The 55,836-nt window shown below is 66.6% G+C and carries 55 protein-coding genes, 1 tRNA gene and 3 pseudogenes (1 of these 59 cut by a window edge); 36 read left to right on the top strand and 23 right to left on the bottom strand.

What is annotated here, in order from left to right; genetic code table 11:
* The 12 genes and pseudogenes from rluB to ABKF58_RS09290 form a co-directional block, all read right to left on the bottom strand.
* Nucleotides 1-101, bottom strand: the start of a protein-coding gene (gene rluB / locus ABKF58_RS09345) for a 23S rRNA pseudouridine(2605) synthase RluB (protein ID WP_294865529.1). Its footprint begins 847 nt before the window's first position; 101 of the gene's 948 nt are visible here — the first part of the coding sequence; the start codon lies at nt 99-101; its stop codon lies beyond the left edge, outside the window.
* A gap of 545 nt (nt 102-646) precedes the next feature.
* Complete coding sequence (gene scpB / locus ABKF58_RS09340; RefSeq protein ID WP_008954940.1) at nt 647-1,270, bottom strand: SMC-Scp complex subunit ScpB; 624 nt, start codon at nt 1,268-1,270, stop codon at nt 647-649.
* Nucleotides 1,271-1,362: 92 nt separating this feature from the next.
* Nucleotides 1,363-2,218, bottom strand: a pseudogene (locus ABKF58_RS09335) (segregation and condensation protein A).
* Between the two features lie 254 nt (nt 2,219-2,472).
* Entirely contained in the window at nt 2,473-3,669 is a 1,197-nt protein-coding gene (locus tag ABKF58_RS09330) for a tryptophan--tRNA ligase (RefSeq protein WP_482584218.1), read from the bottom strand.
* Between the two features lie 120 nt (nt 3,670-3,789).
* Nucleotides 3,790-4,428 (bottom strand): site-2 protease family protein, encoded by a 639-nt coding sequence (locus ABKF58_RS09325; RefSeq protein WP_008954937.1) that lies wholly within the window; start codon nt 4,426-4,428, stop codon nt 3,790-3,792.
* 120 nt (nt 4,429-4,548) lie between these two features.
* The gene (locus ABKF58_RS09320) at nt 4,549-5,169 is read right to left on the bottom strand and encodes an L-threonylcarbamoyladenylate synthase (protein WP_482584217.1); all 621 of its coding nucleotides are present in this window, start codon (nt 5,167-5,169) and stop codon (nt 4,549-4,551) included.
* A 22-nt stretch (nt 5,170-5,191) separates the two neighbouring features.
* Entirely contained in the window at nt 5,192-6,046 is an 855-nt protein-coding gene (locus ABKF58_RS09315) for a 3',5'-nucleoside bisphosphate phosphatase (RefSeq protein WP_482584216.1), read from the bottom strand.
* Between the two features lies 1 nt (nt 6,047).
* Complete coding sequence (locus ABKF58_RS09310) at nt 6,048-6,239, bottom strand: oxidoreductase-like domain-containing protein (RefSeq protein ID WP_014088205.1); 192 nt, start codon at nt 6,237-6,239, stop codon at nt 6,048-6,050.
* Nucleotides 6,232-6,453: an RNA-binding S4 domain-containing protein gene (locus ABKF58_RS09305; RefSeq protein WP_008954933.1), complete on the bottom strand. Its 222-nt coding sequence runs from the start codon at nt 6,451-6,453 to the stop codon at nt 6,232-6,234. Before ABKF58_RS09305 ends, ABKF58_RS09310 begins: the two co-directional genes overlap by 8 nt.
* A 200-nt stretch (nt 6,454-6,653) precedes the next feature.
* Nucleotides 6,654-7,208 (bottom strand): AAA family ATPase, encoded by a 555-nt coding sequence (locus tag ABKF58_RS09300; RefSeq protein WP_482584215.1) that lies wholly within the window; start codon nt 7,206-7,208, stop codon nt 6,654-6,656.
* Between the two features lie 443 nt (nt 7,209-7,651).
* Nucleotides 7,652-8,659 (bottom strand): asparaginase, encoded by a 1,008-nt coding sequence (locus ABKF58_RS09295; protein ID WP_482584214.1) that lies wholly within the window; start codon nt 8,657-8,659, stop codon nt 7,652-7,654.
* 213 nt (nt 8,660-8,872) lie between these two features.
* Nucleotides 8,873-9,286 carry a hypothetical protein gene (locus tag ABKF58_RS09290; RefSeq protein ID WP_008954930.1) on the bottom strand — a complete coding sequence of 138 codons (414 nt, stop codon included), beginning with the start codon at nt 9,284-9,286 and terminating at the stop codon, nt 8,873-8,875.
* Nucleotides 9,287-9,510: 224 nt separating this feature from the next.
* Here ABKF58_RS09290 and fusA point away from each other — a divergent pair.
* Nucleotides 9,511-11,633, top strand: a pseudogene (gene fusA / locus ABKF58_RS09285) (elongation factor G).
* A gap of 21 nt (nt 11,634-11,654) precedes the next feature.
* Here fusA and ABKF58_RS09280 read toward each other — a convergent pair.
* Entirely contained in the window at nt 11,655-11,972 is a 318-nt protein-coding gene (locus ABKF58_RS09280; RefSeq protein ID WP_008954927.1) for a DUF190 domain-containing protein, read from the bottom strand.
* 296 nt (nt 11,973-12,268) lie between these two features.
* Between ABKF58_RS09280 and osmF the strand changes: the two genes are divergently transcribed.
* The 4 genes from osmF (at nt 12,269) to ABKF58_RS09260 (ending at nt 16,196) form a co-directional block, all read left to right on the top strand.
* Nucleotides 12,269-13,195, top strand: a complete 927-nt coding sequence (gene osmF / locus ABKF58_RS09275; protein WP_014088211.1) for a glycine betaine ABC transporter substrate-binding protein OsmF — start codon at nt 12,269-12,271, stop codon at nt 13,193-13,195.
* Between the two features lie 114 nt (nt 13,196-13,309).
* A complete protein-coding gene (locus ABKF58_RS09270; RefSeq protein ID WP_482584213.1) occupies nt 13,310-14,455 on the top strand; it encodes an ABC transporter permease in 1,146 nt (381 codons plus the stop codon).
* Complete coding sequence (locus tag ABKF58_RS09265; RefSeq protein ID WP_482584212.1) at nt 14,452-15,384, top strand: ABC transporter ATP-binding protein; 933 nt, start codon at nt 14,452-14,454, stop codon at nt 15,382-15,384. The genes ABKF58_RS09270 and ABKF58_RS09265 overlap by 4 nt, the downstream gene beginning before the upstream one ends.
* Complete coding sequence (locus tag ABKF58_RS09260; RefSeq protein WP_482584211.1) at nt 15,381-16,196, top strand: ABC transporter permease; 816 nt, start codon at nt 15,381-15,383, stop codon at nt 16,194-16,196. The genes ABKF58_RS09265 and ABKF58_RS09260 overlap by 4 nt, the downstream gene beginning before the upstream one ends.
* A gap of 53 nt (nt 16,197-16,249) precedes the next feature.
* On the opposite strand, the gene ABKF58_RS09255 is transcribed toward ABKF58_RS09260, so the two are convergent.
* A complete protein-coding gene (locus ABKF58_RS09255) occupies nt 16,250-17,698 on the bottom strand; it encodes an acetyl-CoA hydrolase/transferase family protein (RefSeq protein ID WP_482584210.1) in 1,449 nt (482 codons plus the stop codon).
* Between the two features lie 370 nt (nt 17,699-18,068).
* On the opposite strand from ABKF58_RS09255, the gene ABKF58_RS09250 reads away from it, so the two are divergent.
* From ABKF58_RS09250 to ABKF58_RS09235, 4 genes are all read left to right on the top strand, one after another.
* Complete coding sequence (locus ABKF58_RS09250; protein WP_482584209.1) at nt 18,069-18,977, top strand: LysR family transcriptional regulator; 909 nt, start codon at nt 18,069-18,071, stop codon at nt 18,975-18,977.
* A 161-nt stretch (nt 18,978-19,138) separates the two neighbouring features.
* On the top strand, nt 19,139-19,849 hold the full coding sequence (locus ABKF58_RS09245) for a Crp/Fnr family transcriptional regulator (RefSeq protein ID WP_482584208.1): 711 nt from the start codon (nt 19,139-19,141) through the stop codon (nt 19,847-19,849).
* Between the two features lie 84 nt (nt 19,850-19,933).
* Nucleotides 19,934-20,007, top strand: a tRNA-Gly gene (locus tag ABKF58_RS09240).
* A gap of 60 nt (nt 20,008-20,067) precedes the next feature.
* Nucleotides 20,068-22,221, top strand: a complete 2,154-nt coding sequence (locus ABKF58_RS09235) for an AsmA family protein (RefSeq protein WP_482584207.1) — start codon at nt 20,068-20,070, stop codon at nt 22,219-22,221.
* Nucleotides 22,222-22,471: 250 nt separating this feature from the next.
* On the opposite strand, the gene ABKF58_RS09230 is transcribed toward ABKF58_RS09235, so the two are convergent.
* On the bottom strand, nt 22,472-24,439 hold the full coding sequence (locus ABKF58_RS09230) for a monovalent cation:proton antiporter family protein (protein ID WP_482584206.1): 1,968 nt from the start codon (nt 24,437-24,439) through the stop codon (nt 22,472-22,474).
* Nucleotides 24,440-24,546: 107 nt separating this feature from the next.
* On the opposite strand from ABKF58_RS09230, the gene ABKF58_RS09225 reads away from it, so the two are divergent.
* From ABKF58_RS09225 to ABKF58_RS09150, 16 genes and pseudogenes are all read left to right on the top strand, one after another.
* Complete coding sequence (locus ABKF58_RS09225; RefSeq protein WP_008954917.1) at nt 24,547-25,527, top strand: KpsF/GutQ family sugar-phosphate isomerase; 981 nt, start codon at nt 24,547-24,549, stop codon at nt 25,525-25,527.
* Between the two features lie 8 nt (nt 25,528-25,535).
* Nucleotides 25,536-26,060 carry a 3-deoxy-manno-octulosonate-8-phosphatase KdsC gene (kdsC, locus tag ABKF58_RS09220; protein WP_008954916.1) on the top strand — a complete coding sequence of 175 codons (525 nt, stop codon included), beginning with the start codon at nt 25,536-25,538 and terminating at the stop codon, nt 26,058-26,060.
* Nucleotides 26,057-26,620 carry an LPS export ABC transporter periplasmic protein LptC gene (lptC, locus tag ABKF58_RS09215; RefSeq protein ID WP_008954915.1) on the top strand — a complete coding sequence of 188 codons (564 nt, stop codon included), beginning with the start codon at nt 26,057-26,059 and terminating at the stop codon, nt 26,618-26,620. Before kdsC ends, lptC begins: the two co-directional genes overlap by 4 nt.
* Nucleotides 26,595-26,864 (top strand): annotated as a pseudogene (locus tag ABKF58_RS09210) (LptA/OstA family protein); the annotation flags it as partial. The gene lptC and the pseudogene ABKF58_RS09210, both read left to right, overlap by 26 nt.
* A gap of 264 nt (nt 26,865-27,128) precedes the next feature.
* Nucleotides 27,129-27,857: an LPS export ABC transporter ATP-binding protein gene (gene lptB, locus ABKF58_RS09205; protein WP_482584351.1), complete on the top strand. Its 729-nt coding sequence runs from the start codon at nt 27,129-27,131 to the stop codon at nt 27,855-27,857.
* Nucleotides 27,858-27,862: 5 nt separating this feature from the next.
* Entirely contained in the window at nt 27,863-29,263 is a 1,401-nt protein-coding gene (locus ABKF58_RS09200) for an RNA polymerase factor sigma-54 (RefSeq protein ID WP_482584205.1), read from the top strand.
* 67 nt (nt 29,264-29,330) lie between these two features.
* Nucleotides 29,331-29,660 carry a ribosome hibernation-promoting factor, HPF/YfiA family gene (gene hpf / locus ABKF58_RS09195; protein WP_008954911.1) on the top strand — a complete coding sequence of 110 codons (330 nt, stop codon included), beginning with the start codon at nt 29,331-29,333 and terminating at the stop codon, nt 29,658-29,660.
* A 117-nt stretch (nt 29,661-29,777) separates the two neighbouring features.
* Nucleotides 29,778-30,239, top strand: coding sequence for a PTS IIA-like nitrogen regulatory protein PtsN (gene ptsN, locus ABKF58_RS09190; RefSeq protein WP_008954910.1), 462 nt, complete (start codon nt 29,778-29,780; stop codon nt 30,237-30,239).
* Nucleotides 30,232-31,188, top strand: coding sequence for an HPr(Ser) kinase/phosphatase (gene hprK, locus ABKF58_RS09185; protein WP_482584204.1), 957 nt, complete (start codon nt 30,232-30,234; stop codon nt 31,186-31,188). The genes ptsN and hprK overlap by 8 nt, the downstream gene beginning before the upstream one ends.
* Nucleotides 31,169-32,011, top strand: coding sequence for an RNase adapter RapZ (gene rapZ, locus ABKF58_RS09180; RefSeq protein WP_008954908.1), 843 nt, complete (start codon nt 31,169-31,171; stop codon nt 32,009-32,011). The genes hprK and rapZ overlap by 20 nt, the downstream gene beginning before the upstream one ends.
* Nucleotides 32,008-32,376 carry a NusG domain II-containing protein gene (locus ABKF58_RS09175; RefSeq protein WP_482584203.1) on the top strand — a complete coding sequence of 123 codons (369 nt, stop codon included), beginning with the start codon at nt 32,008-32,010 and terminating at the stop codon, nt 32,374-32,376. The genes rapZ and ABKF58_RS09175 overlap by 4 nt, the downstream gene beginning before the upstream one ends.
* Nucleotides 32,357-32,911 (top strand): Gx transporter family protein, encoded by a 555-nt coding sequence (locus ABKF58_RS09170; protein ID WP_482584202.1) that lies wholly within the window; start codon nt 32,357-32,359, stop codon nt 32,909-32,911. The genes ABKF58_RS09175 and ABKF58_RS09170 overlap by 20 nt, the downstream gene beginning before the upstream one ends.
* A complete protein-coding gene (locus ABKF58_RS09165) occupies nt 32,878-33,513 on the top strand; it encodes a flavin prenyltransferase UbiX (RefSeq protein ID WP_482584201.1) in 636 nt (211 codons plus the stop codon). The genes ABKF58_RS09170 and ABKF58_RS09165 overlap by 34 nt, the downstream gene beginning before the upstream one ends.
* Nucleotides 33,503-34,975: an NAD(P)H-hydrate dehydratase gene (locus ABKF58_RS09160; protein WP_482584200.1), complete on the top strand. Its 1,473-nt coding sequence runs from the start codon at nt 33,503-33,505 to the stop codon at nt 34,973-34,975. The genes ABKF58_RS09165 and ABKF58_RS09160 overlap by 11 nt, the downstream gene beginning before the upstream one ends.
* Before the next feature lie 92 nt (nt 34,976-35,067).
* Nucleotides 35,068-35,970 (top strand): DMT family transporter, encoded by a 903-nt coding sequence (locus tag ABKF58_RS09155; RefSeq protein WP_008954903.1) that lies wholly within the window; start codon nt 35,068-35,070, stop codon nt 35,968-35,970.
* Nucleotides 35,971-36,523: 553 nt separating this feature from the next.
* Nucleotides 36,524-37,378: a hypothetical protein gene (locus tag ABKF58_RS09150; protein WP_482584199.1), complete on the top strand. Its 855-nt coding sequence runs from the start codon at nt 36,524-36,526 to the stop codon at nt 37,376-37,378.
* Nucleotides 37,379-37,494: 116 nt separating this feature from the next.
* Here the strand turns inward: ABKF58_RS09150 and ABKF58_RS09145 are convergent, their stop codons facing one another.
* Nucleotides 37,495-37,668: a hypothetical protein gene (locus ABKF58_RS09145; RefSeq protein ID WP_482584198.1), complete on the bottom strand. Its 174-nt coding sequence runs from the start codon at nt 37,666-37,668 to the stop codon at nt 37,495-37,497.
* A gap of 18 nt (nt 37,669-37,686) precedes the next feature.
* On the opposite strand from ABKF58_RS09145, the gene ABKF58_RS09140 reads away from it, so the two are divergent.
* Nucleotides 37,687-38,043: a sensor histidine kinase gene (locus tag ABKF58_RS09140; protein ID WP_482584350.1), complete on the top strand. Its 357-nt coding sequence runs from the start codon at nt 37,687-37,689 to the stop codon at nt 38,041-38,043.
* An 88-nt stretch (nt 38,044-38,131) separates the two neighbouring features.
* Here the strand turns inward: ABKF58_RS09140 and adk are convergent, their stop codons facing one another.
* Genes adk through ABKF58_RS09110 form a run of 6 tightly spaced genes read right to left on the bottom strand, consistent with a single transcriptional unit; the run spans nt 38,132 to nt 41,844 of the window.
* Nucleotides 38,132-38,785 (bottom strand): adenylate kinase, encoded by a 654-nt coding sequence (gene adk, locus ABKF58_RS09135; RefSeq protein WP_008954901.1) that lies wholly within the window; start codon nt 38,783-38,785, stop codon nt 38,132-38,134.
* A 40-nt stretch (nt 38,786-38,825) separates the two neighbouring features.
* Entirely contained in the window at nt 38,826-39,602 is a 777-nt protein-coding gene (kdsB, locus tag ABKF58_RS09130; protein WP_482584197.1) for a 3-deoxy-manno-octulosonate cytidylyltransferase, read from the bottom strand.
* On the bottom strand, nt 39,599-39,781 hold the full coding sequence (locus ABKF58_RS09125; protein WP_008954899.1) for a Trm112 family protein: 183 nt from the start codon (nt 39,779-39,781) through the stop codon (nt 39,599-39,601). The genes kdsB and ABKF58_RS09125 overlap by 4 nt, the downstream gene beginning before the upstream one ends.
* Complete coding sequence (gene lpxK, locus ABKF58_RS09120) at nt 39,771-40,781, bottom strand: tetraacyldisaccharide 4'-kinase (protein ID WP_482584196.1); 1,011 nt, start codon at nt 40,779-40,781, stop codon at nt 39,771-39,773. The genes ABKF58_RS09125 and lpxK overlap by 11 nt, the downstream gene beginning before the upstream one ends.
* Entirely contained in the window at nt 40,778-41,206 is a 429-nt protein-coding gene (locus ABKF58_RS09115; protein WP_008954897.1) for an ExbD/TolR family protein, read from the bottom strand. The genes lpxK and ABKF58_RS09115 overlap by 4 nt, the downstream gene beginning before the upstream one ends.
* 8 nt (nt 41,207-41,214) lie before the next feature.
* Complete coding sequence (locus ABKF58_RS09110) at nt 41,215-41,844, bottom strand: MotA/TolQ/ExbB proton channel family protein (protein WP_482584195.1); 630 nt, start codon at nt 41,842-41,844, stop codon at nt 41,215-41,217.
* A gap of 353 nt (nt 41,845-42,197) precedes the next feature.
* On the opposite strand from ABKF58_RS09110, the gene xseA reads away from it, so the two are divergent.
* Both xseA and ABKF58_RS09100 read left to right on the top strand, forming a co-directional pair.
* A complete protein-coding gene (gene xseA, locus ABKF58_RS09105; protein WP_482584194.1) occupies nt 42,198-43,553 on the top strand; it encodes an exodeoxyribonuclease VII large subunit in 1,356 nt (451 codons plus the stop codon).
* 188 nt (nt 43,554-43,741) lie between these two features.
* A complete protein-coding gene (locus ABKF58_RS09100; protein ID WP_482584349.1) occupies nt 43,742-44,182 on the top strand; it encodes a DUF4442 domain-containing protein in 441 nt (146 codons plus the stop codon).
* A gap of 260 nt (nt 44,183-44,442) precedes the next feature.
* Here ABKF58_RS09100 and ABKF58_RS09095 read toward each other — a convergent pair whose 3' ends face one another.
* Nucleotides 44,443-44,739, bottom strand: a complete 297-nt coding sequence (locus tag ABKF58_RS09095; RefSeq protein ID WP_008954893.1) for an ArsR/SmtB family transcription factor — start codon at nt 44,737-44,739, stop codon at nt 44,443-44,445.
* Between the two features lie 102 nt (nt 44,740-44,841).
* Between ABKF58_RS09095 and gpmI the strand changes: the two genes are divergently transcribed.
* From gpmI to ettA, 8 genes are all read left to right on the top strand, one after another.
* Complete coding sequence (gene gpmI, locus ABKF58_RS09090) at nt 44,842-46,362, top strand: 2,3-bisphosphoglycerate-independent phosphoglycerate mutase (protein WP_482584193.1); 1,521 nt, start codon at nt 44,842-44,844, stop codon at nt 46,360-46,362.
* On the top strand, nt 46,359-47,672 hold the full coding sequence (locus ABKF58_RS09085) for a murein hydrolase activator EnvC family protein (RefSeq protein ID WP_482584192.1): 1,314 nt from the start codon (nt 46,359-46,361) through the stop codon (nt 47,670-47,672). The genes gpmI and ABKF58_RS09085 overlap by 4 nt, the downstream gene beginning before the upstream one ends.
* Nucleotides 47,673-47,705: 33 nt before the next feature.
* Nucleotides 47,706-49,124 carry a S41 family peptidase gene (locus ABKF58_RS09080; protein ID WP_482584191.1) on the top strand — a complete coding sequence of 473 codons (1,419 nt, stop codon included), beginning with the start codon at nt 47,706-47,708 and terminating at the stop codon, nt 49,122-49,124.
* A gap of 336 nt (nt 49,125-49,460) precedes the next feature.
* Nucleotides 49,461-50,840 (top strand): amino-acid N-acetyltransferase, encoded by a 1,380-nt coding sequence (gene argA, locus ABKF58_RS09075; RefSeq protein ID WP_482584190.1) that lies wholly within the window; start codon nt 49,461-49,463, stop codon nt 50,838-50,840.
* 15 nt (nt 50,841-50,855) lie between these two features.
* Nucleotides 50,856-51,131: an oxidative damage protection protein gene (locus tag ABKF58_RS09070; RefSeq protein WP_008954888.1), complete on the top strand. Its 276-nt coding sequence runs from the start codon at nt 50,856-50,858 to the stop codon at nt 51,129-51,131.
* Between the two features lie 67 nt (nt 51,132-51,198).
* The gene (gene ppk1, locus ABKF58_RS09065; RefSeq protein ID WP_482584189.1) at nt 51,199-53,253 is read left to right on the top strand and encodes a polyphosphate kinase 1; all 2,055 of its coding nucleotides are present in this window, start codon (nt 51,199-51,201) and stop codon (nt 53,251-53,253) included.
* A 95-nt stretch (nt 53,254-53,348) separates the two neighbouring features.
* Nucleotides 53,349-53,828 (top strand): DUF456 domain-containing protein, encoded by a 480-nt coding sequence (locus tag ABKF58_RS09060; protein WP_294867205.1) that lies wholly within the window; start codon nt 53,349-53,351, stop codon nt 53,826-53,828.
* A 133-nt stretch (nt 53,829-53,961) separates the two neighbouring features.
* Nucleotides 53,962-55,629 carry an energy-dependent translational throttle protein EttA gene (ettA, locus tag ABKF58_RS09055; RefSeq protein ID WP_008954885.1) on the top strand — a complete coding sequence of 556 codons (1,668 nt, stop codon included), beginning with the start codon at nt 53,962-53,964 and terminating at the stop codon, nt 55,627-55,629.
* Nucleotides 55,630-55,836: the final 207 nt, after the last annotated feature.

The raw sequence follows: 55,836 nt of genomic DNA, 5'->3' as shown, positions 1-55,836 counted from the left end.
GCGCGCTCGACCTTGGGTGCGCGCTTGTCCTGCTGGCGAGACGCCGGCTGACGCTCTTCGTTCCAGTCGCGGCGCGGCTCGCCCTGGCCGGCCTGCCCCATGGCCGGCTGACGCTCGTCGCGGCCAGCGTTGCGGTCGCGCTGGCCGAAGCCCTGCTTGCCCTGCTGACCCTGACCGTCACGGCCGAAGGACGGCTGACGCTCGTCGCGGCCGGCGTTGCGGTCGCGCTGGCCGAAGCCCTGCTTGCCCTGTTGGCCCTGACCGTCGCGGCCGAAGGACGGCCGACGCTCGTCGCGGCCGGCGTTGCGGTCGCGCTGGCCGAAGCCCTGCTTGCCTTCCTGCCGCTCGTCGCGGCCGAAGCCCTGCTGACCGCGCTCGTCGCGACGGCCGAACGGCGCCTGCCCCGGCGGCGTGCGATCACGTTGGCCGAAGCCGGGTTTGCTGCGTCCCTGACCCTCCCGGGCTTGGGGCGCCTTGCCGGATGCCGGAGCACCGACGGCTTTGATCAGCGAAGAGCCTCCCGGCTTGCCGCTTCTCGATTGACCGAAACCGCCACGATCCGGCGCCGGCTGGCGCGGTTGCGAGGTTTCACGGCCTTTGACACGCGCCACCGGCTGGCGGGCGTGATTACGCTGTCCTTTAGACATCATCGTTCCTGTTCAATTACGTTGTCCGCCTCGTCGTCGAGGGGCACCGCGTCGGCTTCGCCGACGCTATCAGGCTGGACTTCCGGCAACACCAGCGTGCCAAGATCGGCCAGCGGCGGCAGATCGCGCAACGACACCAGTCCCAGATCATCGAGGAACTTGTGCGTCGTGGCGTACAGCCCCGGCCGGCCGGGCACGTCCTTGTGCCCGATCACCTCCACCCAGCCGCGCTCCAGCAGCGTCTGCATCACGCTGGTGGACACCGAGACGCCGCGGATGGCTTCGATGTCGCCACGCGTCACCGGCTGGCGGTAGGCGACGATGGCCAGCGTCTCCATCACCGCGCGCGAGTAGCGCGGCGGCTTTTCCGGGGTGAGCCGCGCCAGGTACGGCGTGAACTCGGCCCGGGCGCGGAAGCGCCAGCCGGAAGCGAGCTTGACCAGCTCGATCCCGCGTCCCCGCCAGTCCTGCTGGATCTCCGCCAGGAGATCGTTGATCAGTGCCGCCTTGACGTCTTCGGTGAACAGCTTTTTCAGGGCTGATACCGAGAGCGCTTCGGCCGACGTCAACAACGCCGTCTCGAGCACGATCTTCAGGTACTTCAGGTCGGTAATGGTGGACATGAATCAGTGTAGTCCAGAGGGTAAAACGCGGGAAGGTGCGGATTTTACACGGTTTTTTGACAAAAAGATAACCGCTATGACAATGTGGGCCGTTAGACAAGCGCCAGCCGCACGTAGATGGGCTGGTAGGCGGTATCCTGGCTGACCTTGACCAGCCCTTCCTTGACCAGCTCCAGCACCGCGATGAAGTTGACCACCAGGTGCGGCACGCCCAGGGCCAGGTCGAACAGCTCCTCGAACGCCACGTACTCGCGCCCTTCCAGGTAGCGCAGGATCCAGGTCATCTGCGCGCGTACCGACAGCTCGTCCTTCTCCACCTTGTGGTGGCGCGTGTTCCGCGCACGCGACAGGATGGCGAGCCAGTGCCTGGCGCAGGTCGACCGCGCACACCTCGGGGAGGCGCTCTTCCGCCACCTGCTCAATCAGCACCGCCAGCCAGGCGAAGTCGCGGTCGGCCTGCGGCATCTTGTCGAGCTCGAGCGCGGCGAGCTTCATCTGCTCGTATTCCAGCAGCCGTCGCACCAGTTCGGCGCGCGGGTCGTCCGGCTCGCCCTCCTCGTCTTTGGGCGGACGCGGCAGCAGCAGGCGCGACTTGATCTCGATCAGCAGCGCCGCCATCAACAGGTACTCGGCCGCCAGCTCGAACTGCTCGCGCCGCATGGCGTCGATATAGGCCATGTACTGCGCGGTGATCGGCGCCATCGGGATGTCGAGCACGTTGAGGTTCTGCTTGCGGATCAGGTAGAGCAGCAGATCGAGCGGACCCTCGAAGCTCTCCAGGATCACCTGCAAGGCATCGGGCGGGATGAACAGGTCCTGCGGCACTTCCAGCACCGGCTGGCCGAAGACGTGAGCGATCGGGATGCCGGACGGCAGGGCCGGCGCGGTCAGCTCGAACGCGGATGCGCCGTCAGCGGCAGGGGTATCGTTCGGCGTGCGGACGTCCATGGTTACCTAGCGGGGACAGATAAAAAGGGCGAGGAACCCCCCGCCCTTGCCTGATTATTTCGGCCAACAGGCTATAGCTTAGAGCCTGTTTCAGTAGGCAAGCGAGCCAAAGCAGGTTGAGCGGCGCCGGAGCACAGGAACCGGAATGGTCACGCAGTACATGAGGATTCCGCATCACTGAGCGCATCGAAGATGCGCACGCAGTCCGCCGACTCTCAAGATGCAAAGGCGTAGCTGCCTAATGAAATGGGCTCTCAGTAGCCCAGCCCCATCGCTTCCCGTACCTCGCGCATGGTGTCCTGGGCGATCTTGCCGGCGCGGGAGCAGCCGTCGGCGACGATGTCCTTCACCAGCTGCGGGTTGTCGAGGTACTGCTGGGCGCGCTCGAACATCGGCTGCTGCTCCTTCAGCACGCCCTCGATCACCGGCTGCTTGCACTCCAGACAGCCGATGCCGGCGCTGGTACAGCCGGCTTGCACCCACTCGCGCGTGGCGCTGTCGGTGTAGACCTGGTGCAGCTGCCACACCGGGCACTTGGCCGGGTCGCCCGCGTCGGTGCGGCGCACGCGCGCCGGGTCGGTCGGCATGGCGCGGATCTTCTTGCTGACCGCGGCCGGCTCTTCGCGCATGGTGATGGTGTTGCCGTAGGACTTGGACATCTTCTGGCCGTCGAGCCCCGGCATCTTGGAGGCTTCGGTCAGCAGCGCTTCCGCTTCCGGCAGGATGATCTTGCCCTTGTTTTCCAGGTAGCCGAGCAGGCGCTCGCCGTCGACCGCGCCGAGGTTCTGGCTGGCGCCGAGCAGCTCGCGCGCCTTCAACAGCGCTTCGCCGTCGCCGTCCTGCAGGTAGCGCACGCGCAGCTGCTCGAACTCCTTGCCGCTCTTGCCCATCTTCTTCACGGCGGCCTTGGCCAGTTCCTCGAAATTCGGCTCGCGGCCGTAGAGGTGGTTGAAGCGGCGCGCCACTTCGCGCGTCAGCTCGATGTGCGGCACCTGGTCTTCGCCCACCGGCACGCGGCCGGCCTTGTAGATCAGGATGTCGGCGGCCTGCAGCAGCGGGTAGCCGAGGAAGCCGTAGGTGGTCAGGTCCTTGTGGCTCAGCTTGTCGATCTGGTCCTTGTAGGTCGGCACGCGCTCGAGCCAGCCCAGCGGGGTGACCATGGACAGCGCCAGGTGCAGTTCGGCGTGCTGCGGCACCTTGGACTGGATGAAGATGGTGGCCTTCTCCGGGTCGACGCCGGCGGCGAGCCAGTCGATCACCATGTCCCAGATGCTCTTCTCGATGATGCCGACTTCGTCGTAATTGGTGGTCAGCGCGTGCCAGTCGGCCACCATGAACAGGCACTCGTGCTCGTTCTGCAGCGAGGTCCAGTTCTTGATCACGCCATGGTAATGGCCGAGGTGCAGCTTGCCGGTGGGGCGCATGCCGGAGAGAACGCGGTCTGCGAACATGGTCGTCATTCCAGATATTTAGGGTTGGGGGCGTGCCGCAGCGCGCCCCGGAAGGAGTCGGTGCCGGCCGTGATCGGCTAATGATCGCGGCCGCTTCGGCGTGATTTTGCCAGCAAAGCCTTACAGAAGCACGCCCAGCAGCGAGTACATCAGGTTGATGAAGGGCCGCAGGATCGGCGACAGCAGACCGGAGAACACCAGCGCTAGCAGGATCCACAGGCCGTAGGGTTCAAGGCGCGCGTACTTCCACGCCATGCCGGGCGGCAGCAGGCTCTCGAAGATGCGCCCGCCGTCGAGCGGCAGGATCGGCAGCAGGTTGAGCACCATCAGCACGATGTTGATCTGGATGCCGACCTGGCTCATCAGCGCCAGGGGCTCGCTGAAATAGCTGTCGACGTTCAGCGCGAGCTTGAACAGCAGCGCCCACATCAGCGCCATGCCCAGATTGGCCAGCGGGCCGGCCGCCGCCACCCAGCGCGTGCCGACGCGGCGGTTCTTCAGCGCGCCGAAGTTGACCGGCACCGGCTTGGCCCAGCCGAACAGCACGCCGCCGATGACCAGCCCCAGCAGCGGCAGCAGCACCGTGCCGACCGGGTCGATGTGCTTCAGGGGATTGAGCGTCATGCGCCCCATCATGTAGGCGGTGTTGTCGCCGAAGCGCCGCGCCATGTAGGCGTGCGCCGCTTCGTGCAGGGTGATGGCCAGCAGCACCGGCAGCGCGTAGATGGCGATTTTCTGGATGAGGTTGTAGGAATCCATGGTGTTAAAAGGAGGTCCTTCTCGCGAAGAGGGATTGATGAGTGAGAGTAGCGGCCCCCCCTTTCGTTCCGGCCGTCAGGTTGGCCGAAGCCTCGGGGGGCGTGAAAAACATCCCCGCGCTCAGAAGCCGAACAGCGCCGGGTCGCCCTTGCCGCGGCGCACCAGCTCGGCGCCCTCGGTGAGGTCGATCACCGTGGTGGGCTCGGTGCCGCACCAGCCGCCGTCGATCACCAGGTCGACCTGACGCTCCATCCGCTCACGGATTTCATAAGGATCGGTGAGCGCCTCGCTGTCGCCCGGCAAGGACAGGGTACAGGACAGGATGGGCTCGCCCAGCTCGGCCAGCAGCGCCAGCGCCACCGGGTGCTCCGGCACCCTGAGACCGATGGTGGCGCGCTTGGGGTGCAGCGTGCGGCGCGGCACTTCCTTGGTGGCCTGCAGGATGAAGGTGTAGCTGCCCGGCGTGGCGGCCTTGAGCTGACGGAACTGGCTGTTGTCGACGCGGGCGTAGTTGGACAGCTCGGAGAGGTCGGCGCACACCAGTGTCAGGTGATGCTTGAGGTCGAGCTGGCGGATGTCGAGGATACGCTCCATCGCCGCCTTGTCGCCCAGCAGGCAGCCGAGCGCGTAACAGGAATCGGTGGGGTAGACGATCACCCCGCCCGCGCGCAGGATCTTCACCGCCTCGCGGGTCAGACGGGCTTGCGGGTTGTCGGGGTGGATCACGAAGAACTGGGCCATGAGGTTTCCGGTTGGGTCGGGTTCAGGCGAGTACGCGGCCGTTTTCCAGCAGGCGTTGCCACACCGGCCGGCAGATCGGCGGCAGATCGTCGGTGCGGCCGACGTCGCGGCCGCCCTCGCCGGGGGCATGGAAATCGCTGCCGGCACTCGCCAGGAGGTCGTAGCGCTGGGCGATCAGGGCGTACTTGTGCAGATCGTCCAGGCTGTGGCTGCCGCTGGCGACCTCGATCGCTTCGCCGCCGGCATCCTTGAAGTCGAAGATCAGCCGCTCGGTCAGGGTGCGCCCCATGTCGTAGCGGCCGGGATGGGCGATCACCGCGATGCCGCCCGCGCTGCAGATCCAGCCCACGGCATCGGCCAGGCTCGCCCATTCGTGCGGCACGTAGCCCGGCTTGCCAGGGGTCAGGTACTTGCGGAACACGCTGCGCACGTCCTTGACGTGGCCGCTGCTGACCAGATAGCGCGCCACGTGGGTGCGGCCGATCATTTCCAGGTTGTCGCACAGCGCCGAGGCGCCCTCGAAGGCGCCCTCGATACCGACCTTGGCCAGCGACTCGGCCATGGCGCGGGCGCGGTTGATGCGCCCGTCGCGGATGCCCTGCAGCCCGGCGGCCAGGGCGTCGTGGTCCGGGTCGATGCCGAGACCGACGATATGCACGGTGTGCTTGCCCCAGCTGACCGAGATTTCCACGCCGTTGAGGAAGGCCACACCGCAGTCGCGCGCGGTGGCGGCGGCTTCGGCCAGCCCGGCGGTGCAGTCGTGGTCGGTCAGCGCCAACAAGGTGGCGCCGCGCTCGGCACCGCGGCGGATCACCTCGGCCGGCGACAGCGCGCCGTCGGAGAACAACGAGTGGAAATGCAGATCGATGTCGGCCATGTCAGGCTCCGTCGCCGCCGGCCTGGCGCGCCGCTTCGCGCACCTGCCATTCGGCCAGTTTGCGGCGGTAGTCGTTCAGCTCGGTGGTGTAGGTGTCCCACACACACGGCTCGCAGCCGCTGCCGCAGCACATGTCGTCGCTCGGTTCGATGGGCGCCTCCGGCATCGGATCGAACACGTCGTCGTCAGGCATCGGCGGCCTCCACGCGCAGCGTGAAGCCGTCGCCGCTGACGACCTGGCCGGGACGGATCTTGCAGGTCTTGCGCAGCTCGATCTGGCCGTCCACCGACACCAGCCCTTCGGCGATCATGTGCTTGGCCGCGCCGCCGCTATGGGCCACGGCACAGGCCTTGAGCAGGTCGCACAGGGCGATGTATTCACCACGCAATGAGAAGGTTTCGTTCATTTTTTCACATTCGATAGGGACAGGGCTGTGAGCCAGCTGTGGATAGGTGACGCAAGCCCTTCATCGGACAGTCCTTTTTTGGACTGCCCATTTTTTAATCAAGTTTCCAACTCTATCCACGACCGTCCGGGACAGCCTTGTGAGCGAACTGTGGATAGCTTCGCTAAGATGCTGGCCGGCAAGGGGATTTTTCGTTCCGCTTAAATTTTAAGCAATCCGACCTGGCGAATCGCCGTCAGCGCCGCCTCAAGCCGGGCCGTCCCCTGCCCGCGAACCGGCCGTGGCTCCACGCCGGCTCGTTCCAGCGCCGCGCGGTACAGGCCCCACAGCCAGTCGCGCTGATCCGGGTGGCTGCGCAGCGGGTCGGGCTGCCACGGCAGGTCGGGACAGGCCAGCAGCGTCAGCGCGTAATCCCGCGGGCGGTTGAGCGCCGCGAGTTCGGGCGCCGCGCGGCCAAATGCCACCTCGGCCCAGATCACGCAGGTCAGCGCCGTGCTGTCGCACACCAGCACCTCGGCGTGGCGTGCCGCTTCGGCCTCGCGCGCCAGCTGGCCGCGCGCGATGGCCAGCACGTCGTGCGGCGTCGGCGCGTAAACACGCTCGGCGTAATAGTCGCGGGCGTATTCGTCCACGCAGCATGCCGCCACACCGGCCCCGTTCAGGCTCGCCGTCAGCGCCTGCGCCAGCGTGCTCTTGCCGCAGGACTCGGGGCCGACGATGGCCAGACGCAAGGGAGGCGGAGGGTATGCCGTCATAATAGAGTGGGCTAAACGGCCATTATACGGCGGCTTGGGGATAATCCGGAAATTCTCACAGACTGCGGGGACAGCGCTGTGGGCGAGCTGTGGACAAGCGGGCTAAGCCCATGACGGGGAACGCTTTTGCATGGGCTGATCATTTTTTAGTCAATCCTGCCGGTGCAGGGGCGGCAGAAGGCCCCCGGCGAGCCCCGCCAGCACAGGGCCCGATCCCCTGTCGCTGGCGTTGCCACGGCGCCCTGGCGGCCGGTCGGTGCCCGTCGCCGTGCCGTCCCCACCGCCGCAAGAGCCGGGCCGGCGCCGAGGGGATCTTCGCACTCCGGGGTGCTCGCACCGTTCCGGCCGGCACCCGCAACGATTCGCCAACGGCCACGATACGGCGCTCTCGCCCAAGAAAAAGGCGCGGACTTGCGCGCCTTTTTTCGCCGGCGGCTTTGGTGTCAGCCCGGCTGCACGCTCATCTCGCCCGCCAGCGCACACTGCATCGCCGCACGCCGTTGTTCCGGCGACAGCGCCTGCGAGCACAATACGGTCAGCTTGGCGACGGCGGCTTCCGGCGTCAGGTCGGCCCCGGCCACGGCACCGGCCCGCGCCAGCGGTTGGCTGGCGGCGTAGGCCCCCACTTCGACCGCGCCGTGCACCACCTGGCTGATGTTGACGACCACCGTCCCTGCCGCCGAGGCCTGGGCCACGCCGGCGAGCAGCGCGGCATCGGTCGGGGCGTTGCCGTTGCCATAGCTCATCAGCACCGCGCCATCGAGCCGGGCTTCGGCCAACGTTTGCCCGATCAGCGCGGTGCCGGCGCCCGGGGTCAGGAACAACGCCGCCACGCGGACGTCTTCGCGCAGCGTGACCGGCGTGAATGCGCCCTGCTGCGCCCGCCAGTGCTGGCGCTGCCAGTCGGCCTTGATGCCGAAGTGCGCCAGCGGCGGCGCGTTGGGCGAATCGAACCCGGCAAAGCTGGCGGCGTCGAGCTTGCGCGCGCGACAGCCCTGCAGCAGCAGGCGGTCGAAGGCGATGGCCACTTCGCACAGGTCGGGTTGGCTGGCGGCTTCCAGCGCGTCGGCCAGGTTGCTCCAGCCGTCCGAACGCGGATGCACCAGCGGCAGTTGCGAGCCGGTCACCACCACCGGCTTGCCCAGGCCTTGCAAGGCGAAGGCCAGCACCGACGCGGTGTAGGCCATGGTGTCGGTGCCGTGGATCACCACGAAGCCATCGTAGGCGTCGTAACGGTCGGCGATATCGCCGATGATGCGGTTCCAGTGCGCCGGCGTGATCGCCGACGAATCGATCAGTTCGGGGTATTCCACCACGTCGAAGGCGAGCTCGGCGCTGTGGAAACGTTCCAGCAGGCGCGGCAGCAGGCCGGGCACCGGCGCCAGGCCGTCCGGGGTGTGGTCCATGCCGATGGTGCCACCGGTATACAGCACGAGCAGGCGTCGAGTCATTGCGCGTCTCCTGAGGCGCGCGCGGCCGCGACGACGGGCCGCGCGGGTCGTGAAAAAGAAGACGGCCATGATATACAGTCGACAATGAAAAGGCACCCCTGGCGCCACGCCGGGGTTCAGGCGAGCCCCGACGGATCCAAGTGGCCGGAAACAGGAAGGAGGCGGTATCCGCTGGAGGACGGCAAGGCCGCCCCCCGCGTCACGCCCGTGGCACTACCAGTAGAACGACAGGCTGGTGGCGCCGCCGCCCAGCCGTACCTTGCGGCTCTGCGCCTGCTCCTGGTAGCGGGCGCTGACCTGATACTGGCCACGGGGCAGCTTGGCGTAGAGCAGCGGCCCGTCCGCGACGGTGTCGAGCACGGTGTCGCCGTGGGCATTCTTGACCACCACCGCGACCGACGACAGGTACTCGCCGCTGCCCTTGGCGGCAAACAGCAGTTGCAGATTGTAGTCGCGGCGCGCCTCGTGCATCGCCGCCAGCTCGTCGTCGCCGATGCCGCCGCTGACGAAGCTCACCTCGCCCTGGGTCTGCACCTTGGGCAGGGCCGTCGTGTCGGCCCAGGCCGGAGCGCTGCCCAGCCAGGCCATCACCACCACCGCCAGTACGCTTTTCTGCCTGTTCGTCATGATTTGTTTCTCCTATGGCAGTTGAACACAAACGGCCCGCCAGCCCCGGACAGGGAAACTACACTCAATACAAGCGCGTCCGGCGGCAAGACCGCGTCGGTCACCACACGCACCTACGAACCGCTTAGTCGCCGGCAGCGGCGTCATGGTTCCCCTGGTGCGCCGTCCGCCCGCGCCACGCGCCCGTCGGGCCCCTATCCGCCAACCCCAGCGAGGAACGCACCATGTCGCGGCAAACGCCCCTCGAACGCTATCGCAACATCGGCATCAGCGCCCACATCGACGCCGGCAAGACCACCACCACCGAGCGCATCCTGTTCTACACCGGGGTCAGCCACAAGATGGGCGAGGTGCATGAAGGCGCGGCGGTGATGGACTGGATGGCGCAGGAGCAGGAGCGCGGCATCACCATCACCTCGGCCGCCACCACCTGCTTCTGGAAGGGCATGGCCGGGCAGTACCCGCAGCACCGCATCAACATCATCGACACCCCGGGCCACGTCGACTTCACCATCGAGGTGGAGCGCTCGCTGCGCGTGCTGGACGGGGCGGTGATGCTGTACGACGCGGTGGGCGGGGTGCAGCCGCAGTCCGAGACGGTGTGGCGCCAGGCCAACAAGTACCACGTGCCGCGCCTGGCCTTCGTCAACAAGATGGACCGCGTCGGTGCCGACTTCTTCCGCGTGCAGCGCCAGATCCGCGAACGCCTGAACGGGCGCGCCGTGCCAATCCAGCTGCCGTTCGGCAGCGAAGACGCCTTCCACGGCGTGATCGACCTGGTGAAGATGCGCCTCATCGTCTGGGACGACGCCAGCCAGGGGGTGAAATTCGACGAGCGCGAGATTCCGCCGGCGCTGCGCGCCGAGGCCGAGAGCTGGCGCGACAAGATGATCGAGGCCGCCGCCGAAGCCAGCGAGGAGCTCACCAACCGCTACCTCGAGCGCGGCACGTTGGCCGAAGACGAGATCCGCCAGGGGCTGCGCCAGCTCACCATCCGCGGCGAGATCGTGCCGCTGCTGTGCGGCTCGGCGTTCAAGAACCGCGGCGTGCAGGCGCTGCTCGACGCCGTGATCGACTACCTGCCCTCCCCCTCGAGATTCCGCCGGTGAGCGGCATCGACGCCCAGGGCCAGGCGGTGACGCGCCACGCCCGCGACGACGAGCCGTTCGCCGCGCTCGCCTTCAAGATCATGACCGACCCCTACGTCGGCCAGCTCACCTTCCTGCGCGTCTATTCCGGCCTGCTGCGCTCCGGCGACAGCGTCTACAACCTGGCGCGCGACAAGAAGGAACGCATCGGCCGGCTGCTGCAGATGCACGCCAACCACCGCGAGGAGGTGAAGGAGGTGATGGCCGGCGACATCGTCGCCGCGGTCGGCCTCAAGGAAGTCACCACCGGCGACACGCTGTCGAGCCCGGACGCCGTCGTCGCGCTGGAGCGCATCGTGTTTCCCGAACCGGTCATCGCCCAGGCGGTGGAGCCCAAGACCAAGGCCGACCAGGAGAAGATGGCGCTGGCACTGCAGCGGCTGGCCCAGGAAGACCCCTCGTTCCACGTCTACAGCGACGAGGAATCGGGCCAGACCATCATCTCCGGCATGGGTGAGCTGCACCTGGAAATCCTGGTCGACCGGCTGCGCCGCGAGTTCGGCGTCAGCGCCAGCGTCGGCCAGCCGCAGGTGGCGTATCGCGAGACCATCGCCCGCCCCAGCCCCGAGGTCGAGGGCAAGTTCATCCGCCAGTCCGGCGGCCACGGCCAGTACGGCCACGTGGTGCTGAAGCTGGAGCCGCGCCCGCGCGGCGCCGGCTTCGAGTTCGTCGACGCCATCAAGGGCGGGGTGATCCCGCGCGAATTCATCCCGGCGGTGCAGAAAGGCATCATCGAGGCGCTGGCCAACGGCGTGCTGGCCGGCTACCCGGTGGTCGACGTCAAGGCGTCGTTGGTGTTCGGCTCCTACCACGACGTCGACTCCAGCGAGAACGCCTTCAAGATCGCCGCCGCCCAGGCCCTGCGCGACGGCCTGCGCCAGGCCGGGCCGGAGCTGCTGGAGCCGGTGATGGCGGTGGACGTGGAAACCCCGGAGGAGAAAATGGGGGACGTCATGGGCGACCTCACCGGCCGGCGCGGCGTGATCCAGGGCATGGACGACCTGCCCGGCGGCAGCGGCAAGAGCATCCGCGCCGAGGTGCCGCTCGCGGAGATGTTCGGCTACTCCACCGCGCTGCGCTCGCTGACCCAGGGCCGCGCCACCTACAGCATGGAGTTCCACCACTACGCCCCGGTGCCGGCAGCGCTGCAGCAGGCGCTGGTGAGCGGCATGGGGCGGACGCTGCCGGGACGCGGCTGAGAGGCCGTCGCCGGCGCGGCCTCACTCCTCGCCGGTCACGCCGAACTCGATCGGGGTCTTGATGTAGAAGATGCGCAGGTTTTCTTCGCGCAGCCGGGCAAAGAAACAGTCGGCCTCTTCCGCCGTCACCGCCATGGTGATCTCCAGCGGCTGGTCGGCCAGTTCGAAGAAACGCGACGAGTGCAGACGCCGGGCGTGGCCGAAGCCCTCCGCTGCGGACAGCAGGGTGGCGCCGCGGATACCGAGGTGACGGGCCTCGTCGAGCAGCCACTGCGCCAGTGCGCGGCGGCCATGCAGACGGTCTTGCACGGTAAAGAATGACAACTGGTAGCCGATCATCACCGTTCCTCCTTTTGCTGTGGCCGATCGGCCAGACAAACGGCAACCCGCCGGCCTTGGCCGGCGGCCCCTACGAGTATAGGCCGCACGTCAAATCCTTACCGGAGGCAATGGCGACGCCCCATCGTCATTGCCCAAGTCATGCGCCTTCCTGGCAATGGCGGATTCCGTTTCTTACTCTTAATAGCATCACCGACGCCATCCCGGTGGGCCCGCTCGCAAAGATGCCGGCAGCCGAACGTGCCCGCCGGGAATGCGCAACACCGAATAACCATCGTCCATCCAAGGGGAACACCATGTCATCTCGCACCACGCTGCGCCGCTGCGCCGCCCTCGCCCTGGCGGGCATGCTCTGGTCGGCGCACAGCCCGGCGGCAGAAGGACTGCGCGTCGGCTCCAAGATCGATACCGAAGGCTCGCTGCTGGGCAACCTCATCCTGCAGACGCTCGAGGCCCACGGCATCAAGACGGTCAACCGCCTGCAACTGGGCAACACCAAGGTGATCCGCGAGGCCATCACCTCGGGCGAGGTGGACATCTACCCCGAGTACACCGGCAACGGCGCCTTCTTCTTCAGCGACGAAAAGAATCCGGTGTGGAAAAACGCCAAGGCCGGCTACGAGCGGGTCAAGGCGCTGGATTTCGAGAAGAACCGCATCGTCTGGCTGACGCCGTCGCCGGCCAACAACACCTGGGCCATCGCCATCCGCAAGGACGTCGCCAGCGCCAACAAGCTCAAGACCCTGGCCGACCTGGGACAATGGATCAGCAAGGGCGGCAACTTCAAGCTCGCGGCCTCGGCCGAATTCATCGAACGGCCCGACGCCCTGCCCGCCTTCGAGCAGGCCTACGGCTTCAAGCTGAAGCAGGACCAGTTGCTGACCCTGGCCGGCGGCGACACCTCGGTCACCATCAAGGCGGCGGCGGAAAAGACCTCGGGGGTGAACGCCGCCATGGCCTACGGCACCGACGGCCCGGTCGCCGCACTCGGCCTGGTGACGCTGGACGACGTGCGCGGGGTGCAGCCGATCTACGCCCCCACCCCGATCATCCGCAGCGAAGCCCTGGGCAAGTACCCCAAGGTGCGCGAGCTGCTCAAGCCGGTGTTCCTGTCGCTCGACGGAGCGACGCTGCAGAAGCTCAACGGCCAGATCGCCATCGAGGGGCAGGATGCGCGCAAGGTGGCCGCCAGCTATCTCAAGAGCAAAGGCTTCGTAAAATAGGCGCTCCTGTCATCCGGTGGCGACGCCTGCAGCACGCGAGCCTGGGCGCCACCCGCGCGGCGTTGACTCGTCCGCCGACCGGGATAATAGGCCCAGGGCAAACCGGGATCCGGCATGGCCGTCCGTAACCCCGTGCCGCTGCTGCTGGTCGGCCTGATGCTGCTCGCGGCCTGGACCCTGCCGCTGCTCAGCCACGCCCCCAACCGGCTGCTCAGCGGCCACGGCATCCTGCTCGCGACGCTGCTCCACGGCCCCCGCCTGCTGCTGTTGCTGCCCGCCTTGCCCCTGCTGGCGGCACCGTGGCTACCGCCCTGGCGCGGCTGTAGCGTGCTGCTGGCTAGCGCCGCCAGCCTGTGGCTCGCCGCCCTCACCGCACTGGCCGGCGCCGAGGCCGCCCGGCTCAGCGGCGGGGCCGACACGCTGGCGCGCACCTCGCTCGGCGGCGGCTACTGGGCCTTGTTCATCCTGGGCGCGCTGCTCGCCAACGACGCCTTGCGCCGCCTCGGCGGCGCCGGCAGCCGCCTGGCGCTGGTACAGCTCGCGTTCTACCTTCCGCTGCTGGCGCTGTTGCTGTCGGGCCGGCTGGAGGCGCTGTCACTGCTCAAGGAATACGCCAATCACCGCGACAGCTTCGACGAAGCGCTGGGGCGCCATCTGCAGCTGGTGGGACTGACGCTGCTGCCGGCCGGGGTGGGCGGTGCGGCGCTGGGGCTGTGGGCATTCCGCCGGCCACGCGCCCGGGGCGTGTTGTTCGCCGCCCTCAACATCGTCCAGACCGTCCCCTCGCTCGCCCTGTTCGGCCTGTTGATCGCACCGCTCGCCGCGCTGGGCCGGCTGCTGCCCGGTTCGGGCCTGGCCGGCATCGGCTTGCCGCCGGCCTTGCTGGCGCTGACCCTGTACGGCTTGCTGCCGATGGCGCGCAGCACGCTGGCGGGGCTGCAGCAGATTCCGGACGGCGTGCTGGAGGCCGCGCGCGGCATGGGACTCAGCGCCGGGCAGCGCTGGCGGCGCGTCGAGCTGCCGCTGGCCCTGCCGGTGCTGATCTCCGGCCTGCGCGTGACCGCGATCCAGGCGGTGGGGCTGGCCCAGCTCGCCGCCCTGATCGGCGCCGGCGGTTTCGGCGCCATCATGTTCCAGGGCCTGTCGGGCAGCGCGCTCGACCTGGTGTTGCTGGGGGTGATCCCGGTGGTGGTGCTGGCGGTCGCCGTGGACGCGTTGTTCAAGCTGCTGCTGTCGCTGCTGGAGGTCGGCCCGCGATGATCGAGTTTGCCCAGGTGAGCAAGTCCTTCGATGGCCAGCGCGCGGTGGACGCGCTGGACCTGGTGATTCCGCAGGGGGAACTCGCCGTGCTGATCGGCACCTCGAGGTCGGGCAAGTCCACCACGCTGAAGATGATCAACCGCCTGGTGGAGTACGACAGCGGCACGCTGCGTTTCGCCGGCGAGGACGTGCGGCGCTTCCGCCCGGAAACCCTACGCCGGCGCATGGGCTACGCCATTCAGTCGATCGGGCTGTTCCCGCACTGGACGGTGGAGCAGAACATCGCCACGGTGCCGCAGCTCTTGAACTGGCCGAAGCCGCGCATCCGCGACCGCGTCACCGAGCTGCTGACGCTGCTGCACCTGGAGCCCGAGCAGTATCGCCGGCGCTTTCCGCACCAGTTGTCGGGCGGCCAGCAGCAGCGCGTCGGCGTGGCGCGGGCGCTCGCCGCCGACCCCGACGTGCTGCTGATGGACGAGCCGTTCGGCGCGCTCGACCCGGTGACGCGTGCCGCGCTGCAGGACGAACTGCGGCGCATCCACGCGCTGTCGGGCAAGACCATCGTGCTGGTGACCCACGACATCGACGAGGCACTCGGCCTGGCGCAACGCATCGTGCTGCTAGAGCGCGGCCGCATCGTGCAGCAGGGCAGCCCGCTGGAACTGCTGACCCGCCCGGCCAGCGACGCGGTGCGCGACTTCATCGGCCGCAGCGACATCGGCATCAAGCTGTTGGCGCTGGAACGCGTGGCGGCACGCGCCCGGCCGGGCGAAGCGGCGGCGGGCGAGCCGATCGCAGCCGGGGCCACGCTGCGCGAGGCGCTGTCAGCCTTCGTCACGCGCGGCGTGGAGCGGCTGCCGGTGATCGACGCGCAGGGGCGCCCGGCGGGCACGCTGCACTTTGCCGACCTGCTGCCGCCGGCGCCATGAGCAGACCGCCCCAAGGTTGGCCGAAGACCCTGCGACGGTGGGCATGCACGCCGCTATCCTGCAGCCTCGCCGCGCTGCTGGCGCTGACCCTGGGCATGCCGGCCTTGCGCCCGCTGTTCGCCGCGCTGTTTCCCGAACTGGACCGCCCCATCTACCAGCAAGACAGTTTTGCCGCGCTGGTGCTGGCCCACGTCTCGCTGGTGGCGGCGTCCAGCGCCGTCGCCATCGTGGCGGGGAGCGTGCTCGGCCTCGCGGTCTGCCGCCCCGCCGGCCGGGCGTTCCGGCCGCTGTTGGAATCGCTGCTGGCGATGAGCCAGTCTTTCCCGCCGGTCGCGGTGCTGGCGGTGGCGGCGCCGCTGATCGGCTTCGGCGAAGCGCCGGCACTGATCGCCCTGGTGCTGTACGGCGTGCTGCCGATCGCCCAGGGCACCCTGGCCGGGCTCGACGCGGTGCCGGCTGCGACGCGCGAAGTGGCGCAGGGGCTGGGGTTCGCCCCCTGGCAGGCGCTGTGGCGGGTGGAGTTGCCGCTGGCCGCCCCGGTGATCCTGGCCGGCGTGCGCACCTCGGTGGTGATCAACATCGGCACCGCCACCATCGCCTCGACGGTGGGCGCCAAGACCCTGGGCTCGCCCATCATCGTCGGCCTGAGCGGCTTCAATACCGCCTACGTGATCCAGGGCGCGGTGCTGGTGGCGCTGCTGGCCATCTGCTGCGACCAGCTGTTCGAGCGCCTGCAACGGCGCCTGAGCGCCTGGCAGCCGACGGCAGGCGCCTCCGCCGAAACCGCCCCGCCACCGATCACAGGACACTGACACGACAGGAAAGCGCCGCGCCCCGCGCGATGGTCAACGTGCTGCTGCCGTCCTCACCGGGGCAGCATCGAACCGCTGTCGCGCAAGCGGATATGCATCTCGTAGGCGCGCTCCAGCGCGTGCGGGGTCTGGCCGCCGTATTTCAGGGCGTCCTGGTAGTAGTCGCGCAGCAGGTCGCGGTAGGCCGGATGCGCGCAGTTCTCCACGATCAGCTTGACCCGTTCACGCGGCGCCAGCGTGCGCAGGTCGGCCAGTCCTTGTTCCGTGACGATCAGGTCGACGTCGTGCTCGTTGTGATCCACGTGCGGCACCATCGGCACGATGCTCGACACCTTGCCGCCCTTAGCCACCGACTTGGTGGCGAAAATCGCCAGGGAGGCGTTGCGCGCGAAATCGCCGGAGCCGCCGATGCCATTCATCATGTGCGTGCCGTAGACGTGGGTGGAGTTGACGTTGCCGTAGATGTCCGCCTCCAGCGCGGTATTGAGCGCGATCAGGCCGAGACGACGGATCACCTCGGGATGGTTGCTCACCTCCTGCGGCCGCAGCACCAGCTTGTCGCGGTAGCGCGCCAGGTTCTGGAACACCTGCTGCTGCATCGGCTGCGACACGGTAATGGACGAGCCGGAGGCAAAATCCATCTTGCCCGCGTCCATCAGTTCGAAGGTGGAATCCTGCAGCACCTCGGAATACATCGTCAGGTGCTCGAACGGCGACTGCAAAAAGCCCTTCAGCACCGCGTTGGCGATGGTGCCGATGCCGGACTGGATCGCCGGCAGGCGCGCCGGCATCCGCCCGCGCTTGACCTCGTGCGTGAAAAACTCGATCAGGTGATTGGCGATGGCCTGGGTTTCCGCGTCGGCCGGCTGCACCGTGGAGGCGCTGTCCGGCGTGTCGGTGATGATGATGGCGGCGATCTTCTCCGGCGGAATCTTGACCGTGGTGCGTCCCACGCGGTCCGAGACGTTGACGATGGGCAGCGGCTCGCGGTGCGGACGATGACCCGGAATCCAGATGTCGTGCATGCCCTCGAATTCGACCGGCTGCGCCAGGTTGATCTCGACGATGACCTTGTCCGCCAGGATCGCGAAGCTCGCGGAGTTGCCGACCGACGAGCTCGGCACGATGCTGCCGTCCTCGCTGATTGCCACCGCCTCGATCACCGCGACGTCGAGCCGGCCGAACTGCCCGGCGCGCAGGAACTCCACGGTCTCGGACAGGTGCTGGTCGACGAACATCACCTCGCCGCGGTTGATGGCCGAGCGCAACGTGGCGTCCACCTGGAACGGCAGCCGCCGCGCCAGCAGACCGGCCTCGGTGAGCGCCTTGTCCGAATCGTGCCCGAGCGAGGCGCCGGTGATCAGGGTGATCTTCATCGGCTGCTCCCGGGCCCGCTTGGCCAGGGCCACCGGCATGTCCTTGGCGTCGCCGGCGCGGGTGAACCCGCTCATGCCCACCACCATGCCATCCTGCACCAGCGTGGCGGCCTCGTCCGCGCTCATGACGCGATCCTTGAGCGCGCGCATACGAATACGGTCTTGATACATTCCTTGCTGTCTCCTCATGGGCTGTGTTGCCGGCGCCCGCCCCACCCCGGGTCGTGGCGCCGATGCGCCGCGCGGCATCGCATGAAGTGTTGTTATGGCGAAGCCCGCGGCCAGACAGTTGGCGCCCACGGCACCGGTCGGGGCGCTTGGCCGCCCCCTTGCCCCACCGGCAGCGCCATGCACCAGGCCGTGTGCGCCAACTGTCTGCGGAGCAGTGTAGCCATCCGGATCGCACACATCCAATATATTGAAATTGCCATTTCCATATTTAAAATATATGGTTAGCGCTGTGACCCGACCCACCCAGCTCAGGACCCCGCCCCTCATGGAACTCCGTCATCTGCGCTATTTCATCGCCATCGCCGAGGAACAGAATTTCACCCGCGCCGCCGAACGTCTTGGCATCCAGCAACCCCCGCTGAGCCAGCAGATCCGCCAGCTCGAACAGGAACTCGGCACGCCCTTGTTCCGGCGTCTCACGCGCAAGGTGGAACTGACCGAAGCCGGGGCGTCGTTCCTGAGCGATGCCCGCGCCATCCTGGAGCAGGTCGAGCGCGCCAAAAACAGCGTCCAGCGCTTCTCGCGGGGAGAAGCCGGCCGCATCCGCATCGGCTTTGCCGGCGCCACCTATTTCCAGCCGGAGGTAACGGCGCTGATCCGCGATTACCGCGCCCGCTACCCCGGGGTGCAGCTGCTGCCGGAGCAAAGCAACACGGCGCTGCTGGTGGAAGGACTGCGCAGCGGCGAGATCGATGTCGCCTTCGTGCGCCCGCCGATCGGCGGCGCGGACGGCCTGAACACCCAGTTGCTGGTGGAAGAAGACATGCTGGTGGCGCTGCCCGCGGCGCACCGCTTGAGTCGGCAGGCAGCGCTGCCGCTGTCCGCGCTGGCGGAGGAAACCTTCATCCTGTTTCCGCGCGCGATCAGCCCGGGGCTCTACGACAACCTGATCTCGGCGTTTCACCAGGCCGGCTTCAGCCCCCGGCTCGGGCAGGAGGCGCCGCAGATTGCCTCGATCGTCCCGATGATCGACGCCGGTTTCGGCATATCGCTCGTGCCCCGTTCCGTAAGCCAGATCCGCACCGAAGGCGTCCGCTACGTGCCGATCACGGCCCCCGTTCCCGCCGCGCCGATCGGCCTTGCCTACCGGCAGGACCAGCACTCGGTGGCCTTGGCGCATTTTGTCGCCCTGGCACGCGAGAAACGGCCGCACGCGCCGGCGCGGCCGGAGTAGCACTTTCCACACAGAAAGACCTTGATCATCCTGTCTGTTGCCAGAAATCCACCCGATTTGATCGTGATCAACAGCCTACCGGCGAGTCGGTGTCAGAGTTGCAAATGGGAAATATTGCATCGGCAAGGGGGGGTGATTGCATGTCATATTCTGAGCACAATTTGAAGGGCATCCTGACCCACGCCTCGCTTTATCAAGCCTTGGATAACGCACAGCTCGAGCGGGTGGCTGCCGCCACAAAATGCATCAGACTCAAGAAAGACACGACGGTCGTTCAGCGCGGAGATGTTTCCCACGGCGTGTACTGGATTGTCTATGGCCAAGTATCCCTGACCTGCCTGTTTCTGAACGGAGGGGAAAAGGTCGTCGCGCTCCTGGATAGCAACAAGTGTTTCGGCATCGGTGAAATGCTGTTGAACAAGCCTTTCCTGACCAACGCGCTGACAACCGATGACGCCATGCTGCTGCTGACCCGGCCGGAACCGATTATGCAAATTGCACAGGAAAATTTTTCCTTTGCGCGCGAGATCATGACCTGCATGGGAAGGCAGTTCTACACCCTGATGGCCGATATCGAGAGTTACAGCCTCTTCTCGGCCAAGCAGAGGATGGTCCAATTTCTGATAAGACAGAGCAGCCGGCAGAATGATGCCGACACCGTGGAACTGCTGACCAACAAGAACTTGATCGCCTCACGGCTCAGCTTGACGCCGGAAACCTTCTCCCGGGTGCTGCGAGAGCTTTCGGATACCGGCGTGATATCGGTATCAGGAAAGCACATACACATACTCGATCGACAACAGATGGAGCTGTTGGCACCGGTACCGGCGCGCAACCTGCCCATGTCAACGCCACGAGTGCTGACCGTTTGAACGGGAATCCGCACTCCCCTGCGTCCTGATTCAGCTTGCCAAGCCCGGCAAAACCGGCTACATTCGCACGCTCAAAGCAAGTGCGCGGGTGTAGCTCAATGGTAGAGCAGAAGCTTCCCAAGCTTACGACGAGGGTTCGATTCCCTTCACCCGCTCCACGACACGTCCTTTGCCGCCCAGTCACTCGATGACGCCCAGGCCCCCACCGAGCAGAACGCATGAAATGGAACTCCGGCCGGCTTTGGCTCCGTATTACCGTCTATAGTCTCCTCGCGCTGCTGACCTTGCTGGTCGTGGTGCAATCGCTGATCCTCTGGAAGTTCGACGAACACGCCGTGCGCGAAACGCTGGGCCGCGTGCTGCAGGAACAACACCGCAACGTCACCGTCCGCGGCGCGATCAAGCCGCACGTGCTGCCCTTCCCCGGCCTCGACATCGACCGCATCGACATCAGCCAACCCGGCAACGCCACCCCCGCCATCACCGTCGACCATCTGGAAGCGCGCCTGGCCCGGCTGCCGCTGTTGTTTGGCGAACTCGAGGTAAGCAAGCTGCGCGTCGACGGCCTCAAGGTGCAGGTGGTGCGCCACCCCGACAGCAGCCTGTCCATCGCCGACCTGTTCCAGCGCCGCGATACCGGCCGCTTCCGCGTCAAGCTCGACACGCTGCGCCTGCGCGAGAGCGAACTCGATTATCTCGACGAATCGACCCAGCACCACCAGACCCTGAACACGCTCAGCCTGGATGCCGACGGCCTGCGCGGCGACGCCCACCTCAGCGTCGGCGCCCTGCTCAGCGGCGGCAGGCGTCCGCTGCGGCTGGCGCTGGAGACGCCGCTGACGATCCAGGACGACCAGGTCACGCTGAGCCAGCTGCAGGCGGTGGTGATGTCCGAAGTGGAAGGGCTGGGCGAAAGCAAGCTCAACGCCAACGGCCTGCTGCGCCTCAACTTCGCCGCCCTGCAGGCCACCGGCGAACAGCTGGCGCTGACCCTGAGCAGCGACAACCCCAAGAGCGGCTTCACCCTGCGCGTGCCGGCGTTCAGCGCCAGCTTCAAGGAAATCACCACGCCGCTGGCCACCCTCGACGGCCAGCTGACCTACGGCCAGACCCACTACGAAGCCGTGGCCCGCTTCGACAACGTCAAGCTCGACGAGGCCGGTCTCAACGCCGACCACATGGCGGGCGACTTCAGCTGGAGCGTCGGCCGCCAGCGCATCAACCTCAAGCTGAACGCCCCGTTCACCCTGCTGGGCATGAACCAGATCCGCATGCAGCCCTTGTCGCTGATGGCACAGGTGGTCACCCCGCTGCTGCCGCGCGGCCAGCTGGTCGCCAAGATGGACGGCGCGCTCGACGGCACCCTCGACGACGACCAGCTCAATCTGCGCGTGGCCGGCACGCTGGACGGCTCGGACATGGCGATCACGGTGAGCCAGTACGGCTTCCTCAAGCCGCGCCACGAGGCCACCGTCACCATCGGCAAGCTCGACCTCAACCGCTACCTGCCGGAGAGCAAGGACAACGCCGCGGTGGCGCTGTTCCAGGACACCCGGCCGATCCCACTCGACTGGCTCGACTACGTCGACCTGAGCGGCAAGGTCACCATCGGCGAACTGGCCTTCGGCCGCTTCCGCGTCAACGACGTCACCGCCAGCGTGCTGGCCACGCCGCAGCAGCTGGCGCTGGACCAGCTGAGCGCCAGCATCTACCAGGGGCGCCTGGAAGGCAGCGTGCGGCTGCAGCGCGAACAGAAGCCGAAGCTGGAACTGAAGCAGAAGCTCAACGCCATGCACATCCGTCCGCTGTTGCTCGACCTGTTCAACTTCAGCCGGCTGGACGGCGTCGGCAGCGGCGAGGTCGACGTCCGGGCGCAGGGCACCTCGTTCGCCGAGCTGCGCAACACCATGAGCGGTACGGTGGCGATGAGTCTCAACAAGGGGGCGCTGAGCGGCATCGACCTGGTGGCGGCGCTGAAGAATCTGCCCTCGGAGCTCAAGCAGTGGAACGGGGCGGCCAACCCCAACCAGAAGACCACCTTCTCCACACTGTCGGCCAGCCTGCAGCTGGAACAGGGCGTGGCGCGCAACCAGGACCTGAAGCTGGCATCGCAGCTGGTCAACGTCAGCGGCGGCGGCAAGCTCGACCTGATCCAGAGCATCATCGACTACACCCTCGACGTGCAGGCCAACCCGCACGAGTTCAGCCGGCTCAAGGGCGTCAACGTGCCGCTCAAGATCACCGGGCCGATCAACTCGCCGGTGTACGCGCTCGACTTCAACGCCATGGTCAAGGGCAAGAAGACCGAGAGCGAGAAGCAGGACGCGCTGAAGCAGCAGTTGAAGAAGCAGATCACCACCATCCTGCCGTAACGGCAGCAAGACGAAGGCCGCACCGGATAAACCGTTGCGGCCTTTTTTGCCCCCGTACCCCGCCTTCCATTCGCCGCAAAGGTTGGCCGAAGCCGAGGCCGGCAGCCTCGGCGCGCGTCAACGCCGTCGTCGCGAGCGCCGCCCGGCCGGTTCCAGCCGGACTGATTCGGCCAGGCGCAGCCGCTCCCGTGGCACGCGGCACGGCGCAGGACCTCGGCCGAGGCGGTGCCGTCGCTTTATCCGCCAGCGCTCAGCCCTGCAGCACGCGCGTCTCCGCCAGCGCCAGCTGCTCCGGCGTGCCCAGCACCACCAGCACGTCGTCCTGCATCACCTCGAACTCCGGCTCGATCTCGCTGCGGCGGATGTGGTGACGGCGCACCGCCTTCAGCTCCACCCCCAGGTCGTCCAGCCTGATCTCGCCCAGCGAATGGCCGATGGCCGCCGCCCCGGCGCACACCTGGATGCTCAAGAGGCGCGGCAACTGCGCCTCGTCCAGCCCCTCGGCGTCGTCGCTGGCACCGCGGAAGAAGCCCTTGAACAGGCTGTAGCGCTCCTCGCGCACCGCGCGGATGCGGCGCAGCACGCGGCTCAGCGGCACCCCGGTCACCATCAGTGCCTGGGTCGCCAACATCAGGCTGCCCTCCATCACCTCGGCCACCACCTCGTCGGCGCCAGCGCGGCGCAGCACGTCCATGTCGCTGTCGTCGACGGTGCGCACGATCACCGGCAGGTCGCTGCGCAAGGACTGCACCATGTTGAGGATGCGCAACGCGGCGTGGGTATCGGCGAAGGTCACCACCACCGCCTTGGCGCGCATCAGGCCGGCGGCGATCAGCACCTCCTTCTTGCCGGCGTCGCCGAACACCACCGGGTCGCCCGCCTCGCCCGCCTCGCGCACCCGGTCCGGGTCGAGGTCGAGCGCGAAGAACGGAATCGATTCGGTTTCCAGCAGACGGGCCAGAACCTGGCCGCTGCGGCCGTAGCCGCAGATCAGCACGTGATCGCTCTTCGACATGCTCTCCACCAGCATCTGGTGCAGGTTCAGCGCCTGCATCATCCAGTCCTGCTTGATCAGGCGGCGGGTGATCTTGTCGCCGTGCAGGATCAGGAACGGCGCCACCAGCATCGACAGCAGGATCGCGGCGATGGCGGCCTGCTCGGTCTGCGCCCCGATCAGCCCGAGCTTGCCCGACAGCGCCAGCAGCACGAAGCCGAATTCGCCGCCCTGCGCCAGCGCCAGCGCGCCGCGCATGGCGTCGTTGGCCTTGTGGCCGAAGGCACGCGCCAGCCCGAACACGATGCCGAGCTTGACCGGCACCAACAGCGCCACCAGCAGCAGCACTTCGCCGGCATGGGTGTACAGCACCGGCAACTGCACGCGCATGCCGACAGTGATGAAGAAGAAGCCCAACAGGATGTCGCGGAACGGCTTGATGTCCTCTTCCACCTGGTAGCGGTATTCGGTCTCCGAGATCAGCATGCCGGCGACGAAGGCCCCCAACGCCAGGCTCAGCCCGGACAGCTCGGTGAGGTAGGCCACCCCCAGCGTCACCAACAGCACATTGATCATGAACAGCTCGCCCGAACGCTGCCGCGCCACCAGGTGGAACCACGGCCGCATCAGACGTTGGCCGAAGGACAGCAACAGCGCCATCACCGCCACCACCTTCAGCGCCGCCAGGCCGAGATCCATGCCCAGCGTGGCGCTGCCGCCGGCAAAGGCCGGCAGCAGGATCAGCAGCGGCACCACCGCCAGGTCCTGGAACAGCAGCACGCCGATCGCCAGCTGGCCGTGCGGCTGGTTGAGCTCCAGGCGCTCGGTCAGCAGCTTGCTGACGATCGCGGTGGACGACATCGCAAGCGCCCCGCCCACGGCAAAGCCCGCCAGCACGGAATCGAACAGCGCGCCAATCACGCCGGCGATCAGCAGCAGGGTCGCCAGCACCTGCGCCAGGCCCACGCCGAACACCAGCTGGCGCATCGCCCTGAGCTTGGGCAGGGAAAATTCCAGCCCGATCGAGAACATCATGAACACGATGCCGATCTCACCCAGGAAGGCCGTCTCCTCGCCGTCCGGAATCAGCTGCATCACCCCCGGCCCCGCCAGGAAGCCCACCACCAGATAGCCCAACATCGGCGGCACCTTGAGGGTTCGGCACAGGGTGACGGCGAGGACGGCGCTCAACAACACGAGGACAATGGGCGCAAGCGAATGCATCGAGGATGGACTTTCCGGGGCGGTGAAGGGGTTGGCCAAACGCGCCCAAGCAAAAGATGCACCAGGCCGCGACTATTCGGATTATAACCTTGATATACTTTCACCTTATGAACAAGACAGTACAGCATGAGCGCCTGGAACAGGCGCAACGGGTACTCGAGATCGAGGCCGACGCCATCCTCGCGCTCCGCGCCCGGCTCGACGGCGCCTTCCTCGCGGCCATCGACGCCATCCTCGCCTGCGCCGGCCGCCTGGTCGTCACCGGCATCGGCAAGTCCGGCCACATCGGCCGCAAGATCGCCGCCACCCTGGCCAGCACCGGCACCCCGGCGTTCTTCGTGCACCCCGCCGAGGCCGCCCACGGCGACCTCGGCATGATCACCGACGGCGACGTGCTGCTGGCGCTGTCCAACTCCGGCGAGAGCGACGAGGTCATCGCGCTCCTGCCCGCGCTCAAGCGCAAGGACATCACCCTGATCGCCATGACCGGCCGTCCCGACTCCACGCTGGCGCGCGAAGCCGACATCCACCTCGACGCCGCGGTCGAGATGGAGGCCTGCCCGCTCGGCCTGGCGCCCACCTCCAGCACCACCGCGGCGCTGGCGCTGGGCGATGCGCTGGCGGTCACGCTGCTGGAGGCGCGCTCGTTCCGTGAAGAAGACTTCGCGCTGTCGCACCCCGGCGGCAGCCTGGGACGGCGTCTGCTGGTGCACGTGCGCGACCTGATGCACGCCGGCGACACCCTGCCGGTGGTGCAAAGCGGCACCACGCTCAAGGACGCCCTGCTGGAAATGACCCGCAAGGGGCTCGGCATGACCGCGGTGGTCGACGCTTCGGCCAACCTGGTCGGCATCTTCACCGACGGCGACCTGCGCCGCACCCTGGACAAGACCCTCGACCTCTCCGGCCTCGCCATCGACGACGTGATGTTCCGCCAGCCGCGCACCATCAGCGCCGAACGGCTGGCCTCGGAAGCGGTCAAGCTGATGGAAACCCACAAGGTCAACGGCCTGCTGGTCGTCGACGACGCCGGCCACCTGGTCGGCGCGCTCAATATGCACGACCTGCTCCAGGCCCGGATCGTATAAGGACACGCATGCAAACGATTCACGAACTCGCCCGCAAGGTGCAACTCCTGATCATGGACGTCGACGGCGTCCTCACCGACGGCCGCATCTTCTTCACCCCGGACGGTGAAGAAATCAAGGCCTTCAACACCCTCGACGGCCACGGCCTGAAGATGCTGCAGAGCACCGGCGTCAAGCTCGCCATTATCACCGGCCGCGCCGCGCGCTGCGTTGAGCACCGCGCACGCGGGCTGGGCATCGACTACTATTTCCAGGGCGTCGAGAACAAGGTCGGCGCGTTTCAGACCCTGCTCGCCCAAGCCGGCGTCGACGCCGACGCCTGCGCCTACATCGGCGACGATGTGGTCGACCTGCCGGTGATGCGCCGCGTCGGCCTCGCCGTGGCGGTGCCCGACGCCCCCAGCCTGGTGCGCCAGAACGCCCACTACGTCACCGGCTTCGGCGGCGGCCAGGGCGCGGTGCGCGAACTCTCCGAGCTCATCATGCAGGCCCAGGGCAGCTTCGATGAGGTGATGAACAGGTACCTGGCATGATCCTGCGCGCCCAGCGGCTGTTTCCCATCGTCCTCCTGGCCCTGACCGGCCTCTTGACGTTCTGGCTCGACCAGATCTCGCGCTGGACGCCGGAGACGCGCGCGCTCGACCCGAACAAGCCCGAATTCGTCGCCGAGCACTTCACCGCCCTGCGCTACGACACCACAGGCAAGGTACAAGACCAGCTCAGCGCCCAGCGCATGTGGCAGTACCCGGGCAAGGACGACCTGTTCTTCGACGCCCCCACGCTGCAGGTCTTCGCCGCCGGCGTGCTGCAGTACGACGTGCGCGGCCAGACCGGTCGTTACAACAACAAGACCCGCCAGGCCTTCTTCGACCGCCAGGTGACGCTGTTCAAGCCGGCCGACGCGCAGCGCCCGGAAACCCGCGTCGACACCTCGGTGATGTACGTCGACCTCGACAAGCGTCTGGCCCGCTCCGCGGCCCCGGTCACCATCCATTACGGCACGTCGGTAGCCCGTTCGGTCGGCTTCACCTACGACCAGCGCGCCGGCCTGCTGAAACTGCTCTCGAATGCAAGGGTCGTCTATGCGAAATAAATTCACCCTGACGCTGGCCGTGCTGGCCGGACTGTGCAGCGCCACGGCCGCTCTGGCGGAAAAAGCCGACCAGAGCAAACCGATCGAAATCAACGCCAACAGCGGCACCCTCGACCAGCTCAAAGGCCACACCGTGTGGGAAGGCAACGTCGTGGTGACGCAGGGCACGCTGCGCGTCAACGCCGACCGCGTCGTCGTCACCCGCGACGACAAGGGCAACCAGACGGTGCAGGCCACCGGCAAGGTGGTCACCTTCCGCCAGAAGATGGACGGCAAGGACGAATACATCGAAGGCCGAGGCCAGCCGCCTCGACTACACCGGCATCACCAACACCGCCGTGCTCACCGGCAACGCCCGCGTCAAGCGCGGCGAAGACCTGGTGATCGGCGACGTCATCACCTACAACACCCAGAGCCAGACCTACCAGGTCAAGGGCGGCGCCGCCACCGGTCCCAACAAGGGCCGCATCACCGTCATCCTGCAACCGCAAACCACCGGACAGCAGCCATGAACGCCAGCGTACTGAACGTCACCGGGCTGAAGAAGCGCTTCAAGAAGCGCACCGTGGTCAAGGACGTCTCGCTCAACATCGAAAGCGGCGAGGTGATCGGCCTCCTGGGGCCCAACGGCGCCGGCAAGACCACCAGCTTCTACATGATCGTCGGCCCGGTCAGCGCCGACGACGGCCGCATCCAGCTCGACCAGCAGGACATCACCCACTTCCCGATGCACCAGCGCGCCCGCCTCGGGCTCGGCTACCTGCCGCAGGAAGCATCGATCTTCCGCAAGATGACGGTGGACGAAAACGTCCGCGCCATCCTCGAGATCGCCGGCCTCAAGGGCGAGGAGCTGGAACAGGAACTGACGCTGCTGCTGGACGACCTCAACATCGCCCACCTCCGGGAAAGCAACGCGCTGGCCCTGTCCGGCGGCGAGCGCCGCCGCGTCGAGATCGCCCGCGTGCTGGCCACCCGCCCGCGCTTCATCCTGCTCGACGAACCTTTCGCCGGGGTCGACCCGATCGCCGTGATCGACATCCAGAAGATCATCTCCTTCCTCAAGGAGCGCGGCATCGGCGTACTGATCACCGACCACAACGTACGCGAAACGCTGCGCATCTGCGACCGCGCCTACATCATCAGCGACGGTGCAGTCCTGGCCTCCGGCAAGCCGCAGGCCCTCGTCGACAATGAAAAAGTTCGCCAGGTTTACCTGGGCGAACATTTCCACCTGTAATCGCCATGAAGCAGTCGCTACAGCTCAAGGTCTCGCAGCAGCTCACGCTGACCCCGCAACTGCAACAGTCGATCCGGCTGCTGCAACTGTCCACCGTCGACCTGCAAACCGAAGTCGAGCGCTTCCTGCAGGACAACCCGCTGCTGGAGCGGGGCGACGAGCCGGTCGCCGACAACACGCCGACCGAGGCCGCCGGCAGCGAGGCCGAGCCCGAGCGCCAGGAACCGGAACGCGAGGACAGCAGCGGCGAACTCACCGACTGGGGCAGCGGCAGCCGGCGCGGAGAAGACGGCGACGATTACGACCCGATGGCCAACGTGCCGCGCCCGGTCACTCTGCGCGAACACCTGCTGGCGCAGCTGGGCGAAATCGCCCTGCCCGAGCGCGACTGCGCCATCGTGCAGCTCTTGATCGAGGAACTGGACGAAGACGGCTACCTCACGATCGACCTGCAGGAACTGGCCGCCTCGCTGCCGCTGGAACTGGGCATCGAGGAAGACGAACTGGCGTTCGGTTTGAAACTGCTGCAGCAGTTCGAACCGCAGGGGGTCGGCGCCCGCTCGCTGTCCGAGTCGCTGGCGCTGCAGCTGGCCCAGCTGCCCGACAGCACCCCGGGCAAGGCCCTGGCGCACGCCATCGTCCGCGAGCACCTGACCCTGCTCGGCAATCGCGACTACACCCGGCTCAAGCGTCTCTTCGACGTCAGCGACGCCGAACTGAAGCAGGCCCAGTCCCTGATCGCCCGCCTCAACCCGCGCCCGGCCTCCGGTTTCGGCGTCGACGACACCCGCTACATCATCCCGGATATCGCCGTGCGCCGCGTCAAGGGGCGCTGGCGCGCCGAGCTCAACAACGCCGCCGTGCCGCGCCTGCGCGTCAACCAGATGTACGCCCAGATGCTCAGCGAAAACCGCGGCGGCGGCGGTGAAATGAGCTCGCGTCTACAGGAGGCGAAATGGCTGGTGAAGAATATTCAGCAACGATTTGACACCATCCTGAAAGTGGCGGAATCTATAGTCGAAAGACAGCAAGCGTTCTTTGAACACGGTGAAGTAGCCATGCGTCCACTCATCCTGCGCGACATTGCGGATGAGCTGGAACTGCACGAATCCACGGTCTCCCGTGTGACGACGCAGAAATACCTGCTGTGCCCGCGCGGCCTGTTCGAGCTGAAGTATTTCTTCGGCAGCGCACTGGAAACGGACAGCGGCGGCGAGTGCTCGGCCACCGCCATCAAGGCGCACATCCGCCAGATGATCGACGCCGAAAACCGCGCCAAACCCCTCTCCGACAGCGCCCTGGCCGACGAGCTCGCAAAACAGGGCATACAGGTTGCAAGACGCACCGTAGCGAAGTATCGTGAAGCCATGCAGATTCCACCGGTCAATCTGCGCAAGGTCCTCTGACCTTGGATTGAATCATCAGCATGCCCGGCAGCATCCGCCGGGCAGCCAACACAAGAAGGAGTAAGGTATGAACCTCAAAGTAACCGGTCTCCACCTCGACGTTACCCAACCGCTGCGTGATTACATCGAAAGCAAGCTCGAACGCATTACCCGTCATGTCGACCACGTGATCGACGTGGCGGTGACCCTGTCCGTGGACAAGCTGGTCCAGAAGGCCGAGGTCAACGTCCATCTCTCCGGCAAAGACATCCACGTCGAAGCCACCGAGTCGGACATGTACGCCGCCATCGACCTCCTGATGGACAAGCTGGATCGACAGGTTCTCAAGCACAAGGAAAAGCTGAGCGAACACCGGGCCATTCCGACACCGGCCCCGGCGCCAGAAGCCACACTCTAAGCCCTTGATTGATAAAGCGGGAACCATCAGGTTCCCGCTTTGCTTTGCACAGTCCTTTCTCTGTCACACCAAAGCAACTAGAATCGTCGGGTTTTTGGCAGCTCTCAACAGACCCCTATGAGCCTGATCGGCAAAATCCTAACTCGGGACAACGTCCTGCTCGACCTCGACGTGGCCAGCAAGAAGCGCGTCTTCGAGCAGGTAGGCCTCCTGATCGAGAACACCCGCGGCATCGCGCGCAGTGAAGTGTTCGAGTGCCTGTTCGCCCGCGAGAAGCTCGGCTCCACCGGGCTCGGGCAAGGTGTGGCCATTCCGCACGGCCGCGCCCGTGGTCTGAAAGAGGCGGCCGGTGTACTGATCCGCCTCAAATCGGCGATTCCCTTCGACGCCCCGGACGGCAAGCCGGTACAGATCCTGTTCGTGCTGCTGGTGCCGGAACAGGCCACCGACCTGCACCTGCAGGTGCTGTCGGAACTGGCCCAACTTTTCTCCAGCCGGCCACTGCGCGAGAAGCTGCTCGCCGCCCAGAATGCCGACGAGCTCTACACCCTGCTGACCGAATGGTCTCCCAATGCCTAGCATAAGCGTTCGCAAGCTCTACCACGACAACCAGCACAAACTGAACCTGAGCTGGGTTGCCGGGACCGGCGGAGCCGACAACCTGATCGGCAACGACGAGCAGCGTCCGCTGCTGGCGCTGGTGGGCCACCTCAACTTCATCCACCCCAACCGGGTGCAGGTGCTGGGCCCGGCCGAAGTCGAGTACCTCGACCGCCTGGAGCAGTCGGCCGCCAAGACCGCGCTGGATCAGCTGTTCCACAAGAGCATGTCGGTGGTGATGGTGGCCAACGGTCAGCCGGTGCCCAAGCTGCTGCGCGACTACTGCCACACCCACAACGTGCCGCTGATGACCACGCCGCTGGAGAGCCCCTACCTGATGGATGTGCTGCGCATCTATCTGGCGCGCGCGCTGGCGGTCTCGACCGTGCTGCACGGGGTGTTCCTCGACGTGCTGGAAATCGGCGTGCTGATCATGGGCGATTCGGCCATGGGCAAGAGCGAACTGGCGCTGGAACTGATTTCGCGCGGTCACGGCCTGGTGGCCGACGACGCCGTGGAGCTCTACCGCATCGGGCCGGAAACCCTGGAAGGGCGCTGCCCGCCGCTGTTGCGCGACTTCCTCGAAGTACGCGGCCTGGGCATCCTGAACATCCGCACCATCTTCGGCGAAACCGCGGTACGGCCGAAAAAGGTGCTCAAGCTGATCATCCACCTGGTCAAGGCCAACGACCAGGCGATGCAGGCGCTCGACCGCCTCAACATCCAGTCGGAGACGCAGGACATCATCGGCGTGATGGTGCGCAAGGTGGTGCTGCCGGTCGCCGCCGGCCGCAACCTGGCGGTTCTGGTTGAAGCCGCCGTGCGAAACTATATTCTTCAATTACGCGGTATCGACAGCACCCGCGAGTTCATCGAACGGCATACCAACTTCCTCAGGGAACAAGAGCATGCGCCTGATACTGATTAGCGGCCTGTCCGGCTCGGGCAAATCGGTGGCGTTGCGTGCCCTGGAAGACGCCGGCTACTACTGTGTCGACAACCTCCCGGCCACCATGTTGCGCGAGGCGGTCGCGATCTACGCCACCTACGGCTACGAGCGCATCGCCATCAGCGTCGATACCCGCTCAAGTCCCTCGCTCGGGGCCTTGCCGGTGGAAATGCAGAAACTGCGCGAACGCGGCATCGACGTGCGCCTCTTGTTTCTCGAATCCAAGACCGACACCCTGGTCAAGCGCTTCTCCGAAACCCGCCGCCGCCACCCGCTGTCCGGCTCCGGCCTGACGGTGGAAGAGTGCATCCGCAAGGAGCAGGAACTGCTCGAGAGCATCCGCGAACTGGGTGCGCGTCTCGATACCAGCGAGCTGTCGGCCAACACCTTGCGCAGTTGGGTCAACGACTTGGTCGAGGCCGACGACAACCGTCTGACCATCATCTTCGAGTCGTTCGGCTTCAAGCACGGCGTGCCGCTCGACGCCGACTTCGTGTTCGACGTGCGCTGCCTGCCCAACCCCTACTACGACAACACCTTGCGCCCGCTCACCGGGCAGGACGCGCCGATCGCGGCCTACTTCGCCCAATATCCGATGGTGGACGAGCTGCTCGGCGACATCCGCCAGTTCGTCGCCAAGTGGCTGCCGGCGTTTCGCCAGGACAACCGCAGTTACCTGACGGTGGCGATCGGCTGCACCGGCGGCCAGCACCGCTCGGTCTTCATCGCCGAAGCGCTGGCCAGGAGTTTTGCCAACGAGCAGGTCCTGCTGCGCCATCGCCAGCTCTCGCGGGACGCATGAGCCGGCTGATCCGGCCCGGCGACTGGCTGGTCCTGCTGGGCGGAGCCGTGCTGACCGGCTGGCTCGCCTGGCAGCTGTGGGGGCAGGGACAGGCGCGCAGCGTGACGATACGCGCCGGCGGACAACGGGTCGCCAGCCTGAGCCTGCTGCACAACCGGCTGGTACCGGTGCAGGGCCCCCTGGGGGTGACCGTGGTCGAGATCGCGGGCGGCAGGGCGCGCATCAAGCAGGACCCAAGTCCGCGCCAGTACTGCGTGCATCAGGGCTGGCTGTCGCGGGCGGGACAGGTGGCGATCTGCCTGCCCAACGCCACCAGCATCGAACTGACCGGGCCCGATCAGCCTTATGACAGCCTCAACTTCTGACACCCGCTGGCTCTACGCCCAGCCGCACGATCACCGCATCGCGCGGCTCGCCGCGCTGGCCATCGTGCTGGCCGTGGTGGATGCCGGCATCCCCTCGCCGCTGCCCGGCGTCAAGCCTGGGCTGGCCAATATAGTCACGCTGCTGGCGCTGGAGACGCTGGGCTGGCGCGCCGCGGTGTGGGTCAGCCTGCTGCGCATCCTTGGTGCCGGCCTGTTGCTGGGCAGTCTGCTCACCCCCGGCTTCTTTCTCGGCCTCGCCGGCGGCGTCGCCAGCCTGGCCGGGCTCGGTCTGACGCGGGCTTGGCCGAAGCGCTGGTTCGGCCCGGTCAGCGCCAGCCTGGTGGCGGCGTTCTGCCATATCGGCGGTCAGCTGCTGCTGGCGCGCGCCTGGCTGATCCCGTCCGACAACATCCTGTATTTCGTCCCGGCGTTCGCCCTGGCCGCCCTGCTCAGCGGGCTGGTCAACGGCATTATCGCCGGCAAGCTTCTAGAAGGATCCTCATGCGCCCCGTCCACACCGTCACCGTCGCCCTGACCGGCGCTTCCGGCCTGCCCTACGGCCTGCGCCTGATCGAGTGCCTGATTCAGGCCGGCAAGCGGGTCTGGGTGCTGTCGTCGCAGGCCGCCCAGGTCGTGGCGCGCCAGGAGATGCAGCTCAGCCTGCCGTCGCGCCCGGCCGAGCTGCGCGACTGGCTCGCCGAACGCAGCGGCGCCGCCCTCGGCCAGCTCGAGGCCTTCGGCCGCGAGGAGTGGTTCGCCCCGGTGGCGTCGGGCTCCAACCCGGCCGATGCCATGGTGGTGTGCCCCTGCTCGATGGGCACACTCGCCGCCATCGCCCACGGCATGTCGGACAACCTGATCGAGCGCGCCGCCGACGTCACCATCAAGGAAGGCCGCCGTCTGATCCTGGTGCCGCGCGAAACGCCGCTGTCGGTCATCCACCTGGAAAACATGCTGAAACTGGCCCGGCTCGGCACGGTGATCCTGCCCCCCGCTCCCGGCTTCTACACCCACCCGCAAAGCGTGGACGACATGGTCGACTTCATCGTGGCACGGATACTGGATCAGTTGGGCGTCGACCATGCGCTGCTGCCACGCTGGGGTGAGACACAAGAGGGTGCTGGCGATGCGAGCTAACGAACTACTGAGCCTGGCCGCGCTGCGCCAGTTGGAACAGGACGCCGCCGACCACGGTCTCGACCTGATGGCGCAGGCGGCCCGCGCCACCGCCGACTGGGTGGGGGCACACCTGACCCCGGGAGCTCACGTGCTGGTCGCCGCCGGTCCGGGCAACAATGGTGGCGACGCGCTGCAGGCCGCGCTGCTGCTGCACCAGCGCGGCTATCACGTCGACCTGCTGCTGCCCGCCATACCGACCTCCCCCACCACCCAAGCCGCCTTGCAGGCGCTGCTGGCGGCCGGCCTGCAGCCGCGCTCCACGTTGGCCGAAGACGCCCCTCCACCGGCCCTGATCATTGACGGCTTGTTCGGCATCGGCCTCGCGCGCGACTTCGCCGCACCGTGGCTGGATACCATCCGCCAGCTAAACGCGCTGGCCATTCCAGTCCTGGCGCTGGACACCCCTTCCGGCCTCGACCCGTACCGCGGCACCGTCGCCAACGTTGCCATCCGTGCCAGCCACACGCTGACGTTCCTCAGTTACAAACCGGGGCTCTACATGGCGGCTGGCGCCGACCTGGCAGGGCAGGTCGAGCTGGCGCCGCTGGACTACCCCAGCGAACTCTGCCCCGCCGCAGAGGGCGAGTTGAACCGCCCGCTGGCCCTGCTGCCGGCACGCGCCAATGACAGCCACAAGGGACGCTTCGGCTGCGTGCTGGTGATCGGCGGCGCGCGCGGCATGCTCGGCGCCCCCCTGCTCGCCGGACGCTCCGCCTACGCGGGCGGCGCCGGCAAGGTGCATCTGGCGACACTGGATGACCGCTTGGCCGTCGATCCGGCGGCTCCCGAGCTGATGATCCAAGCGCTCGAGCCGAGCACCACGCTGCCCCGTGCCGACACCGTCGCCATCGGCCCCGGGCTGGGGCAAGGCAGCTGCGCCCGCCAGTGGCTGGCCGGGCTACTCGACACCGACGTCCCGCTGCTGCTGGATGCCGATGCACTAAACCTGCTGGCCGGCGACAGTGCGCTGCAACAGGTGCTGAGCCGGCGCCAGGGGGAGATCGTCCTCACCCCCCATCCGGCCGAGGCCGCGCGCCTGCTGGCGTGCAGCACGGCCGAGGTGCAGGCCGACCGGCTCGCTGCCGCACGAACGCTAGCGCAGCGCCTCGACAGCGTCGTGGTGCTCAAGGGGGCCGGCAGCCTGATCGTGCGCCCCGACGGCTATTACCGGCTCAACACCAGCGGCGGCCCGGCGCTGGCGGTGGCCGGCCAGGGCGACGTGCTGAGCGGGCTGGTGGCCGCCTTGCTGGCGCAGGGACTGGCCGCGTTCGACGCCGCCGCGCTGGGGGTGCACCTGCACGGACTGGCGGGCGATGCCTATACCCGCACCGAGCAAGGCCCGGTCGGGCTCACGGCTGCCGCGACCGTGCCACTGTTGTCGCGCATGATCAACCAGGCGCGCACAGGCGTACACGGCTGAGTCGGACGGTCATTGTATCCAGTCTCCAATGATGGCCAGTCCTAAGGTCAGCCGCTACAATCGGGCAACCCCACCCCATCCAGGAGTCCCCTTTGAGTCGCCAAAAGCAAGCCTACGCTTACGGCCTGTCCGCCGTGCTGGCGTGGTCGACCGTGGCCACCGCCTTCAAGATCAGCCTGGCGCACCTCAGCCCGGCGCAGCTGGTACTCTACAGCACCGCGTTCTCGCTGCTGTCGCTGCTGCTCATCCTGTTGTGCCAGGGCCGCCTCGGCGAATTGAAAACCGCCTTCGGCCAACATTGGCGACGCTCGCTGATCCTGGGCGCGATCAACCCCTTCCTCTACTACCTGATCCTGTTCCAGGCTTACTCGCTGCTGCCGGCACAGGAAGCCCAGGCGATCAACTACACCTGGGCGCTGACCATGACGCTGCTGGCGGTGCCGCTGTTGAAACAGCCGCTGAAAGGACGCGATGCGCTGGCGGCGCTGATCTGCTATCTCGGCGTGCTGGTGATCGGCACGCGCGGCGAGCTGCTGACGCTGCATTTTTCCAGTCTGGCCGGGGTCGGCTACGCCCTGCTCTCCACGCTGCTGTGGGCCGGCTACTGGATCTTCAACACGCGCGACCAGCGTGAACCGGTGTTGGGACTCACCCTCAACTTCCTGCTGGCCTTGCCCCTCATCGTGATCTGGTGCGCGCTCAGCGGTGAACTGCGCCCGGTGGCCTGGCAGGGGATCGCGGGTGCCGCCTACGTCGGCGCGCTCGAGATGGGCTTCACCTTCGTCATGTGGCTCACGGCGATGAAACTGACCAGCAGCACCGCCAAGATCGCCAACCTGATCTTCCTGTCGCCGCTGCTGTCGCTGGTGCTGATCTGGCTGGTGATCGGCGAGCCCATCCTCGGCTCGACCCTGATCGGACTCGGCCTGATCCTCTCCGGCCTGTTGCTGCAGAAGCTGCCGACCAGAAACGCCGCGGCGGCGCACGCCAGCTGAAATGGACCGGGCAGGCTGCCCGGCCCACCCCTCCCGTCACTCCCTTCCCAGCTGCGCCATGGCCACCGTCCCGGTCATGGCGGCCACCCCACCCCTGGCCATGCCGGAGACTGCGTCGTCGAGCAGCACCGTGCGCGGGACCATCCGGCGGCCGCGGTCGCTGAACACCCTCGCCCGATACGGTGCCGTCCTCCGGGCCTCGGGCAGCGCGCTCGAGGACACCGCCACGCGCCTTGTCGGTGCGGCGTCCCGCCTGCGCTCGCGACAGGCGACATCACCCGGCCCGTCGCCGCAACCCGGCAGCCTCCCGGCAGTAGCGGCGAGGATGCCACTCGTGGCCGTGGCCCCTGCCGTCGTCCCCTGCCATTCCAAGGCCCAGGCCGGAACGCCTGACAGCAGCAGCAGCCCGGCCAGCAATGTTCTCGTTCTCATGACAAGTCCCTCGCAGCACGATGCCTGAACCAGCAGCGATCGTATTTACCCGGTTTGTGTTTTTTTGCTTTTACATGGTCAACATATAGGATAAAAGACACGGCTAGTGCAGAAAGGGGCTATGCGTACGTTCACGGGAAAACTGGCAATCTGGCTGCTCGGCGGCGCCACCCTGCTGCTCACAGTGCTGGGCGTGGTCTGCAACGATTACAGCCGGCGACAGGATCAAAGCGAGTACATGGCGCTCAGAAAGTCGCTGACCCATCGACTGGAGCTCACCTTGCCGCATGGCGTCTGGCAGCTCGACGAACCCTACCTGCGGCAGCTGCTCGACGCCGAGCTGGCCTGGTCAGCGGTGGAGGCCATCCGCATCCAGGGCGATGCAGGGCTCAATCTCGGCCGTATCCGCGATGGGCGCGCCGTGCGCGACATGACGCCTGCCGACCAGCCGCCGGCGGACGACCGGCTCAGCTTTGCCATCACCTACCTGAAGCAGGAACAGCTCGCCCAGGCCACGGTCTACCTGAGCCGCGAATCGCTGCGGCTCAAGGAGCAGCAACGCCGTCTCGACCTGCTGCTGCAGGTGCTGCTGCTGGACGGGGGGCTGTGGCTTCTGCTGCGCTACGCGCTGCAGCGCCACCTGCGGCAACCGCTGGACCAGCTGCGACAACAGCTGGAGAAGGCGCTAGCCCAGAGCGCACCAGAACCCGCCGCCGACAACACCGGCGCCGTCAGCCAGGAGTTCGCCCCCTTCTCGACAGCGCGCGGCGCCTTGGCGAGCAACGGCGCCTCGACCTCGTCACCCTGCAGCGTGCCGATGCCCAAGCACAGGAAGAGAAGCAGCGCGCCCAACAGGCCTTCCAGCAGCTTGAGCTGGCACAACAGACCCTGGAGGAAAGCGAGAACCCGGCCACGCTGGGGCGGCTTGGGGCCGACGTCGCCCATGAAATCAACACCCCGATCGGGGTCACGCTGAGCACCGCCTCCAGCCTCGCCAACACCACCCATTACCTGACGGAGAGCCTTAACGCCGGGACCATCAAGAAGAGCGAATTCCTGGACTATCTGGCGCATACCGAAGAGAGCTGCCAGCTACTGCTCTCCAGTGCGGAACGCGCGGCGGACCTGGTCCATAGCTTCCGCCAGATCGCACAGGACCAGACCGGCGAGACGCGGCGTCAATTCCCGCTGACGGCCTACCTGGAAGAAATCGTCCGCAACCTGAAGCCACAGCGCGAGAGCGCCAACCTGGACATCGAACTGCACGGGGAACTCGACGTGCTGATGGACAGCTATCCGGGTGCACTGTTCCAGGTGGTGAGCCAGTTGCTGGAGAATGCCACGCTCCACGCCTTCCAAGCGGGACAACGTGGCCGGATACGGCTGGAGAGCGCCTTGCGGGACGAGCGGCACGTCCGCATCAGCATCAGCGACAGCGGTTGCGGCATCGCTCCGGAAAACCTGGACCGGGTGTTCGAGCCGTTTTTCACCACCCGCGGCGGACAGGAACACCGCGGGCTCGGGCTCTACCTCGCCAACAGCAAGGCACGCCAGCCGCTGGGCGGCACCCTAACGGTGGCAAGCCAGCCGGGCCAGGGCTCGGTCTTCACCCTGGACATCCCCTGTCAGGCACCTTTCTGAGCCAGGGCGTAGCCTGGAGGGCGTGCGCAGCCCCCCAGGCGCAAAAAGGACGGTCTGACCGTCCTTTTTCATCGTCTTGCCGTCTCGATCAACCCAAAGCGGCAAACACCTGGTCGCGTACCGCTTCCACCGCCTGGGTGCCGTCGATCTTGACGTATTTCGGCGCCGTAGCGTCGCCAGCAGCGGCCTGTTGCGAGTAGTAGCCAACCAGCACTTCGGTCTGCTCGTGGTAGACCGCCAGACGCTTGAGCACGGTTTCTTCCTTGTCGTCGTCGCGCTGGATCAGCTCTTCGCCGGTGACGTCGTCACGACCTTCCGCCTTGGGCGGGTTGTACTTGACATGGTAGGTGCGGCCGGAAGCCACGTGCACGCGGCGGCCGGACATGCGGTCGACGATCAGTGCGTCCGGCACGTCGATTTCCACCACGTAGTCGATGGCAACGCCGGCTTCCTTCATCGCTTCGGCTTGCGGAATGGTGCGCGGGAAACCATCGAACAGGAAACCGTTGGCGCAGTCGGCTTCGGCGATGCGCTCCTTGACGAGACCGATGATGATGTCGTCACGCACGAGGCCACCCTCGTCCATGATCTTCTTGGCTTCCAGGCCCAGCGGGGTACCCGCCTTCACCGCGGCGCGCAGCATGTCGCCGGTGGAGATTTGCGGAATGCCGAACTTTTCCTTGATGTAGTTGGCCTGGGTGCCCTTGCCGGCGCCCGGAGCGCCCAACAGAATCATTCTCATGAATTACTCTCCCGTCAAAGTTTGCGTTTCGTCTTTTGTGCTAATCGTTTTTCGAGCGGGTGGCGAACAGAGCACGCACCCGCTCGAGATCATCTGGCGTATCGACTCCGGCTGGCGGCGCGTCGGCGACGGTGGCCACCATGATGGGGTAGCCGTGCCACAGCACGCGCAACTGCTCCAGCGCCTCGAACGTTTCCAGCGGCGCGGGCGTCAGCGAAGTGTAGGTAGAGAGAAAACCCGCCTGGTAGGCGTACATGCCGATGTGCCGCAGAACCGGTAGCTCGGGCGGCAAAACGTTCACATCCTGAGCGAACGCATCTCGGGCATAGGGGATGGGTGCCCGACTAAAATAAAGAGCACGGCCGGTCCGGTCAAGCACCACTTTCACGACGTTGGGATTAAACACGTCGGCGGCACAGTGGATGGGATGCGCCAGCGTCGCCATCGGCACGCCGGATTCGGCCATCAGGCCGGCCAGGCGGTCGATCAGCGCCGGGTCGATCAGCGGTTCGTCGCCCTGCACGTTGACGATGATCTCGTCGGCGGCCAGGCTGAGCGTGGCGGCGACCTCGGCCAGGCGGTCGGTGCCGCTGGCATGGTCTGCCCGGGTCATCACCGCGCGTACGCCGTGCTCGGCACAAGCGGCGGCGATGTCGGGATGATCGGTGGCGACGATCACCGCGCGCGCGGCCGACCCGGCAGCCTGCTCGGCCACCCGCACCACCATCGGCTTGCCGGCGATGTCGGCCAGCGGCTTGCCGGGCAGCCGGCTCGACGCCATGCGCGCCGGGACCACCACGGTGAAGCCGCGGTTCATTCCACCTCTTCCTCGGCCGGCAACTCGCGCGCCTCGCTCTCCAGCATCATCGGGATGCCGTCGCGGATGGGAAACGCCAGCCGGTCGCCCTTGCACACCAGCTCCTGTTCGGCCTTGCGGTACACCAGCGGGCCCTTGCACAGCGGGCACACCAGAATGTCGAGAAATTTAGCGTCCATGTCGTATCTTCAATCGGGCAAGAATCCAGTCGGCAAGGTCCGGGGCGAGCCGCGCCCGGACCGGCAGGACCCATAGTCTAGCACGATTGACGCAGTGCAACTTGACGGCGTCCTTGGCCGTCACCAGTACTGCATCGGCATCGTCCGGAATGTCCTGCGGCTGGAAAGCGTGGTGGTCGGGAAAAGCGAGCCGCCGGCCGGGATCGAGGCCCAGTTGTTCGAGGGTGCGGAAAAAGCGTTCGGGATGGCCGATGCCGGCGAGCGCCACCAGCCGTTCGCCGGCGAAATCGGCGGCACTGCGCATCCGCCCCGGCTCGGCCAGCGAGACGAAGGCGCCCGGCTCGAGCGTCATGGCAAAGCGCGGCACCGCGGCGGGCAGCCAGTGCGCGGCATCGGCAAGGGGGCCGTTGAGCACGATCGCGTCGACCGAACGCAGCCGCCCGGCCGCCTCGCGCAGTGGCCCGTTGGGCAGCAGGCGCCCGTTGCCGATGCCGCGTGCGCCATCCAGCACCACCAGTTCCAGGTCGCGCCCCAGCCGGTAATGCTGCAGTCCGTCGTCGCTGAGAATCAACTGCACCTCAGGATGGCGCTCGAGCAACAGGCGCCCCGCCGCGACGCGGTCACGCCCGACCACCACCGGGGCGCCCCCGGCGGCCATCAGCAGCGGCTCATCGCCGACCTCGGCCGCCGTGGAGTGGGGCCCGACTTCGGTTGGAGCCTCGTGCTGGCCGCCATAGCCGCGGCTGATCACCCCGACCGCCACGCCACGCGCCCGGAACGCCTCGATCAGCGCCAGCGTCAGTGGCGTCTTGCCCACCCCGCCGACGTTGATGTTGCCGATCACGACGACCGGGACGGGCAGACGCTCGCAGCGGAACACGCCGCGACGGTAGAGGGTGCGACGCAGCGCCGACACGGCGGCGAACAGCCCCTCCAGCGGGGCGAGCAGCACGGTCAGCCAGGCGCGGGGATGGTACCAGTGGCGCTCGATCGCCTTCACGGCCGAGCGTCGGAAGGGAGTTGCGTGGCGAAGGTCAGTTGGGTCAGCCCGGCCAGCCGCGCCGCCTCCATCACCCCCACCACCGACTGGTGGCTGGCCTTGGCGTCGGCGTTGATCACCACCACCACGGCATGCTTGCCGGCGGCCAGGTCCTTCAGGCGCGCCACCAGACCGTCGCGATCACCGGCCGGCAGCTTGACCTCGCCCACCATCATGTCGCCGGCGGGCGACACCGCCACGTCGATCTCGTTGCTCTTTTCCGCCTGTGCCGCGCCCTGCGCCGCCGGCAGGTTGATCTTCAGTTCGGAATAGCGCGAATAGGTGGTGGTGACCATCAGGAAGATCAGGATCACCAGCAGCAGGTCGATCAGAGGGATGAAGTTGATTTCCGGTTCTTCCCGGTGCCGGCCACGTCGAAAGTTCATGCCGCGCCTCAGTGGTTGCCGTTGCCGTTCTTGCGCTCGCCGTGCAGCACTTCCACCAGCTTCACCGCCTGCGACTCCATGTCGACCAGCAGGGCGTCGACCTGGGCGCGGAAATGGCGGTAGAACATCATGCTGGGGATCGCCACGATCAGGCCGAACGCGGTGTTGTAGAGCGCCACGGAAATGCCGTGCGCCAGTGCGGTAGGATTGGTGCCGGACGGTGCCTGCGAACCGAAGATCTCGATCATGCCGATCACCGTGCCGAGCAGCCCCAGCAGCGGCGCCATGGCGGCGATGGTGCCGAGCGTGGTGAGGTAGCGTTCCAGTTGGTGCGCCACCAGGCGTCCCTCGTCCTCGATCGACTCTTTCATGACCTCACGGCTGGCATCGGCGTTGCGCAGCCCGGCGGCGAACAGCCGCCCCAGCGGCGAATGCTGGCCCAGCAACTGCAGCAGTTCCTGCGTTGCGCCGGCGCGGCGATATTCCTGCAAGGTCTGCCCCAGCAGCCCCTGCGGCGCCACCAGCGACTGACGCAAGCTGAAAAAACGCTCGAAAATGATGGTCAGCGAGATGACGGAGGCGACGATAATGGCCCAGATGGGCCAGCCTGCCGCTTCGATGATGGACCCCACAGGCATTCTCCAAGACGTATCACAAACGGTAGACTGTAGCCGGTTTGCCCGGGGTTCGGCAACCGCTCGGCAGCAGCTGCCACGTGGCTCCAAGAGAGATGGCTAAACCATGAATTTATAAGGGGAATTCCGGATCATCCACAAAAGCTGTGGATAAAATTGTGGACAAGCCTGGGAAAAATACCCGGAAGGATTGCCAGGCAAGGCTCCCCACGTTCTCGCCCACACATTGAGCACAACGACTAAGTCGTTGATTACATTGAATACGCACTACGCACAATGCGGCACGACCCGTCGTCTTGCCCGCTGGACCCGACTCCGCGACGCGGGACTTTTTTGCTGTGGATGACTTGACAACCATGATTTTCGACCAAACCCATAACGACGTCATCAGCGTCTCGGCACTCAACCGCATGGCGCGCGACCTGCTGGAAAGTGGTCTGCCGGCGCTATGGATCGGCGGCGAGATTTCCAACCTGACGCTGGCCGCCTCGGGTCACGCCTACTTTCTGTTGAAAGACGGCAGCGCGCAGATCCGCTGCGTGATGTTCCGCCACAAGCTGGCCGGGCTCGGCTTTCGCCCCGGCGAGGGCATGCAGGTCGAGCTCAAGGGCCTGGTGACGCTGTACGAGGCGCGCGGCGAATACCAGATCAACGTCGACAGCATGCGCTCGGCCGGCCTCGGCCGCCTGTTCGAGGCCTACGAAAAACTGAAGCAGAAGCTGACTGCGGAAGGCCTGTTCGATGCCGCCCGCAAGCGGCCGATCCCGGCGCACCCGGCCGCCATCGGCATCGTCACCTCGCCGGCCGCGGCCGCGCTGCGCGACGTGGTGACCACGCTGCGCCGGCGCATGCCGAGCATCCCGGTCATCCTCTACCCGTCCCAGGTGCAGGGCCAGGGCTCGGCCGAGCAACTGGCCGCCGCGATCCAGCGGGCCGGCGAGCGGCGCGAGGTGGGCGTGCTGATCGTCTGCCGCGGCGGCGGCAGCATCGAGGACCTGTGGTCGTTCAACGAGGAAGGGGTGGCGCGTGCCATCGCCGCCTGCCCGATCCCGGTGGTCAGCGGCGTCGGCCACGAAACCGACTTCACCATCAGCGACTTCGTCGCCGACCGCCGCGCGCCGACCCCGACCGCCGCCGCCGAGCTGGTCTCGCCCAGCCGCGAACACCTGCAGGGTCAGGTCGAACTGGCGCGGCGCCACCTGGCGCGGGCGCTCGGCCGGCTGCTCACCGACAAGGCGCAGCGGCTCGACTTCCTGTCGCGCCGGCTGAAGCACCCCGGCGAGCACCTGCGCCGTCAGCGCGAATCGCTAAGGTTGGCCGAAGACCGGCTGCGGCGGCACGTGCAGGGGCTGCTCGAGCAACGCCGCTGGCGCCTGCAGTTGGCCGAGAGCCGGCTTCGACGCCACCGTCCGGACCTGGCGCAGCACGTCCAGCAACTCGACCGCCTGAGCGAAGCGCTGCACCGCGCCGGCGACGGCTGGGTGGGCAGGCATCGGCTGACGCTGGTGCGACTGGCCGGCACGCTGGAGGCGATGAACCCACAGGCGGTGCTGGAGCGGGGCTACGCCATCGTGCAGAAGGCCGACGGGCGCGCCGTGCGCTCGCCGCTGGAGCTGCTCAACCACGAGCGCGTGACGCTGCAGTTGGCCGAAGGCCGCACCGAAGCCATCATCGACCACCCCGCCGGCGCCCAGCCGGAACTGCCGTTCTGAGCACCGGCGCCGGGTCTTGCTGCATGCCCCGGCGCCGGGAGCAAACACGCCACGTACGGCTCTCTCCCCGCCGCTGGCGGCGCGCGACAAAGCCTGGACAGGATCGGAACTTGACAGAGAGGCCACGGGGAGAGGAGCATGCCGTCGTTCAAACAAACGTTTGAGATCGACATGACCCCCTCCCCCGCCTGGTCAAGACCCTCATCAACCTGTGGCCGCCGTTTCTCGGCGCCGGTATCCGCGTCAGCCGCATCGCCACCGACTGGCGCGAAGTCGACGTCAGCCTGCGCCTCGGGCTCACCAACCGCAACTACGTCGGCGTGCACTTCGGCGGCAGCCTGTACGCCATGACCGACCCATTCTTCATGCTGATGCTGATGAACTGCCTCGGGCGCGATTACTACGTGTGGGACCGTGCCGGCCGCATCGACTACCTCAAGCCCGGGCGCGGCCGGGTCAACGCACGCTTCCGCCTGGACGAGGCCCAGTTGGCCGAGATCCGCCATCACACCGCCGGCGGCGAGAAATACCTGCCCGAAATGACGGTGGACGTCGTCGACCACGGCGGAGAAGTGGTGGCCCGGGTGCACAAGACGCTGTACGTCAGACGTAAAAAAGACCGTCGTTGACGGTCTCAGACTGCAAACTAAAGCACTCTGACAGCTTGCTACAGGCCCCGGCCGAGCCGGGCCTCTACACCCAAGGGGTTGATTCCGCAGCCTGTCCATCTATTCCCAATCCTTCGCCGAGCCCATCTCTGCGTGCAAATCGCTGATTTGCTCAGCGATGGATTGGCACGCAGTCCGCCCTTGCCCGGCAAGGGCGCCTCGCTACGCTCGAGATGAGACCGGCGCCGGGGCAGGAGAATCGGCGGTGCTGGCTGCGGACCTCAGTCGCCGAAGCCGCCGAACACCTCGCGCATCCGGCTCAGCACCTCCAGCGTTCGCAGGTCGCCGACACGGTAGTACACCCGGTTGGCGTCCTTGCGCGTGCGCAGCACCCCCTTGTCACGCATGATGGCCAGGTGCTGCGAGATATTGCTCTGCGAGGTGCCGACCCGGTCGACAATGTCCTGCACGCTGATTTCGCCGTCACCCAGCACGGCGATGATCTTGAGGCGCAGCGGATGCGACATGGCCTTCATCGCGCGCGAGGTCTGTTCGATCTGGTTGTCGTTGAACAGCAAGGGAATCTCCGTGAATCTGTTATCAGTCTGATTGCGTTACAATACTACCCAAGCTGTTCAAACCCCATCAAGAATCCCTAATATTCTGGATCGCGCGCCCACATGAACGCACTCAAACCGGTACTCCTCCTGATCATGGACGGCTTCGGCCATCGCCTGGACGGCGACGACAACGCCATCCTGCACGCCCACACCCCGACCTGGGACGCCCTGCGCCAGCAGTACGCCTATGGCACCATCGACGCCTCCGAAGGCTTCGTCGGCCTGCCCGGCGGCCAGTTCGGCAACTCCGAAGTCGGCCACCTGAACATCGGTGCCGGACGCGTGGTGCAGCAGGATATCAGCCGCATCGACTGCGACATCGAGGATGGCCGCTTTGACAGCAACCCGGTCCTGACCGACGCCTTCGCCCACGCCAAGGGCAGCGCGCTGCACGTGCTGGGCCTGCTCTCCGACGGCGGCGTGCACGCCCACGAAAACCATATCCACGCCCTGATCCGGGCCGCCCACGCCGCCGGCGTGGCGCACATTTACGTGCACGCCTTCCTCGACGGCCGCGACACGCCGCCGAAGAGCGCCGAAACCTACCTCAAGCGCCTCGACGCCGTACTGGCCGAATGCCCCGGCGCGCGCCTGGTGTCGGTCACCGGCCGCTACTGGGCGATGGACCGCGACAAGCGCTGGGAGCGCGTCGAGCCGGCCTACCGTCTGCTGGTGGACGGTGAAGGCCTGTACCACGCCGACAGCGGCCTCGCCGCGCTCGCCGCCGCCTATGCCCGTGGCGAGAACGACGAATTCGTCGCCGCCACCGCGATCGGCGACAAAACCGTGATGCAGGACGGCGACGTGGTGCTGTTCATGAACTACCGTGCCGACCGCGCCCGCCAGCTCACCACCGCGCTGACCGACCCGGCCTTCGACGGCTTTGCCGCGCGCCAGCCCAAGCTCGGCTACTTCGCCACGCTGACCTCCTACGGCGAGGCCTATGCCAACCCGGTGGCCTACGCCCCACAGAAGATCCGCAACGGCCTGGGCGAGTACCTGGCCGGCCTCGGTCTGAAGCAGCTGCGCATCGCCGAAACCGAGAAGTACCCGCACGTCACCTACTTCTTCAACGGCGGCGAAGAACAGGTCTACCCCGGTGAAGACCGCATCCTGGTGCCCTCGCCCAAGGTCGCCACTTACGACCTGCAGCCGGAAATGAACGCGCCGGAAGTCACCGACAAGATCGTCGAGGCGATCCGCTCCGGCCAGTACCACGCCATCATCTGCAACTACGCCAACTGCGACATGGTCGGCCACACCGGCAATTTCGCCGCCGCGGTCAAGGCGGTGGAGGCACTGGACGTGTGCATGGCGCGCTGCGTCGAGGCGATGCGTGCGGCCGGCGGCGAAGTCTTGATCACCGCCGACCACGGCAACTGCGAGAGCATGTTCGACAACATGCACGACCAGCCGCATACCCAGCACACCACCAACCCGGTGCCCTTCCTCTACATCGGCCGCCCCGCCCACATCCGCGCCGGCGGCGCGCTGAAGGACATCGCACCGTCGCTGCTGGCGATGATGGGCCTGGGCAAACCCGCCGAAATGAGCGGCGAATCGCTGATCGACTTCCAGTGAAACCGTTCCTGTTGCTCTCCCTGCTGGCAGGGGCCGCGCTGGCGGCCCCTGCCGCCGCGCCCCTGTCCGTCGCCCCGCACCAGCAAGACCTGCAGCAGGTCCGCCAGGAAATCGACAGCCTCAAGAAGGACATCGCCCAGAAACAGGCGGTGAAGCAGGAGGCGCAGAGCGCCATCCAGGCCAGCGAGCAGGCGCTGCAGCAGACCAGCAAGTCGCTGGCCACGCTGGAACAGAAGCAAAGCAGCTCGGCGCAGCAACTGGCCGAACTGCGCGCCCAGATCCAAGCGTCGCAGAACGAGCTGAAAGGCGTACGCAAACGGGTAGCCCACGTGCTGAGCCGCCAGTACCGGGCCAGCCGCCACGACGCCATGAGCCTGATGCTCAACGCCGGCGACCCCAACCAGACCTCACGCGACCTCACCTACTACACCTATATCGCCCGCGCCCAGCAGCAGCTGGTCGGCGACCTGATCGCCCGGCAGGGCGACCTGGAGGCGATGTCGTTCCAGCTGGAGCAGGAGCTGACCCGCATCAACAGCCTGTCGAGCCAGAAAGCACAGGAAAAGGGCCGCATCGAGCAAAACCGCGAGGCGCACCAGCAGAAGCTGGCGGCTCTGGCCAGCGAAATCCGCGAGCGCCAAGGCAAGCTGGTGAAGCTGCAGGAAGACCAGCAGCGCCTGAGCAGCCTGATTGAGCAGATCAACCGCGAGATTGAGCGCCGCCGCCGCGAACAGGCGCGCAAGTTGGCCGAAGCCCGCCAGGCGCAGCAGGAAAAAGCCCGCAAGGCGGCCGAACGGCAGCGCCAGCTCGCCGCCGAAGCACGACGTCACGGCAAGCCAGCGCCCAAGGAAGCGGCCAAGCCGGTGAAACCGGAGCCGGAACCGGCGGTCGAAGCGATAGCCGACACCAGCAGCGCCGGCAAGGCCTTCAGGAGCCTGCAGGGTCGCATGCGCCTGCCGGTCTCCGGCAGCATCGCCGGTCGCTTCGGCACCCGGCGAGCCGAGGGCACCACCTGGAAGGGGCTGTTCATCAGCGCCTCGCCGGGCCAGCCGGTGCGCGTCGTCGCCGACGGCCAGGTAGTCTACGCCGACTCGCTGCGCGGCTTTGGCAATGCCGTGATCGTCGACCACGGCGGCAACTACCTCACCGTCTACACCGGGCTGTCCGCCATGAGCCGCAGCAGCGGCGAACGCGTGAAGGCCGGTGAGCAGCTCGGCAGCACCGGCACACTGGACAGCGGCGAGGCGGGGCTGTACTTTGAAATCCGCTACATGGGTCGCCCGGTCAACCCGCAAAGCTGGGCACCTTAACGGGAATACACAGACACTATGACGAGTCCACGCATGAAGAAACTGGCCCTGCTTACCGCCGGGGCACTGGCAGGCGGCGCCTTGACCTTGAGCCTGCAGGCGTTCGCCGACAAGGAGGCCAGCTCGCCGCTGCCGCTCAACGAGCTGCGCACCTTCGCCGAAGTATTCGGCCGCATCAAGCAGGACTACGTCGAGCCGGTGGAAGACAAGAAGCTGATCAACGAGGCGATCAAGGGCATGCTGACCGGCCTCGATCCGCACTCCGACTACCTCGACCCGGAGGCCTTCAAGGAAATGCGCGAAGGCACCCAGGGCGAATTCGGCGGTCTCGGCATCGAGATCGGCGCCGAAGACGGCCTGGTCAAGGTCATCGCCCCGATCGAGGACACCCCGGCGCAGAAGGCCGGCGTCAAGAGCGGCGACCTCATCATCAAGATCGACGACACCCCGGTGCGCGGCCTGAGCCTCAACGACGCCGTCAAGCGCATGCGCGGCAAGCCCGGCACCAAGGTCACCCTGACCATCGCCCGCAAGAGCGAGGCCAAGCCGCGCGTGGTCACCCTGGTGCGCGCGGTGATCAAGACCAAGAGCGTGAAATTCAAGCTGCTGGAACAGGATTACGGCTACGTGCGCGTCACCCAATTCCAGGAACACACGGTGGAAAACCTGGCCCAGGCCCTGCAGACGCTGTACAAAGACAACAAGACCCCGCTCAAGGGGGTGATCCTCGACCTGCGCGACGACCCGGGCGGCCTGCTCAACGGCGCCGTCGGCGTCTCCGCCGCCTTCCTGCCCAAGGATGCCCTGGTGGTGTACACCGAAGGCCGCGCCGAAGACTCCAAGATGCGCCTGACCGCCAAGGTGCAGAACTACGCCCGCGGCGCTGCCGACCCGCTGGCCAAGCTGCCGGCCGGCATCAAGAACATCCCGATGGTGGTGCTGGTCAACGGCGGCTCGGCCTCGGCCTCGGAAATCGTCGCCGGCGCGCTGCAGGACCACAAGCGCGCCGTCGTGGTCGGCACCCAGACCTTCGGCAAGGGCTCGGTGCAGTCGGTGCTGCCGCTGGGCAACGCCGGTGGCATCAAGCTCACCACCGCGCGCTACTTCACGCCGAACGGCCGCTCGATCCAGGCCAAGGGCATCGAGCCCGACGTGGTGGTGGAAGACGGCACCCTCAACGCGAACGATCAGCAACCGTTGCGCGTGCGCGAGGCCGACCTGGAAAACCACCCGGCCAACCCCAACGGTGACGACAAGGCCCCGGCCAAGCCGGTGCTCAAGCGCCCGACGATCAAGCCGGCCGCACCGGTGCAGCCCGCGCCGGACAATGGCAAGGACGCGCCCGACGAATCGTCCTCGCGCGAGCCGAACCCGAAAGCCGATTACCAGTTGGGCCAGGCCTTGAATATCCTCAAGGTGCAGCAAATACTGATCAATAAAAAGGGAAGCTAGGACAGTGTGGCCCCTGCGGGCAAGGCGTCCTGAGCCAGGAAGCCTTGCCATGCCAGCAGAAGCATCGTCCAAGCACTATCCCCTGCCCCGACCACGCCAGGAAGACGCCGGTGCCGCCGCCTTACCGCTGTCGCACCCCGGTATCCACATACCCTTCCGGTCTGCGCCACGGCAGCCGATCATCCGCACCGCATCAGCCGAGGCCTCGCCGGCCGAGATCGCGCGGCGCCCGCCGGGCAGCGGCGTAGCTCAGGCTGCGACCAGATGAAATACCCCCTCATTCCTGCTACCCTTGGCGCCACCTCAAACCCGACCCCGGCAGGAGCCAGAACCGACATGCTGACCAGAGAGTTTGTCCTCTCTTTCCGTGAAGCCGCCCCTTACATCAACGCCTTCCGCGGCAGGACTTTCGTCATGGCGATCAACGGCGAAACCGTGCGCGATGGCCGCTTTCCCAGCCTGGCCAAGGACATCCACCTGCTGGTCAGCCTGGGCGTACGCATCGTGCTGGTGCACGGCGCCCGCTGGCAGATCGACGTGCTGGCCCAGCGTGCCGGACATGCCCAGGTTTTCCGCGGCGACAAACGCAGCACCGACAGCCAGACGCTGGAGCTGGTCAAGCAGGCGGTCGGCTATACCCGCCACGAGATCGAAGCCGCGCTGTCGTCCAGCATGCGCCATGTCCCGGTGCAGGGCAGCCAATTGCGCGTCGCCAGCGGCAATTTCCTCACCGCCCAGCCGATGGGGGTGATCGAGGGTATGGACATGCAGTACACCGGCAGCGTGCGCCGGGTCGACAGCGAGGCGATGCAGGCGCGCCTCGACGCCGGCGACCTGGTGCTGGTCTCCTGCATCGGCTACTCGCCCACCGGCGAGGCCTTCAACCTGACCATGGAAGAAGTCGCCACCCACATCGCCATCGCCCTGAAAGCGGAAAAACTGCTGTTCATGGTGGACAGCCAAGGCGTCACCAACAGCCAGGGAGAGTTCGCCAGCACGCTCACCGCCCACGAGGCCGAAGCGCTGATCGCCAGCGGCAACCTGCAGGGCGACGTGGCCGCCTACATGCCGTACGCGGTGAAGGCGGTGCGCCAGGGTGTGGCCCGGGCCCACATGATCGGCCGCTTCGACGACGGCGCCATCCTGGAAGAACTGTTCACCGACGGCGGCAACGGCACCATGCTGGCGCGCGATCCGCTGGTGAAGGTGCGCAACGCGTCGATCGACGACATCGGCGACATCATCGACCTGATCCGTCCACTGGAAGAACAGGGCATCCTGGTCAAGCGCAGTCGCGAGTTGCTGGAGATGGAGATCAAGTCGTATTCGGTGCTGGAGCACGACGGCAAGATCTTCGGCTGCGTCGCCATGCACCCCTTTCCCGACGCCGGCATGGCGGAACTGGCCTGCCTCGCGGTCTCCCAACAGAAACGCGACGCCGGCTTTGGCGAGGAGCTGCTCAAGCACGTCGAATACCTGGCGCGCGCGCAGGGCCTCGGCCTCGCTGTTCGTGCTCACCACCCAGACCGCGCACTGGTTCGTCGAGCGTGGCTTCGCCGCCGCCGACATCAGCCAACTGCCGCTGGGGAAGCAGCGGCTCTACAATTACCAGCGCCGCTCCAAGGTGTTCATCAAACCCTTGCGCTGAGCCCGTTCTTGGCTGGAAGCCCTGTCATCTCTATGACACAATACGGTAGTAATCTGTTATCCAATTAGCTGCAAGGAAGCGCAATGGCTAGAACCGTCAACTGCATCAAGCTGGGCCGCGAAGCGGAAGGCATGGATTTCCCGCCGCTGCCGGGTGAACTGGGCAAGCGGGTATTCGAGAATGTCTCCAAGGAAGCCTGGCAAGGCTGGCTGCGTTACCAGACCATGCTGATCAACGAAAACCGCCTCAACCTGGCCGATGCCCGCGCCCGCCAGTACCTGGCTGCCCAACTGGAAGCGTACTTCTTCGGCGACGGCGCCGATGCACCGGCAGGCTACACCCCACCAGGAAGCAACTGATCCCGGCAAAGCCCTCCGCGCGAGGGCTTTTTCGTCCCTACAACCAGCGCGAGCCCACTCCACAACCATGTCGCAACAGAACGACCTGCTGCTCAACCGCGAACTCGGACTGATCCAATTCAACCGACGGGTCCTGGCCCAGGCCGAAGACGCCCGCCTGCCGCTCCTGGAGCGGCTGCGCTTCCTGTGTATCGTGTCGTCCAATCTCGACGAATTCTTCGAAGTCCGCATGGCCTGGCTCAACGAGATGGTGGAGACCCAGCCGGATGCGCCGCTGCCGGACGGGATGACGCCGCACCAGGCGCTGCGCAAGGTCTCGGAAGCCACCCACGTGCTGATCCGGGAACAATACGCGGTGATGCGCGATATCCTGTTCCCGGCCCTGCGCGAGGAAGGCATCCTGTTCCTGCGGCGCATCGACTGGACCGACGAGCAGCGCGAATGGGTCAAGGGTTACTTCTTCCGCGAAGTCATGCCGCTGTTGACGCCGATCGGGCTCGACCCCTCGCACCCCTTCCCCAAGGTACTGAACAAGTCGCTCAACTTCGCCGTCGAGCTGGAGGGCAAGGACGCCTTCGGGCGCCAGTCGGGCATCGCCATCGTGCAGGCGCCGCGCATCCTGCCGCGCATAATCAAGCTGCCGGAGGAACTGTCCGACGGCAAGCACCTGTTCGTGTTCCTGTCGTCGATCCTGCACGCCCACGTGCACGAGCTGTTCCTCGGCATGTCGGTCAAGGGCTGCTACCAGTTCCGCGTCACCCGCGACAGCGAGCTGAACGTCGAGGACGAGGACATGAAGAACCTGCGCACCGCGCTGCAGGGCGAACTGCGTCAGCGCCAGTTCGGCGACGGCGTGCGGCTGGAGGTTGCCGACACCTGCCCGCAGCACATGCAGGACTTCCTGGTCACCCAGTTCGGGCTGGAGCCGGAAAACGTCTACCGCGTCGACGGCCCGGTCAACCTGGTACGCCTGATGCAGGTGCCGGACCTGGTCGACCGCCCGGACCTGAAGTTCGCCTCGTTCGTGCCGACGCTGCCGGCGGCGCTGCAGAAGAAATCCGGCCTGTTCGACGTGATCCGCCAGGGCGACGTGCTGCTGCATCATCCTTACCAGAGCTTCCAGCCGGTCATCGACCTGTTGAACCTGGCCGCTACCGACCCGCAGGTGGTGGCGATCAAGATGACGGTGTACCGCACCGGCACCGACTCGGTGCTGATGGAGTCGCTGATCGCGGCCGCCCGCGCCGGCAAGCAGGTGACGGTGGTGGTGGAGCTGATGGCGCGCTTCGACGAGGAAGCCAACATCGGCTGGGCCTCGCGCCTGGAAGACGCCGGCGCGCACGTGGTGTACGGCGTGTTCGGCTACAAGGTGCACGCCAAGATGCTGATGGTGGTGCGGCGCGAGGAAAGCGGGCTGAAACGCTACGTGCACCTGGGCACCGGCAACTACCATCCGCGTACCGCCCGCCTCTACACCGACTTCGGCCTGATCTCCTGCAACGAGCAGCTGGCCAGCGACGTCAACGACCTGTTCATCGAGCTCACCGGGCTGGGCAAGGCGAGCAAGCTGAAGCTGCTGCACCAGTCGCCGTTCACGCTGCACAGCATGATCATCGAGGCGATCGAGCGCGAGGCAAAGCACGCCAGCGAGGGGCGCCCGGCGCAGATCATCGCCAAGATGAATTCGCTGCTGGAGCCGGAGGTGATCAACGCGCTGTACCGCGCCAGCCGTGCCGGGGTGAAGATTCAGCTGATCGTGCGTGGCGTGTGCGCCCTGCGCCCGGGCGTGGAGGGGCTGTCCGACAACATCAGCGTGCGCTCCATCGTCGGCCGCTTCCTCGAACACCCGCGCGTGTTCTACTTCTACAACGACAAGGCGGAAAACCTGTACTTCTCCAGTGCCGACTGGATGGGGCGCAACTTCTTCCGCCGCATCGAGACCTGCGTGCCGGTGCTCGATCCCAAGATCAAGCGCCGCATGATCAAGGAAGGGCTGCGCATCTACCTCGAAGACAACGTCAACGCCTGGGACATGCAGCCCGACGGCAGCTACAAGCGGCGCCATGCGCGCGGCAAGGTGCATTGCGCCCAGCAGACGCTGCTGGACGAGTACATCGTCTAAGGCTTCGGCCAACCCCGAGGCACACGGCGGCCGTGGCGGAACTTCGCCGCGGCCGCCGTTTCTTATCCTTCCCTGCCCTCCTTCCGGACATACCCTTGGATATCCTGCTCTACGCGCTGTCCGCGCTGCTGGTACTGGCCGGCCTGGCCGGCACCGTGTTCCCGGCCCTGCCCGGCCTGCCGCTGATGCTGGGCGGCTTCGCGCTGGCCGGCTGGGCGGAGGATTTCCAGCACGTCGGGGCGCTGACGCTGGGCGTGCTGGGGCTGCTCGCCGTAATCGGCCTGGCCATCGACTTCGTCGCCGGCCTGCTCGGTGCCAAGGCCACCGGCGCCAGCCGGAAGGCCTTGTGGGGCGCCTTTGCGGGCAGCCTGGTCGGCCTGTTCTTCGCCCTGCCGGGCGTCATCCTGGGCCCGCTCATCGGCGCGGCGATCGGTGAATTCCTCGCCCGGCGCGACATCTACCAAGCCGGCAAGGTCGGCATCGGCACCTTTCTCGGCTTTGTCGTCGGTACCGTCGCCAAGATCGGCTGCGCCTTCGCCATGCTGGCCACTTTTGCACTGGCGTTCGTGCTCTGAACTGGCGCTCCGGCCCCTCCACGTTGGCCGAAGTCGCCGTACAGACGCGCCGCTTCTGCGGGTGCCCCACGCGAAGCGCGGGCTTTTGGTAGAATCGGCCGGTTAACGATTCATCAATCAGCGTGGAACCGTCATGGCCCAATACGTAATGTCTATGCTCCGCGTGAGCAAGGTGGTGCCGCCCAAGCGCCAGATCATCAAGGATATCTCGCTGTCGTTCTTCCCCGGCGCCAAGATCGGCCTGCTGGGCCTGAACGGCTCCGGCAAGTCGACCGTGCTGCGCATCATGGCCGACGTCGACAAGGAATACGACGGCGAGGTGCAGCACCTGGCCGGCGTCAAGATCGGCTACCTGCCGCAGGAACCGCAACTCGATGCCGACAAGACGGTGCGCGAGGAAGTGGAAAGCGGCATGGGCGACGTGATGGGCGCGCAGAAGCGCCTGGAAGAGGTGTACGCCGCCTACGCCGAGCCGGACGCCGACTTCGACGCCCTGGCCGAAGAGCAGGCACGCCTGGAAGCCATCATCTCGGCCGGCGCCGGCGACAACGTCGAGCACCAGCTGGAAATCGCCGCCGACGCGCTGCGCCTGCCGCCGTGGGACGCCAAGATCGGCCCGCTGTCCGGCGGCGAGAAGCGCCGCGTGGCGCTGTGCAAACTGCTGCTGTCGCAGCCGGACATGCTGCTGCTCGACGAGCCGACCAACCACCTCGACGCCGAATCGGTGGAATGGCTGGAGCAGTTCCTGGTGCGTTTCCCCGGCACCGTGGTGGCCGTCACCCACGACCGCTACTTCCTCGACAACGCCGCCGAATGGATCCTGGAACTGGACCGTGGCGAGGGCATCCCATGGAAGGGCAACTATTCCAGCTGGCTGGAACAGAAGGAAGCGCGCCTGGAGACCGAGGCCAAGCAGGAAGGCGCGCGCATCAAGGCGATGAAGCAGGAACTGGAATGGGTGCGCCAGAACCCCAAGGGACGCCAGGCCAAGTCCAAGGCCCGTATCGCGCGCTTCGAGGAACTGTCGAGTCACGAGCACCAGAAGCGCAACGAGACCCAGGAAATCTTCATCCCGGTGGCCGAGCGCCTGGGTAGCGAGGTGATCGAGTTCGACGGCGTGTCCAAGGGCTTCGGTGACCGCCTGCTGATCGACAACCTGAGCTTCAAGGCCCCGGCCGGCGCCATCGTCGGCATCATCGGCCCGAACGGCGCCGGTAAATCGACGCTGTTCAAGATGATCGCCGGCAAGGAACAACCGGATTCCGGTACGGTGAAGATCGGCCAGACCGTGCAGATGGCCTTCGTCGAACAGAGCCGTGAAGGCCTGGACGCCGACAAGACGGTGTTCGAAGACGTCTCCGGCGGCCTGGACATTCTCAACGTCGGCCGCTTCGAAATGTCGAGCCGGGCGTACCTCGGCCGCTTCAACTTCAAGGGCGGCGACCAGCAGAAGAAGGTGGGCATGCTGTCCGGCGGCGAGCGCGGCCGGCTGCACCTGGCCAAGACCCTGCTCAAGGGCGGCAACGTGCTGCTGCTCGACGAACCGTCCAACGACCTCGACGTGGAAACCCTGCGTGCGCTGGAAGATGCGCTGCTGGAGTTCGCCGGCACCGTGTTCGTGATCTCCCACGACCGCTGGTTCCTCGACCGTATCGCCACCCACATCCTGGCGGCGGAAGGCGAGTCGCAGTGGACCTTCTTCGACGGCAACTACCAGGAGTACGAGGCCGACAAGAAGAAACGCCTGGGCGAGGAAGGCGCCAAGCCCAAGCGCATCCGCTACAAGCCGATCACGCGCTGAGCCCCGCCGCTTCGGCCAACCCCGTTCCGCCCCCGGCGCAACGGGTTTTTTTTACAGGTGAACAAATCGTAACAATTGTCCATGCCAAAGGACTTTAAAGCGCTGGCGAAACGTGCCTAGAATGGGTTGTCTTTTTGCGAAGGGGGCACCTCCCCCGCCGTGAAAGGTGTGCAGGCTCAGAACCCGTTCACGCCCCGACGCGAGCGG

The organism is Pseudogulbenkiania sp. AW2-16, from assembly GCF_056824575.1.
Note: the sequence above shows the minus strand (reverse complement) of the source record. Positions and strands in the feature narration are given on the sequence as shown.

Coding starts and splice junctions, on each gene's coding strand:
- ABKF58_RS09235 (WP_482584207.1), top strand. CDS start 20,068: ATGAAATGGAACTCCGGCCGGCTTTGGCTCCGTATTACCGTCTATAGT.
- scpB (WP_008954940.1), bottom strand. CDS start 1,270: ATGTCCACCATTACCGACCTGAAGTACCTGAAGATCGTGCTCGAGACG.
- ABKF58_RS09140 (WP_482584350.1), top strand. CDS start 37,687: ATGGACAGCTATCCGGGTGCACTGTTCCAGGTGGTGAGCCAGTTGCTG.
- ABKF58_RS09150 (WP_482584199.1), top strand. CDS start 36,524: ATGCGTACGTTCACGGGAAAACTGGCAATCTGGCTGCTCGGCGGCGCC.
- lptC (WP_008954915.1), top strand. CDS start 26,057: ATGATCCTGCGCGCCCAGCGGCTGTTTCCCATCGTCCTCCTGGCCCTG.
- ABKF58_RS09200 (WP_482584205.1), top strand. CDS start 27,863: ATGAAGCAGTCGCTACAGCTCAAGGTCTCGCAGCAGCTCACGCTGACC.
- ABKF58_RS09315 (WP_482584216.1), bottom strand. CDS start 6,046: ATGGCCGACATCGATCTGCATTTCCACTCGTTGTTCTCCGACGGCGCG.
- kdsB (WP_482584197.1), bottom strand. CDS start 39,602: ATGAACCGCGGCTTCACCGTGGTGGTCCCGGCGCGCATGGCGTCGAGC.
- ABKF58_RS09170 (WP_482584202.1), top strand. CDS start 32,357: ATGACAGCCTCAACTTCTGACACCCGCTGGCTCTACGCCCAGCCGCAC.
- xseA (WP_482584194.1), top strand. CDS start 42,198: ATGATTTTCGACCAAACCCATAACGACGTCATCAGCGTCTCGGCACTC.
- ABKF58_RS09125 (WP_008954899.1), bottom strand. CDS start 39,781: ATGGACGCTAAATTTCTCGACATTCTGGTGTGCCCGCTGTGCAAGGGC.
- ABKF58_RS09300 (WP_482584215.1), bottom strand. CDS start 7,208: ATGACGGCATACCCTCCGCCTCCCTTGCGTCTGGCCATCGTCGGCCCC.
- kdsC (WP_008954916.1), top strand. CDS start 25,536: ATGCAAACGATTCACGAACTCGCCCGCAAGGTGCAACTCCTGATCATG.
- ABKF58_RS09115 (WP_008954897.1), bottom strand. CDS start 41,206: ATGAACTTTCGACGTGGCCGGCACCGGGAAGAACCGGAAATCAACTTC.
- ABKF58_RS09295 (WP_482584214.1), bottom strand. CDS start 8,659: ATGACTCGACGCCTGCTCGTGCTGTATACCGGTGGCACCATCGGCATG.
- ABKF58_RS09110 (WP_482584195.1), bottom strand. CDS start 41,844: ATGCCTGTGGGGTCCATCATCGAAGCGGCAGGCTGGCCCATCTGGGCC.
- ABKF58_RS09265 (WP_482584212.1), top strand. CDS start 14,452: ATGATCGAGTTTGCCCAGGTGAGCAAGTCCTTCGATGGCCAGCGCGCG.
- ABKF58_RS09305 (WP_008954933.1), bottom strand. CDS start 6,453: ATGAACGAAACCTTCTCATTGCGTGGTGAATACATCGCCCTGTGCGAC.
- ABKF58_RS09230 (WP_482584206.1), bottom strand. CDS start 24,439: ATGCATTCGCTTGCGCCCATTGTCCTCGTGTTGTTGAGCGCCGTCCTC.
- ABKF58_RS09280 (WP_008954927.1), bottom strand. CDS start 11,972: ATGATCGGCTACCAGTTGTCATTCTTTACCGTGCAAGACCGTCTGCAT.
- ABKF58_RS09225 (WP_008954917.1), top strand. CDS start 24,547: ATGAACAAGACAGTACAGCATGAGCGCCTGGAACAGGCGCAACGGGTA.
- ABKF58_RS09320 (WP_482584217.1), bottom strand. CDS start 5,169: ATGGCCCAGTTCTTCGTGATCCACCCCGACAACCCGCAAGCCCGTCTG.
- ABKF58_RS09175 (WP_482584203.1), top strand. CDS start 32,008: ATGAGCCGGCTGATCCGGCCCGGCGACTGGCTGGTCCTGCTGGGCGGA.
- ABKF58_RS09260 (WP_482584211.1), top strand. CDS start 15,381: ATGAGCAGACCGCCCCAAGGTTGGCCGAAGACCCTGCGACGGTGGGCA.
- ABKF58_RS09310 (WP_014088205.1), bottom strand. CDS start 6,239: ATGCCTGACGACGACGTGTTCGATCCGATGCCGGAGGCGCCCATCGAA.
- ABKF58_RS09165 (WP_482584201.1), top strand. CDS start 32,878: ATGCGCCCCGTCCACACCGTCACCGTCGCCCTGACCGGCGCTTCCGGC.
- ABKF58_RS09250 (WP_482584209.1), top strand. CDS start 18,069: ATGGAACTCCGTCATCTGCGCTATTTCATCGCCATCGCCGAGGAACAG.
- lptB (WP_482584351.1), top strand. CDS start 27,129: ATGAACGCCAGCGTACTGAACGTCACCGGGCTGAAGAAGCGCTTCAAG.
- ABKF58_RS09270 (WP_482584213.1), top strand. CDS start 13,310: ATGGCCGTCCGTAACCCCGTGCCGCTGCTGCTGGTCGGCCTGATGCTG.
- ABKF58_RS09325 (WP_008954937.1), bottom strand. CDS start 4,428: ATGGATTCCTACAACCTCATCCAGAAAATCGCCATCTACGCGCTGCCG.
- ABKF58_RS09160 (WP_482584200.1), top strand. CDS start 33,503: ATGCGAGCTAACGAACTACTGAGCCTGGCCGCGCTGCGCCAGTTGGAA.
- argA (WP_482584190.1), top strand. CDS start 49,461: ATGCTGACCAGAGAGTTTGTCCTCTCTTTCCGTGAAGCCGCCCCTTAC.
- ettA (WP_008954885.1), top strand. CDS start 53,962: ATGGCCCAATACGTAATGTCTATGCTCCGCGTGAGCAAGGTGGTGCCG.
- ABKF58_RS09070 (WP_008954888.1), top strand. CDS start 50,856: ATGGCTAGAACCGTCAACTGCATCAAGCTGGGCCGCGAAGCGGAAGGC.
- osmF (WP_014088211.1), top strand. CDS start 12,269: ATGTCATCTCGCACCACGCTGCGCCGCTGCGCCGCCCTCGCCCTGGCG.
- rapZ (WP_008954908.1), top strand. CDS start 31,169: ATGCGCCTGATACTGATTAGCGGCCTGTCCGGCTCGGGCAAATCGGTG.
- hprK (WP_482584204.1), top strand. CDS start 30,232: ATGCCTAGCATAAGCGTTCGCAAGCTCTACCACGACAACCAGCACAAA.
- ppk1 (WP_482584189.1), top strand. CDS start 51,199: ATGTCGCAACAGAACGACCTGCTGCTCAACCGCGAACTCGGACTGATC.
- gpmI (WP_482584193.1), top strand. CDS start 44,842: ATGAACGCACTCAAACCGGTACTCCTCCTGATCATGGACGGCTTCGGC.
- ABKF58_RS09080 (WP_482584191.1), top strand. CDS start 47,706: ATGAAGAAACTGGCCCTGCTTACCGCCGGGGCACTGGCAGGCGGCGCC.
- adk (WP_008954901.1), bottom strand. CDS start 38,785: ATGAGAATGATTCTGTTGGGCGCTCCGGGCGCCGGCAAGGGCACCCAG.
- ptsN (WP_008954910.1), top strand. CDS start 29,778: ATGAGCCTGATCGGCAAAATCCTAACTCGGGACAACGTCCTGCTCGAC.
- ABKF58_RS09290 (WP_008954930.1), bottom strand. CDS start 9,286: ATGACGAACAGGCAGAAAAGCGTACTGGCGGTGGTGGTGATGGCCTGG.
- ABKF58_RS09330 (WP_482584218.1), bottom strand. CDS start 3,669: ATGTTCGCAGACCGCGTTCTCTCCGGCATGCGCCCCACCGGCAAGCTG.
- ABKF58_RS09255 (WP_482584210.1), bottom strand. CDS start 17,698: ATGAGCGCGGACGAGGCCGCCACGCTGGTGCAGGATGGCATGGTGGTG.
- hpf (WP_008954911.1), top strand. CDS start 29,331: ATGAACCTCAAAGTAACCGGTCTCCACCTCGACGTTACCCAACCGCTG.